At 73.6% G+C, this 57,671-nt stretch carries 44 protein-coding genes (1 of these 44 running past the window's edge); 35 read left to right on the top strand and 9 right to left on the bottom strand.

Going from position 1 to position 57,671, the window contains the following annotated elements:
- Positions 1-580 carry the 3' portion of a PucR family transcriptional regulator gene (locus IE329_RS27340; protein WP_190213654.1) on the top strand. 986 nt of this gene lie to the left of the window's left edge, so the window shows 580 of its 1,566 coding nt (coding positions 987-1,566); its start codon lies beyond the left edge, outside the window; its stop codon occupies positions 578-580.
- A 181-nt stretch (positions 581-761) separates the two neighbouring features.
- Positions 762-2,204 carry an aldehyde dehydrogenase family protein gene (locus IE329_RS27335; RefSeq protein ID WP_190213653.1) on the top strand — a complete coding sequence of 481 codons (1,443 nt, stop codon included), beginning with the start codon at positions 762-764 and terminating at the stop codon, positions 2,202-2,204.
- 92 nt (positions 2,205-2,296) lie between these two features.
- Here IE329_RS27335 and IE329_RS27330 read toward each other — a convergent pair whose 3' ends face one another.
- Positions 2,297-2,953, bottom strand: coding sequence for an NAD(P)-binding oxidoreductase (locus tag IE329_RS27330; RefSeq protein ID WP_190213652.1), 657 nt, complete (start codon positions 2,951-2,953; stop codon positions 2,297-2,299).
- A gap of 42 nt (positions 2,954-2,995) precedes the next feature.
- Positions 2,996-3,451, bottom strand: coding sequence for a MarR family winged helix-turn-helix transcriptional regulator (locus tag IE329_RS27325; protein ID WP_308438406.1), 456 nt, complete (start codon positions 3,449-3,451; stop codon positions 2,996-2,998).
- A gap of 117 nt (positions 3,452-3,568) precedes the next feature.
- Between IE329_RS27325 and IE329_RS27320 the strand changes: the two genes are divergently transcribed.
- From IE329_RS27320 to IE329_RS27285, 8 genes are all read left to right on the top strand, one after another.
- Positions 3,569-4,495, top strand: a complete 927-nt coding sequence (locus IE329_RS27320) for an NADP-dependent oxidoreductase (protein WP_190213651.1) — start codon at positions 3,569-3,571, stop codon at positions 4,493-4,495.
- Positions 4,496-4,666: 171 nt separating this feature from the next.
- The gene (locus IE329_RS27315) at positions 4,667-4,954 is read left to right on the top strand and encodes a putative quinol monooxygenase (RefSeq protein ID WP_190213650.1); all 288 of its coding nucleotides are present in this window, start codon (positions 4,667-4,669) and stop codon (positions 4,952-4,954) included.
- Positions 4,955-4,979: 25 nt separating this feature from the next.
- On the top strand, positions 4,980-6,290 hold the full coding sequence (locus IE329_RS27310) for an aldehyde dehydrogenase family protein (RefSeq protein WP_190213649.1): 1,311 nt from the start codon (positions 4,980-4,982) through the stop codon (positions 6,288-6,290).
- A 166-nt stretch (positions 6,291-6,456) separates the two neighbouring features.
- Positions 6,457-7,686, top strand: a complete 1,230-nt coding sequence (gene dxr / locus IE329_RS27305) for a 1-deoxy-D-xylulose-5-phosphate reductoisomerase (protein ID WP_190213648.1) — start codon at positions 6,457-6,459, stop codon at positions 7,684-7,686.
- A 70-nt stretch (positions 7,687-7,756) separates the two neighbouring features.
- Positions 7,757-9,061, top strand: coding sequence for a M50 family metallopeptidase (locus IE329_RS27300; RefSeq protein ID WP_190213647.1), 1,305 nt, complete (start codon positions 7,757-7,759; stop codon positions 9,059-9,061).
- A gap of 139 nt (positions 9,062-9,200) precedes the next feature.
- On the top strand, positions 9,201-10,361 hold the full coding sequence (ispG, locus tag IE329_RS27295; RefSeq protein ID WP_190213646.1) for a flavodoxin-dependent (E)-4-hydroxy-3-methylbut-2-enyl-diphosphate synthase: 1,161 nt from the start codon (positions 9,201-9,203) through the stop codon (positions 10,359-10,361).
- Positions 10,362-10,492: 131 nt separating this feature from the next.
- A complete protein-coding gene (locus IE329_RS27290; RefSeq protein WP_190213671.1) occupies positions 10,493-11,368 on the top strand; it encodes a GNAT family N-acetyltransferase in 876 nt (291 codons plus the stop codon).
- Between the two features lie 93 nt (positions 11,369-11,461).
- Positions 11,462-12,037 carry a GNAT family N-acetyltransferase gene (locus tag IE329_RS27285; protein ID WP_190213645.1) on the top strand — a complete coding sequence of 192 codons (576 nt, stop codon included), beginning with the start codon at positions 11,462-11,464 and terminating at the stop codon, positions 12,035-12,037.
- Here IE329_RS27285 and IE329_RS27280 read toward each other — a convergent pair.
- Both IE329_RS27280 and IE329_RS41610 read right to left on the bottom strand, forming a co-directional pair.
- A complete protein-coding gene (locus tag IE329_RS27280; RefSeq protein ID WP_190213644.1) occupies positions 12,010-12,933 on the bottom strand; it encodes an aminoglycoside phosphotransferase family protein in 924 nt (307 codons plus the stop codon). The two genes, IE329_RS27285 and IE329_RS27280, sit on opposite strands and share 28 nt — an antisense overlap.
- A gap of 94 nt (positions 12,934-13,027) precedes the next feature.
- Entirely contained in the window at positions 13,028-14,221 is a 1,194-nt protein-coding gene (locus IE329_RS41610) for a ferritin-like domain-containing protein (protein WP_268257335.1), read from the bottom strand.
- 285 nt (positions 14,222-14,506) lie between these two features.
- On the opposite strand from IE329_RS41610, the gene rimP reads away from it, so the two are divergent.
- From rimP to IE329_RS27225, 10 genes are all read left to right on the top strand, one after another.
- Entirely contained in the window at positions 14,507-15,103 is a 597-nt protein-coding gene (rimP, locus tag IE329_RS27270) for a ribosome maturation factor RimP (protein ID WP_190213643.1), read from the top strand.
- Between the two features lie 86 nt (positions 15,104-15,189).
- Positions 15,190-16,215, top strand: a complete 1,026-nt coding sequence (nusA, locus tag IE329_RS27265) for a transcription termination factor NusA (RefSeq protein ID WP_073926559.1) — start codon at positions 15,190-15,192, stop codon at positions 16,213-16,215.
- A gap of 129 nt (positions 16,216-16,344) precedes the next feature.
- Positions 16,345-16,593: a YlxR family protein gene (locus IE329_RS27260; protein ID WP_229927794.1), complete on the top strand. Its 249-nt coding sequence runs from the start codon at positions 16,345-16,347 to the stop codon at positions 16,591-16,593.
- A gap of 253 nt (positions 16,594-16,846) precedes the next feature.
- The gene (infB, locus tag IE329_RS27255; RefSeq protein ID WP_190213641.1) at positions 16,847-20,044 is read left to right on the top strand and encodes a translation initiation factor IF-2; all 3,198 of its coding nucleotides are present in this window, start codon (positions 16,847-16,849) and stop codon (positions 20,042-20,044) included.
- A 136-nt stretch (positions 20,045-20,180) separates the two neighbouring features.
- Positions 20,181-20,477 (top strand): DUF503 domain-containing protein, encoded by a 297-nt coding sequence (locus IE329_RS27250; protein ID WP_073926556.1) that lies wholly within the window; start codon positions 20,181-20,183, stop codon positions 20,475-20,477.
- Positions 20,478-20,631: 154 nt separating this feature from the next.
- On the top strand, positions 20,632-21,075 hold the full coding sequence (rbfA, locus tag IE329_RS27245) for a 30S ribosome-binding factor RbfA (RefSeq protein ID WP_073926555.1): 444 nt from the start codon (positions 20,632-20,634) through the stop codon (positions 21,073-21,075).
- A gap of 2 nt (positions 21,076-21,077) precedes the next feature.
- Positions 21,078-22,214: a DHH family phosphoesterase gene (locus IE329_RS27240; protein WP_190213640.1), complete on the top strand. Its 1,137-nt coding sequence runs from the start codon at positions 21,078-21,080 to the stop codon at positions 22,212-22,214.
- A 93-nt stretch (positions 22,215-22,307) separates the two neighbouring features.
- Positions 22,308-23,237: a tRNA pseudouridine(55) synthase TruB gene (truB, locus tag IE329_RS27235; RefSeq protein ID WP_190213639.1), complete on the top strand. Its 930-nt coding sequence runs from the start codon at positions 22,308-22,310 to the stop codon at positions 23,235-23,237.
- A gap of 310 nt (positions 23,238-23,547) precedes the next feature.
- Entirely contained in the window at positions 23,548-27,672 is a 4,125-nt protein-coding gene (locus IE329_RS27230; RefSeq protein WP_190213638.1) for a serine protease, read from the top strand.
- 65 nt (positions 27,673-27,737) lie between these two features.
- Entirely contained in the window at positions 27,738-28,727 is a 990-nt protein-coding gene (locus IE329_RS27225; RefSeq protein ID WP_190213637.1) for a bifunctional riboflavin kinase/FAD synthetase, read from the top strand.
- A gap of 90 nt (positions 28,728-28,817) precedes the next feature.
- Here the strand turns inward: IE329_RS27225 and IE329_RS27220 are convergent, their stop codons facing one another.
- The 3 genes from IE329_RS27220 to eccE form a co-directional block, all read right to left on the bottom strand.
- On the bottom strand, positions 28,818-31,220 hold the full coding sequence (locus IE329_RS27220; RefSeq protein WP_229927793.1) for a MinD/ParA family ATP-binding protein: 2,403 nt from the start codon (positions 31,218-31,220) through the stop codon (positions 28,818-28,820).
- Between the two features lie 162 nt (positions 31,221-31,382).
- On the bottom strand, positions 31,383-32,153 hold the full coding sequence (locus tag IE329_RS27215; RefSeq protein WP_190213635.1) for a hypothetical protein: 771 nt from the start codon (positions 32,151-32,153) through the stop codon (positions 31,383-31,385).
- Positions 32,153-33,532 carry a type VII secretion protein EccE gene (eccE, locus tag IE329_RS27210; protein WP_190213634.1) on the bottom strand — a complete coding sequence of 460 codons (1,380 nt, stop codon included), beginning with the start codon at positions 33,530-33,532 and terminating at the stop codon, positions 32,153-32,155. Before eccE ends, IE329_RS27215 begins: the two co-directional genes overlap by 1 nt.
- A 217-nt stretch (positions 33,533-33,749) precedes the next feature.
- Between eccE and IE329_RS27205 the strand changes: the two genes are divergently transcribed.
- The 6 genes from IE329_RS27205 (at position 33,750) to IE329_RS27180 (ending at position 39,752) form a co-directional block, all read left to right on the top strand.
- The gene (locus IE329_RS27205; RefSeq protein ID WP_190213633.1) at positions 33,750-35,408 is read left to right on the top strand and encodes a type VII secretion protein EccB; all 1,659 of its coding nucleotides are present in this window, start codon (positions 33,750-33,752) and stop codon (positions 35,406-35,408) included.
- Positions 35,409-35,588: 180 nt separating this feature from the next.
- Positions 35,589-35,897, top strand: a complete 309-nt coding sequence (locus tag IE329_RS27200; protein ID WP_190213632.1) for a WXG100 family type VII secretion target — start codon at positions 35,589-35,591, stop codon at positions 35,895-35,897.
- A gap of 76 nt (positions 35,898-35,973) precedes the next feature.
- Positions 35,974-36,264: a WXG100 family type VII secretion target gene (locus tag IE329_RS27195; RefSeq protein WP_190213631.1), complete on the top strand. Its 291-nt coding sequence runs from the start codon at positions 35,974-35,976 to the stop codon at positions 36,262-36,264.
- Between the two features lie 141 nt (positions 36,265-36,405).
- A complete protein-coding gene (gene mycP / locus IE329_RS27190; protein ID WP_190213630.1) occupies positions 36,406-37,674 on the top strand; it encodes a type VII secretion-associated serine protease mycosin in 1,269 nt (422 codons plus the stop codon).
- A gap of 98 nt (positions 37,675-37,772) precedes the next feature.
- Entirely contained in the window at positions 37,773-38,318 is a 546-nt protein-coding gene (locus IE329_RS27185; protein ID WP_190213629.1) for a SigE family RNA polymerase sigma factor, read from the top strand.
- Positions 38,319-38,411: 93 nt separating this feature from the next.
- Complete coding sequence (locus tag IE329_RS27180; RefSeq protein ID WP_190213628.1) at positions 38,412-39,752, top strand: hypothetical protein; 1,341 nt, start codon at positions 38,412-38,414, stop codon at positions 39,750-39,752.
- Between the two features lie 135 nt (positions 39,753-39,887).
- Here IE329_RS27180 and IE329_RS27175 read toward each other — a convergent pair whose 3' ends face one another.
- Positions 39,888-41,300 carry an APC family permease gene (locus IE329_RS27175; protein ID WP_190213627.1) on the bottom strand — a complete coding sequence of 471 codons (1,413 nt, stop codon included), beginning with the start codon at positions 41,298-41,300 and terminating at the stop codon, positions 39,888-39,890.
- A gap of 485 nt (positions 41,301-41,785) precedes the next feature.
- A complete protein-coding gene (eccCa, locus tag IE329_RS27170; RefSeq protein ID WP_190213626.1) occupies positions 41,786-45,733 on the bottom strand; it encodes a type VII secretion protein EccCa in 3,948 nt (1,315 codons plus the stop codon).
- 508 nt (positions 45,734-46,241) lie between these two features.
- On the opposite strand from eccCa, the gene eccD reads away from it, so the two are divergent.
- From eccD to IE329_RS27125, 9 genes are all read left to right on the top strand, one after another.
- Positions 46,242-47,702: a type VII secretion integral membrane protein EccD gene (eccD, locus tag IE329_RS27165; protein ID WP_190213625.1), complete on the top strand. Its 1,461-nt coding sequence runs from the start codon at positions 46,242-46,244 to the stop codon at positions 47,700-47,702.
- 204 nt (positions 47,703-47,906) lie between these two features.
- A complete protein-coding gene (gene rpsO, locus IE329_RS27160; RefSeq protein ID WP_073926540.1) occupies positions 47,907-48,197 on the top strand; it encodes a 30S ribosomal protein S15 in 291 nt (96 codons plus the stop codon).
- 441 nt (positions 48,198-48,638) lie between these two features.
- A complete protein-coding gene (locus tag IE329_RS27155) occupies positions 48,639-50,852 on the top strand; it encodes a polyribonucleotide nucleotidyltransferase (RefSeq protein ID WP_190213624.1) in 2,214 nt (737 codons plus the stop codon).
- A gap of 95 nt (positions 50,853-50,947) precedes the next feature.
- A complete protein-coding gene (locus tag IE329_RS27150) occupies positions 50,948-52,300 on the top strand; it encodes a M16 family metallopeptidase (protein WP_229927791.1) in 1,353 nt (450 codons plus the stop codon).
- Between the two features lie 65 nt (positions 52,301-52,365).
- Entirely contained in the window at positions 52,366-53,112 is a 747-nt protein-coding gene (gene dapB, locus IE329_RS27145; protein WP_190213622.1) for a 4-hydroxy-tetrahydrodipicolinate reductase, read from the top strand.
- 7 nt (positions 53,113-53,119) lie between these two features.
- Positions 53,120-53,581 carry a tetratricopeptide repeat protein gene (locus tag IE329_RS27140; protein ID WP_190213621.1) on the top strand — a complete coding sequence of 154 codons (462 nt, stop codon included), beginning with the start codon at positions 53,120-53,122 and terminating at the stop codon, positions 53,579-53,581.
- Between the two features lie 44 nt (positions 53,582-53,625).
- Complete coding sequence (gene thyX / locus IE329_RS27135) at positions 53,626-54,360, top strand: FAD-dependent thymidylate synthase (protein ID WP_190213620.1); 735 nt, start codon at positions 53,626-53,628, stop codon at positions 54,358-54,360.
- A 239-nt stretch (positions 54,361-54,599) separates the two neighbouring features.
- On the top strand, positions 54,600-55,499 hold the full coding sequence (gene dapA, locus IE329_RS27130) for a 4-hydroxy-tetrahydrodipicolinate synthase (RefSeq protein WP_190213619.1): 900 nt from the start codon (positions 54,600-54,602) through the stop codon (positions 55,497-55,499).
- A 171-nt stretch (positions 55,500-55,670) separates the two neighbouring features.
- Complete coding sequence (locus tag IE329_RS27125; RefSeq protein WP_190213618.1) at positions 55,671-57,356, top strand: ribonuclease J; 1,686 nt, start codon at positions 55,671-55,673, stop codon at positions 57,354-57,356.
- Positions 57,357-57,671: the final 315 nt, after the last annotated feature.

Here is a 57,671-nt window from a genome sequence, read left to right as displayed (position 1 = left end):
CAGCGAGCTGGCCGAGCGGGCGGAGCAGGCCGGCGGCCGGGTGGGGGAGCGGCTGCTGGTGGCGCGGGAGGACGGCGACCCGGGCCCGCGGCTGATCGTGCTGGCCCTCGACAACGGCGCGGTGCACCGGGCCTGCCTGGGGGTGGTCGAGGAGCACGAGGGCGTGTCGCTGGGGGTGTCGGCGCCGGCCGCGCTGGACGAGGCCGGGGTGGCCTTCGCACAGGCCGAGCGGGCGCTGGCGGTGGCGCTGCGCGGCGGGCGGCGTTCGGTCGACCACGAGGAGGTCGGTGCGGGGTCGCTGTTGCCGCTGTTGGGGGAGGAGGCCGTGACGGCCTTCGCGGAGGGGCTGCTGCGGCCGCTGCGCGAGCACGACCGTACGGCGCGCGGCGACCTGGTGCGGTCGCTGCGGGCCTGGCTGTCGCGGCACGGCCAGTGGGACGCGGCGGCGGCGGACCTCGGTGTGCACCGGCACACCCTGCGGTACCGGATGCGCCGGGTGGAGGAGCTGCTGGGCCGTTCGCTGGACGACACCGACGTCCGGATGGAGCTGTGGCTGGCGCTCCGCTCGGGCGAGGAGTGACGGGGCGGGCCGGCCGGCCGGCGGCCGGTCCCGGGCGCCCGCCGGATCTGTCCGCGATGGAGCAAGAGTGCCGCTGAGCGCTACGAGTCGGCCAATCCGGATCGGTCGCGCGGCCGCCTACCGTGGGGTCCAGGCTCCACGTCGGTGGGGCGTGGACGACGAGGAGAGGGCCGGTACCACCGTGACCACCACCCATGAGTTCTGGCTGGCCGGCCGCCGGGCGAGCGGCGACGGCGACTTCGAGGTGCGCAACCCGTGGGACGGGCGCCTGGTAGGCAAGGTCGCGGTGCCGACCGAGGCGCAGGTCGAGGAGGCGCTGGCCGCCGCCGTGGACGCGCTCCCGGTGTTCGCCGCCACTCCCGCGCACGTGCGGACCGCCGCCCTGGACCACGTCGCCAAGCGCCTCGCCGAGCGCTCCGAGGAGATCGCCCGGCTGATCACCGCCGAGAACGGCAAGCCGGTCAAGTGGGCCCGTGGCGAGGTCGGCCGGGCCGTGTCGGTGTTCCGCTGGGCGGCCGAGGAGGCCCGCCGCACCAACGGCGAGACCATGCGGCTGGACACCGACCCGGGCGGCACCGGCCGCTTCGCGGTGGTGCGCCGCTTCCCGCGCGGTGTGGTGCTGGGCATCGCCCCGTTCAACTTCCCGCTGAACCTGGTGGCGCACAAGGTCGCCCCGGCGATCGCGGTCGGCGCCCCGATCATCCTCAAGCCGGCTCCGGCGACCCCGCTGTCCGCCCTGGTGCTCGGTGAGATCCTGGCCGAGACCGAGCTGCCGGCCGGCGCCTGGAGCGTCCTGCCGGTGCCGAACGACCGGATGCCCGCGCTGGTCCAGGACAAGCGCCTGCCGGTGATCTCGTTCACCGGTTCGGACAAGGTCGGCTACCAGATCATGGACTCGGTGCCGCGCAAGCACGTCACCCTGGAGCTCGGCGGCAACGCCGCCGCCGTGGTGCTGGCCGACTGGTCCTCGGACGCCGATCTGGAGTGGGCGGCCACGCGCATCGCGACCTTCGCCAACTACCAGGGCGGCCAGTCCTGCATCTCGGTGCAGCGGGTGATCGCGGACGCGACGGTCTACGACGCGCTGGTCGAGAAGGTCGTGGCCAAGGTGCAGGCGCAGGTCACCGGTGACCCGGAGGACGAGGCCACCGAGGTGGGCCCGCTGGTGGACGAGAACGCGGCGAAGCGGGTGGAGTCCTGGGTGGACGACGCCGTCGCCAAGGGCGCGAAGCTGCTCACCGGCGGGACCCGCGAGGGTGCGTCGTACGCCCCGACGGTGCTCTCCGAGCTGCCCTCGGACGCGATCCTGGCGACCGCCGAGGTGTTCGGCCCGGTGCTGTCGCTGCAGAAGGTGGACGGCACCGACGAGGCGTTCGCGGCCGTCAACGACTCGCTCTTCGGCCTGCAGGCGGGCGTGTTCACGCACGACGTGCAGACCGCGTTCCGGGCGCACCGGGAGCTGGAGGTGGGCGGCGTGATCATCGGCGACGCCCCCTCGTACCGGGCCGACCAGATGCCGTACGGCGGGGTCAAGGACTCCGGCGTCGGCCGTGAGGGCGTCCGGTACGCGATGGACGACTACACCCAGGAGAAGGTGCTGGTGCTGACCGGCCTGGACCTCTGACCGGCCGGTTCCCGTACTCCGAGGGCCCCCGGACGCCGCACGGCGTCCGGGGGCCCTCGTGCTTGCCCTGCGGCTCTTGGGCTGCGCGGGTCTCAGTGCAGGGCGGCGACGGCCTCGGCGACCGGGGTGTCCCCGGCGGTCAGCTCCAGGGTGAGGCCGGCCGTGGCCGGTGCGGTGAGGAGCGCGGCGAGGACGGCCGCCACGTCGGCGCGGTCCACGTCGCCGCGGCCGGTGGAGGCGGCCAGGCGGACGCGTCCGGTGCCGGGGCCGTCGGTGAGCCGGCCGGGCCGCAGGATCGTCCAGTCGAGCGCGTCCTGGGCCCGGACGGCGTCGTCGGCGGCGCCCTTGGCCCGGAGGTAGGTCTCGAACACCGGGTCGGCGGGGTACGCGGCGGCAGCGTCGGCGCCCATCGACGAGACCATCAGGTAGCGGCGGACGCCGGCCAGTTCGGCGGCGTCGGCGAGCAGGACGGCGGCGTCGCGGTCGACGGTGAGCTTGCGCTCGGCGCCGCTGCCCGGGCCGGCGCCGGCGGCGAAGACCACCGCGTCGGCGCCGTCGAGCAGGGCGGCGAGTTCGGTGGGGGTGGTCGCCTCCAGGTCGAGCAGCAGCGGTTCGGCGCCGATCCGCTGCAGGTCCTGGGCGTGTTCGGGGCGGCGGACGATCCCGGCGGGCCGGTCGCCGCGTTCGGCGAGCAGCCGCTCCAGGCGCAGCGCGATCTGACCGTGGCCACCTGCGATGACGGTACGCATGGTGCGACGGTAGCCGGTGCGGGCGCGGGCGGCGCGCAGGGCTCAGCCGGTGGTGTGCGGGAAGGCCCGGTCGAGCAGGTCCTGCAGGGTGCGGCGGTCGTGGTCGTCGAGCTGCTCCAGGCCGGGCAGTCCGGCGACGATGTCGGCGCGGATCCGCCGGACGGCCTCCTCGCCCTCGGGGGTGAGCACCACCGTCTTCACCCGGCGGTCGGCGGGGGCGGCCTCGCGGCGGACCAGCCCGCGGGCTTCGAGCCGGTCGACGATGCCGGTGACGTTGGAGGCGTCGCAGCCCAGCAGCTCGGCGAGGGCGCGCATCGGCAGCGGCCGGCCGAGCAGGCTGAGCATCTTGCCCTGGATGAGGGTGAGGCCCTGGCCGGCGGCGACGACGGCGAAGCTGCGGTAGTAGCAGGCGGCGGCGTGGGCGAGGTGTTCCATGAGCCGGTCCGTGCCGGGCGCGGACGGGGCTGCGGGCGCTGGTGGGGGTGTGGTCCGGGTCATGGGTCCAGTCTAGGCCCGATTACTTGACATTCTCAATCATCGAGATCTACCTTCGATTTATTGCTTGATGACCTCAACCATCGAGCCCGTCAAATCTTTCTGTTCAGGAGCACCACCATGAAGGCCATCACCTACCGCACCTACGGCAGCCCCGACGTCCTTGAGTACGGCGACGTCCCGGAGCCGAAGCTCGGCCCCGACGCCGTCCTGGTCAAGGTGCGGGCCGCCTCGGTGAACCCGGTCGACTGGAAGATCCAGGCCGGCTACCTCGACGGCGTGATGGACGCCGTCTTCCCGGTCATCCCGGGCTGGGACGTGGCCGGCGTGGTCGAGCGGGTGGGCGTCGGCGTGACCGAGTACGCCCCGGGCGACGAGGTGATCGGCTACGTCCGGGAGGACCTGGTCGGCCGCGGCACCTTCGCCGAGTACGTCGCCGCCCCGGTGCGCACCCTCGCCCGCAAGCCCGCCGCCCTCGGGTTCGAGCAGGCCGCCGGCCTCCCGCTGGCCGGCCTCACCGCCTACCAGGCCCTGACCCGCGCCCTGGAGGTCAAGCCGGGCGAGACCGTGCTGGTGCACGCCGCGGCCGGCGGCGTCGGCTCGCTCGCCGTGCAGATCGCCGTCGCCCTCGGCGCCCGGGTGATCGGCACCGCCGGGGAGCACAACCACGCGTACCTGCGCGGGCTGGGCGCGGAGCCCGTCAGCTACGGCGAGGGCCTGGCCGGGCGGGTCCGCGCACTGGCCCCCGAGGGCGTGGACGCCGTCCTGGACCTGATCGGCGGCGAGGCCCTGCAGCTCTCGCCCGGGCTGCTCGCCGAGGGCGGCCGGCTCGCCTCGGTCGCCGACGGCGCCGTGCTGGCCCTGGGCGGGCGCTACGTCTTCGTCCGCCCCGACAGCGCCGACCTCACGGCGCTGGCGGAGCTCGCCGACCGCGGGCAGCTGAACGTCGAGGTCGCCGCGGCCTTCCCGTTGGAGCGGGCCGCCGACGCGCAGCGCCTGAACGCCGGGGGCCACACCCGCGGCAAGGTCGTCGTCACCGTCGCCTGACGCCCCGCCGGCCGGCAGCACACCCGGCCGGCAGCGCACCTCGCCGGCAGCGCACCACGCCGGCGGCACACCCGGCCCGCCGGTCACCCGGCCGGCCGTACCGCCCCCGCCGGATCCGCCCGGGCGCCCCGCAGCGCCCGGGCCCCGCACGGAGATCCCCGGAGCCGTCCCATGCCCATCGTCGTCGTCGCCGACTGGCTCGCCGCCCCGGGCCAGGAGCAGCGGGTCGCCGACCTGCTGGCCACCCTGGCCCGGGCCGCCCTCGCCGAGCCCGGCGTGACCGCCTTCCGCTCGCTCAGGTCGCTGCGCGACCCGGCCGCGTTCGTCGTGCTCGCCGAGTACACCGACCGGCGCGCCGCCGAGGCGCACCACGCCGGTGACCGCTACCGCGAGCTGGTCCAGGACACCCTTGCACCATTGCTCATCGACCGTCAGACCGAGTTCCACACCGAGCTCTGACCCCGGAACCCACGGAGCACCCACCATGACCACGAACTCGCCCGCCGACGTGGTGGCCGGGCTGCGCGCCACCTTCGCCACCGGCCGCACCCGTCCCCTGGACTGGCGGCTCGGCCAGCTCGAAGCCCTGCGCACCCTGCTCACCGAGCAGCGGGAGGCGCTCCAGCAGGCCCTCCACGAGGACCTCGGCAAGGGCCCCGCCGAGGCCTACCGCACCGAGATCGGCTTCACCCTGAACGAGCTCGACCACACCGTGCGGCACCTGGCCGAGTGGCTGCGCCCCCGGCCCGCCGCCGTCCCGGAGGCCTTCCTGCCGGCCGAGGCGCGGGCCGTCCGCGAGCCGCTCGGCGTCGTCCTGGTGATCGCACCGTGGAACTACCCGCTGCAGCTGGCCCTCGCCCCGCTGGTGGGCGCGCTGGCGGCCGGCAACACCGTGCTGGTCAAGCCGAGCGAGCTGGCGCCCGCCACCTCCGCGGCGATCGCCCGGCTGCTGCCACGCTACCTGGACCCGCAGGCCGTGGCCGTGGTCGAGGGCGCGGTGCCGGAGACCACCGCGCTGCTGGAGCAGCGCTTCGACCACATCTTCTACACCGGCAACGGCGCGGTCGGCCGGATCGTGATGGCGGCGGCCGCCCGGCACCTCACCCCCGTCACCCTGGAGCTGGGCGGCAAGAGCCCGGTGGTGGTGGACAGCGGCGCGGACCTCGCGGTGACCGCCCGCCGGATCGTCCGCGGCAAGTTCCTGAACGCCGGGCAGACCTGCGTCGCCCCCGACTACGTGCTCGCCGTCGGGGACACCGCCCCCGCGCTGGAGGCCGAGCTGGCCGAGGCCGTCCGCGAGGCCTACGGCGAGGACCCCGCCGCCGACCCCGAGTACGGGCGGATCGTGAACACCCGGCACTTCGACCGGCTCACCGCGCTGCTCGGCGACGGCCGCACCGTCACCGGCGGCGGGTTCGACCGGGAGAGCCGCTACCTGGCCCCGACCGTGCTGGCCGACGTCCCGCCGCAGGCGCCGGTGATGCGGGCCGAGATCTTCGGCCCGGTCCTGCCGGTGCTGGCCGTCCCCGACCTGGACGCGGCGATCGCCTTCATCAACGAACGGGACAAGCCGCTGGCCCTGTACGCCTTCACCGAGTCGGACGCCACCAAGGAGCGGCTGGCCGCGGAGACCTCCTCCGGCGCGCTGGTGTTCGGGCTGCCGGTGTCCCACCTGGCGGTGCCCGAGCTGCCGTTCGGCGGGGTCGGCGAGAGCGGCATGGGCCGCTACCACGGCGAGTACTCGGTGGACACCTTCAGCCACACCAAGGCCGTGCTGGACAAGCCGCTGCACTGAACCCCGCTGCGCTGAACCGCGCCGGACCCAACCGCGCCGGACCGAGCCCCGCCGCACCGATCCCGGTGCCCGGCCCGGCCGCTCCGGCCCCGGCGCAGGTGAAGATCTGCCCTGTGTGTCCTGCCCGCCGCGCCACCCGGCGCGGCGGGCAGGACACAATGGGCCCATGAACTCGCTCGCCCACCCGACGCTGCGCTTCACCCCCACGGTGAAGGACCCCTCCGCCCCCCGGGAGCTGGTGATCCTCGGCTCCACCGGTTCGATCGGCACCCAGGCGATCGACGTGGTGCTGCGCAACCCCGGCCGCTTCAAGGTGGTGGCCCTCTCGGCGGCCGGCGGCCGGGTCGCCCTGCTCGCCGAGCAGGCGCTGCGGCTGGGCGTGCACACCGTGGCGGTCGCCGATCCGGCGGCCGGGCCCGCGCTGCGCGAGGCGCTGGCCGCGAAGGCGGCCGGCCGGCCGCTGCCGGCGATCCTGACCGGCCCGGACGCGGCCACCGAGCTCGCCGGTCTGGAGTGCCACTCCGTCCTGAACGGCATCACCGGGTCGATCGGCCTGCGCCCGACGCTGGCGGCGCTGCGGGCCGGCCGGGTGCTGGTGCTGGCCAACAAGGAGTCGCTGATCGTCGGCGGCCCGCTGGTGAAGGCGCTGGCGAAGCCGGGCCAGATCGTCCCGGTGGACTCCGAGCACACCGCGATCTTCCAGGCGCTGGCCGGCGGCACCCGGGCCGAGGTCCGCAAGCTGGTGGTGACCGCGAGCGGCGGCCCGTTCCGCGGCCGCAGCCGCGAGCAGCTCGCCGCCGTCACGCCCGACGACGCGCTGGCGCACCCGACCTGGGCGATGGGCCCGGTCATCACGATCAACTCGGCGACCCTGGTCAACAAGGGCCTGGAGGTGATCGAGGCGCACCTGCTGTACGACGTGCCGTTCGACCGGATCGAGGTCGTGGTCCATCCGCAGTCGGTGGTCCACTCGATGGTGGAGTTCTCGGACGGCTCCACGCTGGCCCAGGCCAGCCCGCCGGACATGCGGATGCCGATCGCGCTGGGCCTCGGCTGGCCCGACCGGGTACCGGACGCCGCCCCGGCCTGCGACTGGACCAAGGCGGCCACCTGGGAGTTCTTCCCGCTCGACAACGAGGCCTTCCCCGCGGTGGAGCTGGCCCGCGAGGTCGGCACGCTCGGCGGCACCTCGCCGGCCGTCTTCAACGCGGCGAACGAGGAGTGCGTGGAGGCCTTCCTCAAGGGCCGCCTCGCCTTCACCGGGATCGTGGACACTGTTGCCAAGGTGGTCGCCGAGCACGGCACCCCGGCGCCGGGAACTTCTCCCACCGTCGAGGACGTCCTGCACGCCGAGGACTGGGCCCGCGCCCGGGCCCGCGAGCTGGCGGCCGGCTGACGCGCCGTAGGGACGACACGGACGGTACGGACCCGATGGGTGGACTGAGCGGCATGACGGAGGACCAGCGGTGACGGCAGTGATGTGGGGAATCGGCCTGGTGGTCTTCGCGGTCGGGCTGCTGTTCTCGATCGCCTGGCACGAACTCGGGCACCTGTCCTGGGCCAAGGTCTTCGGCATCCGGGTGCCCCAGTACATGGTCGGCTTCGGCCCGACGGTCTGGTCCCGCAAGAAGGGCGAGACCGAGTACGGCATCAAGGCGGTCCCGCTCGGCGGGTACATCCGGATGATCGGGATGTTCCCGCCGGGCAAGGACGGCCGGATCACCCAGCGCAGCAGCTCGCCCTGGCGCTCGATGATCGAGGACGCCCGCGAGGCCTCCTACGAGGAGCTGCAGGACGGCGACGAGCAGCGGCTGTTCTACACCCGCAAGCCGTGGAAGCGCGTCATCGTGATGTTCGCCGGCCCGTTCATGAACCTGATCCTGGCGATCGCGCTGTTCCTGACCGTGATGATGGGCTTCGGCGTCCAGATGTCCGTCCCGACGGTGAAGTCGGTGTCCCAGTGCGTGGTGCCGGCCAGCCAGCCCACCGACACCTGCCCGGACGGCGCGGCCGCCTCCCCGGCGGCCGCCGCCGGGCTGCGGGCCGGCGACACCGTGCTGTCCTTCGGCGGGGACCGGATCCACGACTACGACGAGCTCCAGGCGGACATCCGCAAGTCCGCCGGCCGCACGGTGCCGGTGGTGGTCGAGCGCGACGGGCAGCAGATCACCCTCACCCCGACCATCGGCGTCAACCAGGTCCAGAAGTACGACGGCAGCGGCCTGCCGCTCAAGGGGCAGACGGTGGAGGCGGGCTTCCTCGGGTTCGTCCCGGCCAGCGGGGTGGTCCAGCTGGGCTTCACCGACAGCGTCGACCGGATGTACACCAACGCCGAGACCGGGGTGAAGTCGCTGGTGGCCCTGCCGGGCAAGATCCCGGGCCTGTGGCACTCGATCGTCGACGGCACCCCGCGGGACGCCGACTCGCCGATCGGCATGGTCGGCGCGGCCCGGATCGGCGGCGACGTCTTCGCCCTGGAGATCCCGGCCTCCCAGCGGATCGCCTTCATGGTGAACCTGCTGGCCGGCATCAACCTGTCGCTGTTCCTGTTCAACATGCTGCCGCTGCTCCCGCTGGACGGCGGCCACATCGCCGGCGCGCTCTGGGAGTCGGTCCGGCGCCGGATCGCCAAGCTGCTGCGACGCGCCGACCCCGGTCCGTTCGACGTGGCGAAGCTGATGCCGGCCGCGTACGTGGTGGCGAGCATCTTCATCGGCTTCACCCTGCTGGTCCTGGTCGCCGACCTGGTCAACCCGGTCAAGATCACCTGACGCGCCCCGGCGGGCGGGTGTGCTCCCCCGCCCGCAGGTGCCGTACCGTTGGACGCCGGGTGCGCGTACGTCTGCGCACCCGGCCCGGCCACCGCAAGCGGCCGGACCACCCACCTCAACCCCGGGGAACCCTGCGCACATGACCGCGATCTCGCTCGGTATTCCGTCCCTGCCGCTCAAGCCGCTGGCCACCCGCCGCGTCTCGCGGCAGATCATGGTCGGCAACGTTCCGGTGGGTGGCGACGCCCCGATCTCCGTCCAGTCGATGACGACCACCGTCACCGCCGACATCAACGCGACCCTCCAGCAGATCGCCGAGCTGACGGCCTCCGGCTGCCAGATCGTCCGGGTGGCCGTGCCCACCCAGGACGACGCCGACGCGCTGCCGGTCATCGCCAAGAAGTCGGGCATCCCGGTGATCGCGGACATCCACTTCCAGCCGAAGTACGTCTTCGCGGCGATCGACGCCGGCTGCGCCGCGGTCCGGGTCAACCCGGGCAACATCAAGCAGTTCGACGACAAGGTCGGCGAGATCGCCAAGGCGGCCAAGGACGCCGGCGTCCCGATCCGGATCGGCGTCAACGCCGGCTCGCTGGACAAGCGCCTGCTGGAGAAGTACGGCCGGGCCACCCCCGAGGCGCTGGTCGAGTCCGCGCTCTGGGAGTGCTCGCTGTTCGAGGAGCACGACTTCCGCGACATCAAGATCTCGGTCAAGCACAACGACCCGGTCGTGATGATCAACGCCTACCGCCAGCTCGCGGCCGCCTGCGACTACCCGCTGCACCTGGGCGTCACCGAGGCGGGCCCCGCCTTCCAGGGCACCATCAAGTCCGCGGTCGCCTTCGGCGCGCTGCTGTCCGAGGGCATCGGCGACACCATCCGGGTCTCCCTGTCGGCCCCGCCGGCCGAGGAGGTCAAGGTGGGCAACCAGATCCTGGAGTCGCTGAACCTGCGCCAGCGCGGCCTGGAGATCGTCTCCTGCCCCTCCTGCGGCCGTGCCCAGGTGGACGTCTACAAGCTCGCCGAGGAGGTCACCGCCGGCCTGGAGGGCATGGAGGTGCCGCTGCGCGTCGCGGTCATGGGCTGCGTCGTCAACGGTCCGGGCGAGGCCCGCGAGGCCGACCTCGGCGTCGCCTCCGGCAACGGCAAGGGACAGATCTTCGTGAAGGGCGAGGTCATCAAGACGGTCCCCGAGTCGAAGATCGTCGAGACCCTGATCGAAGAGGCCCTGAAGCTCGCCGAGCTGATGCAGGCCGAGGGTGTCGAGGCGGGCGCGCCCACCGTGGTCGCCGCCGACTGACCCCCGACGTTGTCCACTGCGGGGTCGTCCGTCGACGGACGACCCCGCGGCCGTATCCGGGTGGGGCCACGGAGTAGGGTGCGGCAAGAGTCTTTCAGTGAGGTGCTGTCTCGATGCTCGATCGAGGTGTGATGCTCCCCAGCGCGTTCCAGGCCGCACGCGCCCTGGCGACCACCCGCGTCCTCGACGCCCCGGATCTCCCGGAGACCCTCGCGGTGCTCCACCGGGACCCGGTCGCCAACGCCTTCGTCGCCACCCGGGTGGAGTCCGTCGGGCTCGACCCCTGGCGCCTGGGCGGCGAGATGTGGGGCTGGTACGACGAGAACGGCAGCCTGGAGTCGCTCTGCTACGCCGGGGCCAACCTGGTGCTGGTCAACGCCGGGACGGAGGCCGTCCGGGCCTTCGCCGAGCGGGCCCGCCGCCAGGGCCGCCGCTGCTCCTCGATCGTGGGCCCGGCCGGGCCCACCGCGGCCCTCTGGGCCCTGTTGGAGCGCAGCTGGGGCCCGGCCCGTGAGGTCCGCGGCCACCAGCCGCTGATGGCCGCCACCACCCCGGCGGCCGGCGTCACCCCGGACCCGCTGGTGCGCCGGGTGCGCAAGAACGAGGTCGAGGCGGTCATGCCGGCCTGCGTGGCGATGTTCACCGAGGAGGTCGGGGTCTCCCCGCTGGCCGGCGACGGCGGCCTGCTCTACCAGGCCCGGGTCGCCGAACTGGTCGGCGCGGGCCGCTCCTTCGCCCGGTTCTCCGAGGACGGCCAGGTGGTCTTCAAGGCCGAGATCGGCGCCGTCACCCGGGGCGCCTGCCAGATCCAGGGCGTCTGGGTCGCCCCCGAGCACCGCGGCCAGGGCCTGTCGGTCACCGGGATGGCGGCCGTGCTGGACCTCGCGCTGCGGGAGGTCGCGCCGGTGGTCTCGCTCTACGTGAACGACTACAACCTGCGGGCCCGCGCCGCGTACCGGCGGGTCGGGTTCCACGAGGTCGGCGCCTTCATGAGCGTGCTGTTCTGAGCCGGTCCCGAGGCCGCGGGCGGGCTGCCGCGACGCCATGAGCCTGCTGGTCCGAGGTCCGCCGGGACGCGCCAGGTAGTAACGTCCCGGGGCATGGAGCAGCTCACCGAGGTGATGATCGAGTCCATCGACCTGGCGGCCTGGGCGCCGTACGCGCTGGAGGTCCAGGCGCAGGCCTTCGGGCTGACGGCCGAGGAGGTCGCGGTCCGCCTCCAGATCGTCGGGCGGCACGCCCAGCAACCCGGTGTGATCGCGCTCGGCGCGATGAGCGGCGGCCGGCTGGTCGGCTTCGGGTACGGGATGCCCAACCACCGCGAGCACTGGTGGAGCACGGTGATCCAGCCGCACCTGGAGGCCCAGGGGCACGGCGACTGGCTGGACGACGTCTTCGCCGTCACCGAGCTGCACGTGCTGCCGGGGTTCCAGGGGCAGGGCATCGGGAGCGGGCTGATCAGGCGGCTGTGCGAGGGCTCCGGCCTGCGCCGCAGCATCCTGTCGGCGATCGACGCGGAGACACCGGCCCGGCGGCTCTACCGCTCGCTGGGCTACCGCGACCTCGCGCGCGCCGTGCGCTTCCCGAACACCGACCGCCCGTACGCCGTGATGGGCGCGACGCTGCCCCTGCTGCCCGGGCGGACGGCTCAGAGCCAGTCCGCGAACTCCAGGTAGAGCTGGGCCGTCCCGGCGTCCCCGGCGTCCAGGCTGTGCAGTCCGGCGGCCACGCTGCGGAACAGGGTCCAGCCGCGCAGCCGGTCGTGGTCCACCTCGACCGCCTCGGCGAGCTGGTGCAGCCGGCGGCGGGCCGCGCCGCGCGGGCCCGGGGAGCCGATCAGGGTGTCCAGCCGGTCCTGGGCGAGCCGGGCCAGGTCGTAGGCGCGTTCGCCGACCAGCGGCCTGGGGTCGATCGCCAGCCAGGGCGAGCGGTCGGCGGCCAGCACGTTGCCGTGGTGGAAGTCCCCGTGCAGCAGGAACCGCTCGGTGGCGGAGCCGAGCAGGCCCTCGGCGGTGCTCAGCGCCTCGTCGGCCAGCGGGCGGGTGTCGGCGGCGCCGGGCAGGTCGCGGTGGCGGCGGATGCCCTCGGCCAGCGCGTGGACGCGGTCGGCGACGGCGGTGAACGGGTGGTCGTCGGCGGGCGGCACCCACAGCCGCTGGAGCAGGCCGGCCGCCTCCAGCATGGCCTTGGCCTCGGCCAGCGAGCGCAGCGGGATCTCGCCGTGCAGCCGTTCCAGCAGCAGCATGCCCTCGGCGGGCTCGGCGGCCAGCAGCAGGACGGCACCGCGGCCGGCCCAGTGGGTGAGGGCGGCGTGCTCCTGGGCGGTTTCGGGGGTGATCAGCCCGGCCTTGAGCACGGCGGGGCTGAGGTCGTCCCGGTGGACGTAGCCGATCAGGCTGAGCCGGCCGCCCGGGTCCAGGACCCGTTCCAGCGTGAGGTCCCAGCGGTCGAGGTAGCTGCCGACGCGCTCCGGCAGGCCTTCCAGCCAGGCCCGGCCGCTCGCGCCGTGCCGGGCGCCGACGCTCCGCGCCAAGTGCTGCGGGACGGTGATCCCCGCTGGTGCTGCCGACATGCTGGCCTTCCGGTCGAACGCTTCCCCCGTGGTACTACCCGTCCATTGTCGGCCATGAACGGGAAGCCGCAGGTCAGCGAAGCGCCCGGGTGGCTCAGCCGGTCGGGGTGGGCGCGGGGGAGTCGGTGGCGGCCGCCTCGGGCAGCCCGGGGAAGGCGGTGACGGCGGAGCCCCAGCGGCGGGCCTGCAGGGCGGTGCCGCGCAGTGCGTCGGCGGCGGTGACCCGCCGGTCGGCGGGCAGGGCGGCCACCAGCTCCCCGTAGACGTCGGTCAGCCGGGCCTCGATGTGGGCGGCCAGCCGGGCGGCGCCGGCCGCGTCGGCCACCGCGAAGGGGAGCTGGTAGCCGGCGGCGGCCGCGCCGGGGGTGGCGCCCGACCCGGCCAGCAGCCGGCGCCAGGTGTCGCGCCGGGCCTCGTGGGTGGCGAAGGCGGTCCGCGCGTCGGTGCGCTGCTGGTCGTCGGGGAGCTTGGCGCCGACCACGCCGTAGCCGTACACGGCGGCGTGCTCGGCGGCCAGCGCGCTCTGCAGGGCGGTGGCCGTCCCGTCGGGCAGCGGTGCGGCGCTCGCGGCCGGCGTGCCCGTGCCGGGCGCGGTGGCCGGGGCGGTGGAGCCGGTCGGGGAGGCGGCGGTGGAGGCGGCAGTTCCGGTCGGTCCGGACGGCGACGCGGACGCGGAGGCGGCCGGGGCGGGCGCGGCGGCCGTCACCGGGGTGGTGTCGCCGAGCGCGACGGCGTGCAGCGCGTCCGAGGCGGAGACCGAGGCGAGCAGCCGGGCCAGGTCCGGGGAGGCGGCGGGCAGGTCCGCGAGCCTGGCCTGGGCGGTGCGCCGCTCGGCGGCGCCGAGCTCGGCCACGGTGGTGACGGCGGCGGCGGTCGGGTCCGCGCCGGTGGTGGTGGTGGTGGTGGTGGTGGCGGCGGTTGTGGTGGTGGCGGTGGCGGGGCCGGAGCTGCCGGCCGTGGCACCGGCCGTGCTGCCGGTGGCGCTGCCGCCGGCGGTCGGCGCGGCGCTCGGCAGCCCCTCGGCGAAGGCGGCCCGGTGCCGGAGCAGCTCCGCGCGCAGCGGCTGCAGCTCGCCGGCCCGCCCCGCGCCCGGCCCGGCGATGACGGTGTCGTAGGCGGCGAGCAGGGCGTCGGTGGCCGCCACCGCGCGGGTGCGCACCGGCAGGTCGGGGTCGGCCTGCCGCTGCTCGCCCCCGTCCTTGTGGCCGGAGCCGGTGCAGGCGGTCAGGACCGTGGCGGCGGCGAGCAGCCCGAGGGCCAGGGTGGTCCGTCGGCGGCGGCGCTGCATCGGTGGGTCTCCCGGCTCGTGGGGGAGTGCCTCCACTCCCGATGGCGTGAATGATTACAGAATCCACACGCCCCCGGACACGCTTCGGGGACCGGGCGCGGGGTGTGACCTTGCTCGCAGTGCCCCCGGGGGGCCTGGGCGGCGGGCCGTCCGGAATCGGTGGTTCGGGGGTTGACCGGATAGGCTTTGGCCCGAGTTGCTGCGATGCGCCCTGTGGGGGAACACCCCGGAGGCCATGCAGTATGACCTTCTGACAACAGCAGACGCGGCCGAGGAGTCACCCGGATGAGCACCACCCAGATCGACCGGCTGCGTGCGTTGCTGGAGCCGCTGGCCGCCGGCGCCGGGCTGGACCTGGAAGAGGTCAAGGTCACCCAGGCCGGCAGCCGCCGCCAGGTGCAGGTCGACGTGGACGCCGACGGCGGCGTGGACCTCGACACCATCGCCGAGTTCAGCCGCCTGGTCGGCGAGGCGCTGGACGAGTCCGACGTGATGGGCAGCGGCGCGTACGTGCTGGAGGTCGGTTCCCCGGGTGCCGAGCGCACCCTCACCGAGCCCCGCCACTGGCGCCGGGCCGAGGGCCGGCTGGTCAAGGCGCAGCTCGCGGACGGCACCGAGATCGTCGCCCGGGTGCTGTCGGCCGACGAGGACGGCGCGCTGGTCGAGGTGCAGCCGGTGAAGGGCCGCGGCAAGGCCAAGGAGCGCCGTCTGGAGTACACCGAGGTGGCCAAGGCGCGCGTCCAGGTGGAGTTCAACCGCAAGGACGAGAAGCTCCTGGACGAGGCCCCGGACTTCGACGACACCGAGGACGACGACACCGAGGACGCCGGCGACGGCGCCGAGGACGGCAGTGGCTCCGAGGACGCCTCCGACGAGGACTAGGACGACGCCCCGGCGACGGGGACGCGGAGTGACGACCTCCGCACCATCCGCACCATGAACGTGAAGAAGGACGAGGAGGCGTAGCCGTGGACATCGACATGAGCGCCCTGCGTGGGCTGGTTACCGAGAAGAACATCCCCTTCGACCTGCTGGTCGAGTCGATCGAGTCGGCCCTCCTCATCGCGTACCACCGCACCGAGGGCTCGCGCCGCCGGGCGCGCGTCGAGCTGGACCGCAAGAGCGGCCACGTGACGGTGTGGGCGCTGGAGGACGCGACCGAGCTGGACGAGGGCGTCGAGCCCAAGGAGTTCGACGACACCCCGAGCGGCTTCGGCCGGATCGCCGCCAGCACCGCCAAGCAGGTCATCCTGCAGCGGCTGCGCGACGCCGCCGACGACCAGACCTTCGGCGAGTACGCGGGCAAGGAGGGCGACATCGTCACCGGTGTCGTCCAGCAGGGCAACGACCCCAAGAACATCCTGGTCGACATCGGCAAGCTGGAGGCCATCCTGCCTCCGCAGGAGCAGGTGCCGGGCGAGGACTACAAGCACGGCACCCGGCTCAAGTGCTACGTGGTGGCCGTGCGCCGCGGTGTCCGCGGTGCGTCGGTGACGCTCTCGCGGACGCACCCCAACCTGGTGCGCAAGCTGTTCGCGCTGGAGGTCCCGGAGATCGCCGACGGCAGCGTCGAGATCGCCGCGATCGCCCGCGAGGCCGGCCACCGCACCAAGATCGCCGTCTGGTCGCGCCGCCAGGGCCTGAACGCCAAGGGCGCCTGCATCGGCCCGGTCGGCAGCCGGGTCCGCAACGTGATGGCCGAGCTGCACGGCGAGAAGATCGACATCGTCGACTGGTCGGAGGACCCGGCCGAGATGGTCGCCGCGGCGCTGTCCCCCGCGCGGGTGACGAAGGTCGAGATCGTCGACTACAACCAGCGCTCCGCACGGGTGATCGTGCCGGACTACCAGCTGTCGCTGGCGATCGGCAAGGAGGGGCAGAACGCCCGCCTGGCCGCCCGCCTCACCGGCTGGCGGATCGACATCCGGCCGGACACCGAGGGCCAGCCCGAGGGCCGGCCCGAGAACGACGGCCGGGAGCCCGCGGGCGAGTAGGGTCCGCACCGGTCCGAGTCGCCGTGCCGTCCCGCCCGGATCGGCGGGGCGGCACCATGTCCCTTCGGAGGGGTAGACTTGCCTTCGTCTGGCCGGACGCATGTCCGAGCACGCCCGGAGCGCACCTGCGTGGGCTGCCGCAAGCGAGCGGCCAAGCACCAGCTGTTGCGTGTCACGGCGATCGAGGGCGTCTGCGTCCCCGATCCCCGCGGCGCACTGCCGGGTAGGGGTGCGCACCTGCACCTCGACCCGACCTGCCTCGACCTCGCGGTCCGCCGCCGGGCGTTCCCCAGGGCCTTCCGGCTCCAGGGCACGCTCGACACGGAGCGGCTCCGCGAGTACGTCGAGGAGCGGGCCGGCGGCACCCCGGCGTCCTGAGGCTTCCCTCAGGAGCGCCTGGAGGGGGACACCGCCCGTTACGGCCGTCGCTCGTGCGACGGAGAACCACCGCAACAAGCACAGTGCGCGTGTATCCGCGCGCCGTGCGATCCAGTCAGGTACCTCGCGATGTGGAAGTAGGTCGAGATTGCGATGAGCACTCGATGAGTACGCGATGAGTACGCGATGGGTACGCCCATGAAGTAGCGACAGTCCGGCGGACGATCACCCCGGACTCATAGACAGGAGTGAAGTGGCTAAGGTCCGGGTTTATGAACTCGCCAAGGAGCTTGGCTTGGAGAGCAAGGCCGTCATGGCCAAGCTCACCGAGCTCGGCGAGTTCGTCCGTTCGGCGTCCTCGACCATCGAGGCACCGGTCGTACGCAAGTTGACTGACGCGCTTGGAGTGGCCCCCACGGGTGGTTCCGCTGCCAAGCCTGGCCCGCGCAAGCCCGCGGCGCCCCAGCCCGCCGGCGGCTCCGCCGCCGGTTCGGCCGCACCCCGCCCGGGTGCCCCCACGCCGGGTCCGCGCCCTGCCGCGACCCCGGGTCCCCGTCCCACCCCGGCCGCCGCGGCTCCCGCCGCCCCGGCCGCCCCCGCCCCGGCGAAGCCGGCCGCCGCCGCTCCGGGCCCGCGCCCGGCGGTGCGTCCCGCCGCCCCGGCGGCCCCGGCCGCGCCCGCGGCCGAGTTCTCCTCGCCGGCTCCCGCCGGTGACGCGGCGCCCGCCGCTCCGGAGCGTCCGGCCGCCCAGGCCGCCCGCCCCGCCGCGCAGGCCCCCGCCGCCGGTGCCGGCGCCCGTCCGGGCCCGCGCCCGGCCGGCCCGCGCCCCGGCAACAACCCGTTCACCTCGGGCAGTGCCACCGGCATGGCCCGTCCCGGTGACCGTCGTCCGGCCGCGCCGGGTGCCGCCCGTCCGGGTGCCGGTGCTCCCGGTGCCGACCGTGGCGCCCCGCGCCCCGGTGGCGACCGTGGCCCCCGTCCCGACGGCCTGGCCGGTGCCCGTCCGGGTGCCGACCGTGGCGCCCCGCGTCCCGGTGGCGACCGTCCGCGTCCCGCGGGTGCGCCGGGTGCCGACCGTGGCGCCCCGCGCCCCGGTGGCGACCGTGGCCCCCGTCCCGCCGGTGCTCCCGGTGCCGACCGTGGCGCCCCGCGCCCCGGTGGTGCTCCGCGTCCCGACGGCATGCCGCGTCCGGCCGGTCCGCGTCCGGGTGGGCCCAGCCCGTCCGGCATGCCGCGTCCGAACCCGGGCATGATGCCGCAGCGTCCGGCCGGTCCGGGCCCGCGTCCGGGCCCCGGTGGCCGTGGTCCCGGTGGCCCCGGCGGCCGTCCGGGTGGTCCGGGTGCCGGCGCCGGTGGCGCCCGTCCCGGCTTCGCCGGCCGTCCGGCCGGTCCGGGTTCGCGCCCGGCCGGTGGCGGCTTCGGCGGCCCGCGTCCCGGTGGCGCCCCCGGCGGTGGCGGTGGCTTCGGCCCGCGTCCCGGCGGCTTCGGCGGCCGTCCCGGCGGCCCGGGTGCCCGTGGTGGCACGCAGGGTGCCTTCGGTCGTGGCCCGGGCGGTCGCCCGGCCCGTGCCCGCAAGTCGAAGCGCGCGCGTCGCCAGGAGTACGAGGCCATGCAGGCCCCGTCCGTCGGCGGTGTGATGCTGCCCCGCGGCAACGGCCAGACCGTTCGCCTGTCGAGCGGCGCCTCGCTGATGGACTTCGCGGAGAAGATCAACGCCAACCCGGCCGCGCTCGTCTCGGTGATGTTCAACCTCGGTGAGATGGTCACCGCGACCCAGTCGGTCTCCGACGCCACGCTGCAGCTGCTGGCGGACGAGATGGGCTTCGTCCTGGAGATCGTCAGCCGTGACGACGAGGACCGTGAGCTGCTGGAGTCGTTCGACATCGACTTCGGTGCGAACGAGGGCGACGAGGACATGCTGGTGGCCCGCCCGCCGGTCGTCACCGTCATGGGTCACGTCGACCACGGTAAGACCCGCCTGCTGGACGCCATCCGCAAGACCAACGTGGTGGCCGGCGAGGCCGGTGGCATCACCCAGCACATCGGTGCCTACCAGGTGTCGGCGACGGTGAACGGCGAAGAGCGTCCGATCACCTTCCTCGACACCCCGGGTCACGAGGCGTTCTCCGCCATGCGTGCCCGTGGTGCCAAGTCCACCGACATCGCGATCCTGGTGGTCGCGGCCAACGACGGTGTCATGCCGCAGACGGTCGAGGCGTTGAACCACGCCAAGGCCGCCGGTGTGCCGATCGTGGTCGCGGTCAACAAGATCGACGTCGAGGGCGCCGACCCGACCAAGGTCCGCGGTCAGCTGACCGAGTTCGGCCTGGTGGCCGAGGAGTACGGCGGCGACACCATGTTCGTCGACATCTCCGCGCGCCAGGGTCTGAACATCGACCAGCTGCTGGAGGCGGTCGTCCTGACCGCCGACGCCTCGCTCGACCTGCGGGCCAACCCGGAGCAGGACGCGCAGGGCATCGCGATCGAGGCCCACCTCGACAAGGGCCGCGGCGCCATGGCGACCGTCCTGGTCCAGCGCGGCACGCTGCGCGTCGGTGACTCGATCGTGGTCGGCGACGCCTACGGCCGCGTCCGCGCCATGCTGGACGAGAACGGCAACAGCCTCGCCGAGGCCGGCCCGTCCCGTCCGGTGCTGCTCCTCGGTCTCACCTCGGTGCCCCGCGCCGGCGACAGCTTCATCGTCGTCGACGAGGACCGCACCGCGCGTCAGATCGCCGAGAAGCGCTCGGCCCGTGACCGCAACGCCGCGTTCGCGCAGCGCCGGGTCCGGGTGTCGCTGGAGGACCTCGACAAGGCCATCGCGGCCGGCGAGATCGAGCAGCTCAACCTCATCATCAAGGGTGACGTCTCCGGTTCCGTGGAGGCCCTGGAGGACGCCCTCGTCAAGCTCGACGTGGGCGAGGAGGTCGAGCTCCGCATCCTGCACCGCGGTGTGGGTGCGATCACCGAGTCCGACGTCAACCTGGCGATGGGCTCCGACGCCATCATCATCGGCTTCAACGTGCGCGCCGAAGGCCGTGCCCGTACCGCGGCCGACAAGGAAGGCGTGGACGTCCGGTACTACTCGGTCATCTACCAGGCGATCGAGGAGATCGAGTCGGCCCTCAAGGGCATGCTCAAGCCGGAGTACGAGGAGGTGCGCCTCGGTTCCGCGGAGATCCGCGAGGTGTTCCGTTCCTCCAAGTTCGGCAACATCGCGGGTGTCATCGTCCGCGAGGGCCTGCTGCGCCGCAACGCCAAGGCACGCCTCATCCGCGACGGCAAGGTCATCACGGAGAACCTCACCATCGAGGGCCTGCGTCGTTTCAAGGACGACGCGACCGAGGTCCGCGAGGGCTTCGAGGCCGGTGTGACCCTCGGGTCGTTCAACGACATCAAGGTCGAGGACGTCATCGAGACCTACGAGATGCGCGAGAAGCCGCGCGCGTAAGCGAGTGGTCGGTCCGGGGCCGGTCGGCGGGAAATTTCCCGTCGACCGGCCCCGGTCCACTGTGTAGGGTCCTCGTACATCAGCCCGGTCACCGGGCTGCTCCCCGAGGCCTCCAGGTCGGCTTGACCTGTCACACATGTTCGTAGGAACACTCACGTTCGACCTTCTGCTCGGCGACGTCCACTCGCTGAAGGAGAAACGCTCGGTCGTGCGGCCCATCGTGGCCGAGCTGCAGCGCAAGTACAGCGTGTGCGCGGCGGAAGTAGGGAACCAGGATCTGCACCGCAGGGCCGAGATCGGCGTCGCGGTGGTGTCCGGCGAAGCCGGGTTCGTCACCGAGATCCTGGACAGCTGCGAGCGGTTGGTCGCAGGCCGTCCCGAGGTGCAGCTGCTCTCCGCGAGGAGGCGCTACCACGGTGACGACGACGACTGAGATCCGCAGTGAGGCCGGCGGAAGTCGCCACTCTCACACAGATCAGGACCGAGAGCGCCCACAAGGCTGGGCGCGGGCCGGTACGTTGGGGCGTGGGCCCCTGAGGGTGAGCTGTCGACCCCCGCGTACCGGGCCCACTGCACGAGGAGGCAACGTGACCGACAAGGCAAGGGCGCGCAAGCTCGCCGACCGCATCCAGGTGGTGGTCGCCGAGACCCTGCAGCGGCGGGTCAAGGACCCGCGACTGGGCTTCGTGACCATCACCGACACCCGGGTGACCGGGGACCTGCGTGAGGCCACCATCTTCTACACGGTCTACGGCGACGAGACCGAGCGCCAGGCCGCGGCCGCCGGGCTGGAGAGTGCCAAGGGCATCCTCCGCAGCACCGTCGGCAAGGAGACCGGGGTGCGCCACACCCCGTCGCTCACCTTCGTCGCGGACGCCCTGCCGGACAACGCCCGCAACATCGACGACCTGCTCGACCGGGCCCGGCAGATCGACGCCGAGGTGCGCACCACGGCGACCGGGAAGACGTACGCCGGAGAGGCGGACCCGTACAAGGTCCCCGCCTCCGAGCGTGACGACGAGGACGAGTAGTCATGGCCGGCGAGCCGGCGGTGGCCGGCTCCGTGGTGAGCACAGCGGCAGTGAGCGCGGCGGAAGCCGCGGGGACCTCGGGGGCGTCCTCCACCAGCACGGTGGAGGGTGCCCTCGCGGTGCTTCCGGGCCCGCGTGCCGAGGTGCCGGGCTTCGAGCTGGTCTGGCAGCAGGTCGTGGCCGAGATCGGCCGCGCCCGCTCCATCGACCTGATCTGCCACATCTGCCCCGACGGCGACGCGCTGGGCTCGGCCCTCGCGGCCGGCCTCGCGCTGCGCTCGCTCGGCCACCAGGTGCGGGTCTCCTTCGGCGACGACCCGCAGGTGGTCCCCGAGTCGCTGGCCTTCCTGCCCGGGCAGGAGCTGATCGTCCCGGCCGCCGACGTCCCCGACGTCCCCGACCTGGTGCTCTGCTTCGACGTCGCCTCCGAGGGGCGGCTCGGCCTGCTGCACGCCAAGGCCTTCGCCGCCCCGGTGCTGGCCGTCATCGACCACCACGCCTCCAACCCGGGCTTCGGCACCCATCAGCTGATCGACCCGTCGGCGCCCGCCACCGCCGTCCTGGTGGACGAGCTGCTGCGGCGCCTGGGCGTCCCGCTGGACCAGGACCTGGCGACCTGCCTGTACACGGGCGTGGCCACCGACACCGGCTCCTTCAAGTACGCCGCCACCACCCCCGCCACCCACGAACTCGCGGGCCGGCTGCTGGCCACCGGCATCCGGCACGACCTGATCTCCCGGCAGCTCTGGGAGACCTCCTCCTTCGGCTACCTCAAGGTCCTCGCCGGCGCCCTGCAGCGCGCGGTCTACGAACCGGACGCGGCCGGCGGCCTCGGACTGGTGTGGACCTGGGTCCCGTACGAGGACCTGGCGCTGTTCAGCGTCACCGTCGAGGAGATCGAGGGACTGATCGACATCCTCCGCCGCCCGGCCGAGGCCGAGGTCGCGCTCGTCCTCAAGCAGGACCCGGACGGCACCCTGCGCGGCTCCTCGCGCTCCAAGGGCGCGGTGGACGTCGCCCGCGCCTGCGGCGAGCTGGGCGGCGGCGGGCACACCTACGCGGCCGGTTTCTCCACCCGGGAGGACGTCGAGAGCGTGGTGGCCCGGTTCCGGGCGGCGCTGCGCCCGGCCGGCGGGTGAGCGGCCGGACGGTACGCCCGCGGCCGGGACGCCCGGCGCCGAACACCTGTTGTCGCAAGTCCGCTGTTGCACGCCCGCTGGAGAAATGAACCGATGAAGCGCAAGGGAACCGGCCCCGACGGCCTGGTCATCGTCGACAAGCCGGAGGGCATCACCTCGCACGGGGTGGTGGCCAAGATGCGGTGGCTGGCCGGCACCCGCAAGGTCGGGCACGCCGGGACGCTGGACCCGATGGCCACCGGCGTGCTGGTGATCGGCGTCGAGCGGGCCACCCGGCTGCTCGGGCACCTGATGCTCACCGCCAAGACCTACGAGGCGACGGTGCGGCTCGGCCAGAACACCGTCACCGACGACCGCGAGGGCGAGGTCACCTCCTCGACCCCCGCGACCGGGGTGACCCGGGAGGCGGTGGACGCCGGGGTGGCCAAGCTGACCGGCGAGATCATGCAGGTGCCGTCCAAGGTCAGTGCCATCAAGATCGACGGCAAGCGCTCGTACACCCGGGTGCGCGAGGGCGAGGACTTCGAGATCCCCGCCCGCGCCACCACCATCCACTCCTTCACCGTGCACGGGCTGCGCGAGGCGGTGGCCGAGGACGGGACGCCGGTGGTCGACCTCGACGTCACCGTGGAGTGCTCCTCCGGCACCTACATCCGGGCCCTCGCCCGCGACCTCGGCGCGGACCTCGGCGTCGGCGGGCACCTGACCGCGCTGCGCCGCACCCGGGTCGGCCCGTACTCGGTGGAGTCCGCCCGCACGCTGGAGCAGCTGGAGGACGCGGCCAAGGGCGAAGCCGCCACCGGCCTGCCGGTGCTGCCGATCGGCGAGGCCGCCGCGGCCGCCTTCCCGCGCTGGGACATCGACGCCGACCAGGCCAAGCTGCTCGCCAACGGCATGAAGCTGAAGGCGCCGGGGCTCGGTGTCGAGGGCCCGGTCGCGGTCTTCGGCCCGGAGGAGCGCTTCCTCGCGCTGGTCGAGGAGAAGGGCGGCTACGCCCGCCCGGTCGCCGTTTTCGTCGGCTGACGAGGGGCGGGCGGGCCCGTCGGCCCCCGGCCGGCCGCTCACCTGTTCACCCGGGGAAGCCCGGGGAAGCCCGTACGCGTGTCCCATCCGCGTACGGGCTTCCGGTGTTCTCGGGGCCGGTGCGCCGCTGCCGCCCGGCCGGGCGCCGGGCACTCACCCGGACGGGCGAGCGCGCGAGGTGAAGCCGGGTGGTGAACGGCGCGTGCGGGGTCGCGCGGGTACGGCGGCGGGCAGGCTCCGGGCGGCCGGGCACGACGGCCGGGCGGGCCTCTCCGGGGCCCGCCCCGGCCCAGCGGGAAGGGCGGCGCGAATGACGGGTGGCCGGGGCGGCGGAGCGGCCGCGGAACCGGGGCGGGCCCTGCTGCGGATCCACGACCTGAACGGCGGCCTGCGCGGCCTCGGCTTCGTCGCCGACCCGCAGGGCACCGTCCTCACCGCGCACGAGGTGGTGGCCGGTCTCGACCGGTTGGTCCTGCACCTGCCCGGCGGCCAGACCCGGGTGCTCGGGGCGGACAGCGTCCTGCCGCTGCCCGGCTCCGGGCTCGCGCTGCTGAGCACCGGCGCGGTCGGCGGGCTGCCGCTCCCCGCGCTGCCGATCGCCGCCCCCGAGGCCGGCCGGCCGGGCGCGGTGCCGGGCCTGCCCGGCGGGCCCGGCACCGCGCCCCCGCCGCCCGGCCGGCCGGTCACGGTGCTGTCGCCGGCCGACGGGCGGCAGCGGCCCGGCCCGCTCACCGGCGGGGTGCTCGGCAGCACCGCCGCGATGTACGCCTGGAGCGGGGGCTTCCAGCTGATCGGCGGCGCCCTGCTGCTCGACCTGCCGCAGCCGGACGGCCCGCCGACGGCCGGCGCTCCCGTGCTGGACGCGGAGAGCGGCGCCGTCCTCGGCGTCGTCGCCCCCGCGCTGCGGGGCCCCTACCCGCCCGAGGAGCACCCCGGCACGGCCCTCGCCGTCGTACCGGACGCGACCGACCCCGCGCTGGCCGCCCTGCTCGCCCGCAACGCCGCCGGGGTGCCCGGCTTCGGGCGGGCCCTCAACCTGGGCGGGGTGCTCCGGCTGGCCGCCGTCCAGCTGGCCGCGGCCGGCGCCGGACCGGGCGCCGTCGCCGACCTGGCCGCCGACCGGGTCGACCGGCCGGACGGACTGGTCGGCGAGGAACCGCGGGCCACCGTCACCGCCCTGGTCGGCGTGCCGGGCAGCGGACGCACCACCGAACTCGCCGCGCTGGCCGTCCGGCGGGCCGGCGGCCTCCGGCCGTTGCCCACCCTCTGGCTGCGGGGCGCCGATCTGCGGGCCGCCGACCGCACCCTCGCCGAGCCGCTCGGCCGGGCCCTGGAGCACGCCACCCGGCTGCTGGCCGCCGAACTGCCGGGCGTCGGGCCCGGCCCCGACCCCGGCGAGGTGGCCCGGCTCTGCTCGGCGGCGCACCGGCCGCTGCTGGTGGTGCTGGACGGCCCGGAGGAGGCCCCCGTGCCGCTCGACGCGGCCTGGCTGCGGGCCGCCACCGGCTGGCTGGAGGACTGCGGGGCCCGGCTGCTCACGGCCTGCGGCGAGGACGCCTGGGAGCAACTGGCCCCCGGCCCGGCACCGGACCGCGCCGGGCGCCGGCTGCTCCCGGACGGTCGGGACGCGGACGGTCCGGGCGCGACCGGCCCGGGGGCGGCGGCCGCGGCGGGCCGCCGGGCCTTCGAGCCGGCGGACCCGCCCCGGGTGCACCGGCTCGGCCCGCTGCCGGCCGAGGCGGCCGGCCGGGCCCGGCGCCGCTACGGCCTGCCCGCCGGGCGGCCCGGTGCCGACGCCCGGCACCCGCTGGCCCTGCGGCTGGCCGGGGAGCTCCGGGCGGCCGGCGTGCAGGGGGAGGCCGGCTCGCGCGGCGACCTCTTCGCCGGCCATCTCGACCTGCGCTGCCTGGCGGTGGCCCGCCGGATCGCGGGCGCCTCGGTGCCCCGCCGGCCGGGCGCGCACCGCCGGGGCGGGCCGCCGCCCGCCGGCGAGGACACCGGGCGGCTGCGCCGGCTCGCCTCGGCGGTGGCGGGGCGGGTGCACGAGGCCGCCCGGCGGATGCTCGGCCCGGGGCACGGCGGGCTCGACCGGGAGGCCTTCGAGGAGCTGTTCCCGGTGGCCGGCGGGTGGGCCGCGGCGGTGCTGGCCGAGCGGCTGTTCGTGCCGGCCGGCCAGGGCTACCGGCCGGCCCACGAGGAGTTCTCGGACTGGCTGCAGGGACTGCACCTGGACCTGGACGCGGCCCTGCGGCTGCTGTTGGCGGAACCGGCCGGGCCGCCGGTGGGCTCGGAGCGGACTGGTGCCCCGGAACGCACTGGTGCGCCGGAACGGCCCGGTGCACGGGAACGGCCTGGTGCACCGGAGCGGTCGGGCGTGCCGACGGGGCTGTCCGAGGGGTCTGGGGGGCTCGGGCCGGAGGGGCCGTGGCCCGGCCGGGAGCTGTCCGGGGCGGGCGGCCCCGGGGCCGTGCGGGACGGCGCGGCGCAGCCCCGGACGGAGCCCCGGACGGAGCCCCTGGCCGAACGTCGGGGAGTGGGTCACCCGCCCTGGGCGGCGCACGGAGCCGGGGCGCACCGGCCGGCCCGCCCCGGGCCGGGGGAGGCGCCGCCCGGCGGGTCCGGGCCGGCCGGACCGCCGGACGTGACCGGACCGGCCGAGGCACGCGCCGAGGGACCGGCCGAGCGGCTCCCCGAGCGGCTCCCCGAGGGGCCGTCCGACGTGCCGCCGCAGGTGCCGCCCGAGGGGCCCGGCCCGGTGGTCGTCGCCCGGCACCGGGCCGGGCCGGTGGCGGCCGCCCTGCGCACCCTCGGCGAGGACCGGGGGCCGACCGCGCTGGACCCGTGGCTCCACCGGCTGTGCCGGGCGCTGGACCTCGCCCCGCCGGGCGGCGAGGCCTCCTGGTGGGCCGGGCGGCTGCTGGCCGCGGGTCTGGCCGGTCCCGAGCCGGCCGCCCACGGCGCCCTGCTGGCCGGGCTGGCCGACCGGATCGCCGAACGGGCCTGCGCCACCGGCGTACCCGACCCGGCGGCCGCCGGGTACGGCCGGTTCGGGCCGGACTTCTGGCTGGGCCTCGGACTGCCCGCCGCCGCCGAACTGGACCTGCTGCGCCGCCTGGTGCGCGCCGACGGCCCCGGGCAGCCCTTCCTGGCCGCCGCCGCCCGGCGGCTGCGCGCCGACCCGGCCGGGGTGATCCCGCTGGTCTGCGCCTGGTTCGACGACCCCCGGGGCCTGCCGGCCCGGCCCGGGAGCACCGTCGCCGACCTCGCCCACGACCTGCTGCACGCCCATCGCAGCCTCGCCCTGGACGACCTGACGGACCGTCTCGCCGACGCCGCCCACCCGCGCGCCGACGCCCTGCTGCTGGTGCTCGCCGCGGACGAGCCCTCCGCCCTCTGCCGGGCCGTCGACCGCTGGAGCCACGACCCCCGCCCCGAACGCCACGTGGCGGCCGCCGTGCACGCCCTGCGGGCCGCCCCGCACGCCCGGGGGGCCGGCGCCGAGCTGCTGCGCCACAGCGCGCTGGCGCTGCTGGCCCGGGAGGACGAGCCGGGGCTGCACGGGGCCGCGCTGGCGCTGCTGGTCCGCGCCCCGGGGACCCGCGCGGCGTACCTGCCACGCGCCCTGGCCGCGTACGCCGCGGGCGATCCCTTCGTCACGGCGGACGTCCTGGCGCCGGCCCTGGAGAGCCACCCGGACGAGGTGCTGGCCGCCCTCGCCGAGCGCCTGGCGCTGCCCGGCGCCGCGCCGGCCGAGGGGCTGCGGGTGCTGGCGGGGGCGGCCGCGCCGGAGGTGCTCCGGCGCGGCGCCGAACTGGCCGGGGCGCTGCTGAGGGAGCGTCCGGAGCGGGCCGCCCTGGTCGCGGGCGAGTACCTGGAGGGCCGGTTGCGCGGCCTCCCCGGCCCGCTGGGGGCGCCGGCGGACCTTCGGGCCCTGCTGGACGGCGTGCTGACGGCGCGGCCGGCCGTGCGGCGGGTGTTCGCCGAGGTGCTGGCCGTCGCGGGCGGGCCGGCCCGGGCGGAGCTGCTGGCGGCCCTGCTGGCCGCGGAGAGCGATCCGGTGGTGCTGACGGCGGCCCTGGAGCGGCTGGCCGAGCACTGCGCCGGCCACGACGAGGGCTGGGCCCGCGAGGTGGTCGCCGGGGCCTGCGCCGCGCTGCTGGAGGCGGACGAGGTGCTGGTGCGCTGCGCCGGGCGGTCGGCGGCGTTCGCCCTGCTGCTCGCCCGGTGGCCGGACGAGCACGCACCACCGCTGCCGGAGGGGCCCGGGCTGGCCCGGATGCGGGCCCTGGTGGCGGCCGGGCGCGACCCCCAGTACGCCGCCGCCGAGGCCGAGCGGGAGGCCGGACCGGGCGGGCGGGCGGCCGGCGTGCGGCCGCCGCGGCGGCGAACCGGCCTTCCGGTGCCGGAGCAGGGGCGGGCGCATGGCACGCTATAGGGGTTCGGATGTGAGCGTTTGAGCGTACAGAAGGTACGCGGCGTACGGAACAAGGAGCGGTCAGGGTGCAGCGCTGGCGTGGCCTGGAGGAGATCCCCGGCGACTGGGGACGCAGCGTCGTCACCATCGGCTCGTTCGACGGAGTGCACCGCGGGCATCAACTGATCATCAACCGGGCGGTGGAGCGGGCCCGTGAGCTGGGCGCCAAGGCGGTCGTGGTGACCTTCGACCCGCACCCCAGCGAGGTCGTCCGGCCCGGCAGCCACCCGCCGCTGCTCGCCCCGCAGCCGCGTCGCGCGGAGCTGATCGCCGAGCTGGGGGTGGACGCGGTGCTGGTGCTGCCGTTCACCTTCGAGCTGTCGCAGGAGTCCCCGGAGACCTTCGTCCAGCAGGTGCTGGTGGACGCGCTGCACGCGCGGACGGTCATCGAGGGGCCCAACTTCCGGTTCGGGCACAAGGCCGCGGGCAACGTCGAACTGCTCGCCAAGCTCGGCCGGGGCGCCGACTTCGACGTCGAGGTGGTCGACCTTCAGGTGTGCGGCCAGGCGGGCGGCGGGGAGCCGTTCTCCTCCACCCTCACCCGGCGGCTGGTCGCCTCGGGGGACCTGGCGGGCGCCGCCGAGGTGCTCGGGCGCCCGCACCGGGTGGAGGGCGTGGTGGTGCGCGGTGCGCAGCGCGGGCGCGAGCTGGGCTACCCGACCGCCAACGTGGAGACCGTCCCGCACAGCGCGATCCCGGCCGACGGCGTCTACGCCGGCTGGCTGACCGCCCCGACGGAGGGCTCCCTGGTGCCCGGCGGCGGGACGGGCGAGCGGATGCCGGCCGCCATCTCGGTCGGCACCAACCCGACCTTCGACGGCACCACCCGCACCGTGGAGGCGTACGCCATCGACCGGGTCGGCCTGGACCTGTACGGGATGCACGTCGCCGTCGACTTCCTGGCGTACCTGCGCGGCATGGAGAAGTTCGACTCGATCGACGCGCTGCTGGTGCGGATGGCCGACGACGTCGAGCGGGCCCGGATCCTCACCGGGGCGGGCCCGGCGGCCGGCTGACGGCCCGCCGCCCGCGCGGCGGCGCACGCGAAGACCCGCCGGCCCTCGGGCCGGCGGGTCTTCGCGTGCGGACGGCGGGTGCCGGGGGCGCTACCCCTGCTGCTGGGGCGGCTGGCCCTGGGGCGGGTAGCCGTAGCCGCCCTGCGGGGCCTGGTGCTGCGGCTGGGCCCACTCCTGCGGCAGCTGCTGCCCGCCGGGGGCGGCCTGCTGGGGCGGGTAGCCGTACCCGGGGGGCGGCGGCGGGGCCTGGCCCGGCTGCGGGGCCCAGGGGGCGCCGGGCGCGGGCTGGCCGGGCTGCTGCTGCGGGTAGCCGCCCTGGCCGCCCTCGGGCCCGCCGGCGGGCGGGTACTGCTGCGGCTGGCCCCACTCGCCGGGCTGGGCCTGCTGCTGCGGGTACGGCTGGCCCTGGTACGGCTGCGCGGCGGCCTGCTGCCAGCCGCCCGCCTGCTGTCCGGCGGCCTGCTGGGCCCGGATGATGTCCTCGCCGACCAGGGTGGCCAGCTCGAAGTAGGCCTCCCGGACCTTGGGGCGCATCATGTCGAGGTTGACCTCGGCGCCGGCGGCCAGGCTCTCGTCGAAGGGCACCACCACGACGCCGCGGCAGCGGGTCTGGAAGTGCGCGACGATGTCCTCGACCTTGATCATCTTGCTGGTCTCGCGCACCCCGGACACCACCGTGATGGAGCGCTGGACCAGGTCCGCGTACCCGTGCGCGGAGAGCCAGTCCAGGGTGGTGGAGGCGCTGCTCGCGCCGTCCACGCTGGGCGTGGAGACGATGATCAGCTGGTCGGCGAGGTCCAGCACCCCGCGCATCGCGCTGTACAGCAGCCCGGTGCCGGAGTCGGTCAGGATGATCGGGTACTGCCGGCCCAGCACGTCGATGACCTGGCGGTAGTCCGAGTCGTTGAACGTGGTGGAGACGGCCGGGTCGACGTCGTTCGCCAGGATCTCCAGGCCCGAGTGCAGGTCCTGCGAGGTGAACTGGCGGATGTCCATGTAGCTGCGCAGGTGCGGGATGGCCGTCACCAGGTCGCGGATGGTCGCGCCGGTCTGCCGCTTGACCCGGCGCCCGAGGGTGCCGGCGTCCGGGTTGGCGTCGATCGCGATCACCTTGTCCTGGCGCTCGCTGGCCAGGGTGGCCCCGAGCGAGGTGGTGGTCGTGGTCTTGCCGACGCCGCCCTTGAGGCTGATCACCGCGATCCGGTAGCAGCTCATCACCGGGGTACGGATGATCTCCAGCTTGCGGGCCCGGTCGGCGGCCGCCGCCTTGCCGCCGAACTGGAAGCGCGACTGCTGGCGCTGCTGCTTCGGCTGGCTGCGCAGCAGGCGGTCCGAGGACAGCTCGACGGCGGCGGTGTAGCCGAGCGGCGCGCCGTGCGCGGTCTGCTGCGGGGCACCGCCCTGCTGGAACGCGGCCGGGGCCTGCGGGACGCCGCCCTGCTGCGGCCAGCCGGGCTGGCCGCCCTGCTGGGGCTGCTGGGGCTGCTGCGGCGGCTGGTAGGTGTTCGGCTGCGGCCAGCCGCCCTGGCGCGGGTCGACCGGCGGACCGGGCGCGGGCTGCTGCGGCGTGGCCTGCTGCTGCGGCTGCTGCGGAGCCTGCGGGGGGTACGGCTGCTGCTGCGCCTGCGGCGGGTAGCCGTAGCCGCCCTGCTGCGGGGGCTGCTGCTGGGCCTGCTGCTGCTGGGCCCACTGGGCCGCCTGCTGGGCGGCGTGCTGGGCGGCCTGCTGGTCCTGGCCGGGGTACTGCGGCTGCTGCGGGGCCTGCTGCTGCGCCTGCGGGGGGTACGGCTGGTGCTGCTGCGCCTGCGGCGGGTAGGGCTGCTGGGGCTGCTGCGGCGGGTAGGGCTGCTGCTGCGGGGCCGGCGCCTGCTGCGGCGGGTACGGCTGCTGGGCCTGCTGCTGGGCGAGTGCGGCCTGGTACTGCTGGGCCTCCGGGCCGACGGCCCACGGGGGCTGCTGCTCGGGCGCCGGGGCCGGAGCGGGCGCGCCGGCCTGCTGCTCCTGCACCGGCACGGCCGGCTGCACGGGCTGCACCGGCGGCGCGGCCTGGACGGCGGCCTCCACCGGGGCGGGCGCGGGCGGCACCACGGCGACCGGCTCGGCGGCCTGCGGCACGGGAGCGGGGGCCGGTACGGGTGCGGACACGACGGGCTCGGGCACCGGCGCGGGGCCGGGGGCCGGGGCCGCCTCCACGACCGGTGCGACGGGGGCGGCCGGAGCGGGCCCGGGAGCCACCGGGGCCGGTACCGGAGCGGGGGCGGCGGCCTCGGGCGGCACCGGGGCGACCGGCGCGGCCTGGACCGGAGCCCCCTGGGCGGGGACGGCCGGCGGCCCGGGCGCCGGCGGCACCTCGGGCGCCCCGGCGGCCGCCGGCCCGGCCGGCTCGCTCTGGGTGTACCAGGACGGGGGAGTGTAGTCGGGCGCGTCGGACCAGTCGTCGTCGTCCTCCGCCGCGTTGTCGCCGACGTAGACGCCGTCCCGATCGCTGCTCACTTGGGCTCCCTCGTGTTCGCCGCCGCTGTTCGCGGTGCCGTTGCGCATCAAGATTAGGACGTGAATCGGCCCGCGCTGAAGGCGGTGTCTCATCTTGTCCGGGGAACGCCCTCCACCGGGTGACTCCCGGGGCTCCGGCCCGCGCCGCCCTCCCCGCCCGGGTCAGTCCATCCGGCGCGGGGCGCCCAGCACCTGGGTCTCGGCCTGGCCGGCGACGGTCCGGACGTACTGGCGCCGCATCCGGGTCGCCCACAGCGTGATGTCCTCACCCAGCGTGGGCAGCGAGGCCACGTCCTGGTCACCGAGCGACAGCACCCGGCCGACCAGTTCGGCCTCCTGAGGGGAGATCCGCTGCAGGCCGACCAGGTCGGCGGCGTTCAGCACCCGCGCGGCGTTCGGCCCGAGGTACGGCAGCAGGGTCAGGGTGGTCTGCCAGGGCGCGGCCGAGAGCCGGCTGCGCGGTGGCCGGGCACCGAGGTCCCGGACCACCAGCACCGGCGAGGCGACCGAGGCGCCCTGCGGCCCGAGCCGGCCCACCTGGTGCACGGTCACGCACGGCTGGCCGCCGCCCGCCGCCTGCGCCATCGGGGCCCACAGCTGCGGGCGGGCGGTCTCGACGGCGATCCGGGCGCCGGTGGCGGCCGCCCGCAGCGCGATGATCTGGGCCGTCCAGACGCCGCCGACCAGCACCAGGTCGTAGGCGGTGGGCCGGAACAGGCCCAGCACGGCGGGCTGCTGCTGCGGGTCGACGCCGATCACCACGCCGTCGTCGCCGACCGGGAAGGCCATCGCGCCGAGGTCCTCGGGGTTGAGGACGTGCTTCTCGCGCTTGGGCCCGCGCAGGCCGAAGCCGGGCAGGATCCGCGTCCGGGTCCGGGTCTGCTCGGTGCCGGGGGCCGGGGCGGGAGCGGTGGGGTAGGTCTGGTACGCCATCAGGAAGTCCCTCCCAGGGGCAGCGTGGCGAGCAGGCCGGGGGCCTGCTCCAGGTCGAGCCGGTTCAGGCCGAGGCCGGCGCTCTGGGCCCGGGCCTCCACCAGCCGCCCGACCTGGGCGACCTCGCTCTCGCTGCGCCCGGTCACCCGGACGTGCCCGCTGATCGCCACCGAGCCGCCGGTGCCGCGGCCGGCCGTCAGGCTGAAGGTGCTGGCCAGCGCGGGGGTGCCGGTGACCAGGTTGACCAGGTCGGGGGCCGCGATCCGGCCGGGCGCCCCGCCCGGGCGGCTGAGCTGCGGCCACTTCGAGATCCAGTAGGTGCTGTGCCAGCGGTCGTCGATCCGCCAGAACTTGGCGCTCTCCTGGGTGCGGCGGGCGTTCGCGCCGCCACCGCCGGTGCCCTGACGGCCCGCCACGGCGATCGGGTTGGCGCAGGTGGAGATGGCCAGGGCGGCGATCAGCTCGCGCTCGTCCAGTGCGGTCGCGGTGAAGCCGGCGCCGTTGAGCCGGCCGGCCAGCTGGTCGGTGACGCGCTGCAGGGCCTTGCGGGCGCCCTCCTCGCCGCCGCCGCGGGCCAGGACGGCGGTGGCGGCCTGCTCCGGGTTGAGCTTGAGGGCGACCCAGGTGAGCCGCAGGCCCGGGGTGGCGATGCCGTCCGGCAGCTGCTGGTAGGCGCGGGCCGCGAGCGACTGGTCCGGCAGGTGCGGGGCCGGCGCGGGCTGGGTGTGCTGCACCAACTGCACCGACTCCAGGGCGATGTCGTCCACCTGGAGGGCCGAGCAGATCACGTCCAGCGGCAGCGGCAGCGCGGTGCGCACCGGGCGCAGCGGCTGGTCCTTCGCCTGGACGAGCAGGACCGAGCTGAGGAAGGTGCCGTCGCCGACCATGCCGGTCTCCCGGCGGACGGGCCGGCCGCCGAAGTCGGCCTCGGTGGCGTGGGTGCAGGTGCGCAGGGCCGGTTCGAGCTCCAGGGCCGGCGCCAGGGCCGGGTCGGTGCCGGCCGGCGGGATGTTCCCCGCGGCCTTCTTCCGACGGGCCTTCAGCGCGGAACGGACCCGCAGCGCCTCGGGGATGGTGCGTCCGCGCAGCGGGATCAGGGCGATCACCACCAGCGCGGCGGCGACCACCGCGAACGCGCCTGCAGCGGCCTTGCCGATCGTCCAGCCGACGGCGACCAGCGCCACCGCCACCTCGATCAGGACGAGTTGCTGCAGCCTCAGCCGGCTGCCGAGCAGCCCGGGCCGCGGGTGGACCCGGACCGGAACCGCCGAGGCCGGGGTGCCCGGCGCGGCCTGTGCGGGGCGGCCCCGCCGGCTCGCGCGGCTCCCGTCCCGGCTCTGCGATGTACTGCGTCGCCCTGGAGCGGTCTGGCTTGGCATCCCCCGGATGACCCTCTCTGATCAGATATCGCGGCCCGGTTGGCTGGTTCGCGAACCGTACCCGTACCGTACTCACCGTCTGCTGCCGCATCGTAGAGGGTTTGCTGTGGCCCTCGTCCGGCGGGTGGCAGACTCGCGGACCGTCCGGCCGACGGACGACGCGCCATGACTGCAGGTCACACAGCAGATGTCGGTCATACAGGGGAGACGACGAGCAATGGCATCACGCCGGGACGAGCTGAACGCCTACACCTTCGCCCGCAAGCGCACGGTCGGGGCCTTCCTGCTGCCGGGCGGCGGCGGCAACGACGAGGACGCCCCGCGGCCGGTCAAGGCGGTGCTGCCCAGCGTCATCGTCGGGACGCTGATCGTGGGCGGCTTCGGCCTCTGGGGGGCGTTCAAGCCCAGTGCGCCGCTGAACTGGGACAACACCAAGAACATCATCCAGGGCAAGACGTCGTACACCCGGTACGTGGTGCTGCTCGACGACGACAAGAAGACCAAGCGGCTGCACCAGGTGCTGAACATGTCGTCGGCCCGGCTGGTGGTGCCGGCGGACGCCAAGGTGGTGGTGGTCGCGGACAAGGTGCTCGACGCCTACCCCAACCACGGGGCGACCATCGGCATCCCGTACGCGCCGGACAAGCTGCCGAGCAAGGCGGTGGCCGGCCAGTCGATGAAGTGGTCGGTGTGCGACCGGCCCGGCTCGGACGACAAGCACGAGACGGTCAACCAGGCGGTCTTCGTCGCGGGCGGCGCGGACGCCAAGGACCTGGCGGCCAAGGACAAGGTCCTGGACATCAACCAGTCGCTGCTCGTCCAGGAGATGGACGAGGCGCAGGTCAACGGCCAGCAGGGCGCCCCGACCACGCAGAGCAGGCTGGAGCTCTACCTGGTCGACTCGCAGGGCCGCAAGCACGCGATCGGCGGCACCCAGACCTCCGACCAGGAGAAGAAGGCGCTGGTCACCGCGATCTTCGGGGAGAGCGCCGTCCCCCAGCGGGTGAAGAAGGAGTGGCTGGCCACCCTGCAGCGCGGGATGGCGATCAGCTTCCCGCAGGTGCCCGGGATGAACCCGGCGGTCAAGACGGCCAACTCCAAGATCCAGCTGGTGTCCGCCGAGGACCGGAAGATCGGCCGGCTGGTCAAGTACGGCGAGAAGTACTACGTCGTCGGCGAGAACGAGCTGTTCCCGGTCACCCAGTTCCAGAGCATGCTGCTGCTGCGCAACCCGGCCCTGCAGGGCCTGTACAGCCAGGACAAGGACCCGCACCCGAGGATCGACGAGCTGACCCCGCAGGAGCAGTCGGACTTCGGCCAGGGCTCGTTGACGGACAACAAGCTCAAGCTGCCCGACGACTGGCCGGCCAAGGCGGGCGAGCCGGTGAACAACTGGACCGCCGCCAAGGACCGCAAGGAGGTCGTCTGCAGCACCTTCGAGGGTGTCGGGGAGGACGGCAAGACGCCCCGGCGCAGTGTCTGGGCCGGCACGGAGTACCCCGGGAAGTACACCGGCATCACCGCCTCGGCCCGGGTGACCGCCGGGTTCGGCCTGTTCTACCGGGCGCTCGACAACGAGGTGGGCGGCTCCGGCAACAGCTACCTGATCACCGAGACCGGGCTGCGCTACCCGGTGCAGGCCAACGGTGACGGCGGCCGCAAGAAGCCGGCCACCCCGCAGCCTGGCCAGCCCTCCGCGCCGGCCGCCGCCGAGCAGCCCGCGGAGCAGGCCGCCCCGCAGGAGTCGGGCAACGCGCAGGCCAGGCTGGGCTACAACGAGCTCCAGCCCGCGCTGGTGCCGCGGGAGTGGTCCGACCTGGTGCCGAGCGGCCCCGCCCTGAGCGAGGAGGCGGCGTCCCAGGAGCAGGACGCCTGACATGTGCTCAGGTAACAGGCCTGGCACCACTGTCATGGTCTGGTAACTTCCGGGATCCCGGTGTTGGGCCTCGCGCTGACGCCTACTAAAGTGCAGGAAGGCACCGCACGGGTGGTGCCGACGGGTGGGCCGTGCAAGGACACCCGGACACAATGTCTGTCTCATGGGGGACGGTAGATCATGGCTGGTCAGTTCAGGACGACCGCTGAAGAGATGGATGCTTTCGCCAAGCACATGGGCGAGGTCAGCGACCAGGTGCAGGGCGAGCTGAAGAAGCTCGACGGCATCGTGTCGCAGATCGCCTCGGGCTGGCAGGGCCAGGCCGCGACGGCCTACCAGAACCTTCAGAACCGCTTCAACGAGGACGCGAAGGGGCTGAACGAGGCGCTGCGCGCGATCCAGAACGCGATCGAGCTCACCACCAAGGCCTACGCCGCGACCGAGGCCGCGCAGCAGTCCGCGCTCGGCCAGGTCGCCGGCCAGATCTGATCCGGTAGCCGAGGCCACCGCGTCACTCGTTCATCGGTCCTCGGGGGCCGAAACCGATCTTCGACAGGGAGACAGCATGTCCGGGCAGATTCTCGTCAATTTCGCCACCATCTCGGGCGCCGGCGCCGAGGTCCGGGCCACCGCGGCCCGTATCCAGTCCCAGCTCGACGAGCTGAAGGCCGGCGTCACCAAGATCGCCGCCTCCTGGGAGGGTGCCGCCCAGCAGGGCTACCAGGCCCACCAGAAGAAGTGGGACGACAAGGCCGCCGACCTGCAGCAGGTGCTGACCCAGATCGGCTCCTCGCTCGACCAGGCGGCGTCCAGCTACCAGGAGACCGAGCAGAAGAACTCGACCATCTGGAGCTGACCTTGCGTTCACCCCGCGAGGGGTGAGCTCAACTCCGCGGTACGGGGCGGGCGTCCGAGAGGGCGCCCGCCCCTCGCGCGCACGGGAGCCGCGCCGTCCGGCCCGGCCGGACCGCTCCCGATCACGACCACGGGTGGACATATGAGGGGTGGCACGGTGTCGGTGGGTACGTACCGGAAGGCAGCCGCGTTGGCGGCTTCGCTCGTGGTGGCCGGCAGCATCGCCGCGACCCCCGCGTACGCCGCGCCGGGCGAACCGGGTACGACCTGGTCCCCGATCGGCATCGCCGCGGCCGGCGACTGCCCGAGCCCCGCCAAGGACGTCCCGGTCACTCCGTGGTCCCTGCAGCGGGTGCTGCTCGACCAGCTCTGGCAGGACGACAAGGTGACCGGCGCCGGCGTGACCGTCGCGGTGATCGACACCGGGGTGGACGACGGCAACCCGCAGCTGGCCGGCAAGGTCAGGGACGGCGGGTCGCTGCTCAAGGACAAGGACAAGAACGTCGTCCCCGGCGACGGCAAGACCGACCTGGTGGGCCACGGCACCAAGGTGGCCGGCATCATCGCCGCCGCCAAGCGGGACGCCACCGGCTTCGTCGGGCTCGCCAAGGGCGCCACCATCCTGGCCATCCGGCAGAACGACAGCGAGGGCAACGGCGACGTCGGCACCCTGGTCACGGCGATCCGGTCGGCGGTCGACCAGGGCGCCCGGGTCATCAACATCTCCCAGGACGTCCGCAGCAGCGACGACAGCGGCCGGTTCCCGGGCTACGACACGCTGAAGGACGCCGTCGACTACGCCGAGTCCAAGAAGGTCGTGGTGGTGGCCTCCTCCGGCAACGACGGCCGCGAGGGCCCGACCTACCCGGCGGCCTACCCGACGGTGCTGGCGGTCGGCGCCTCCAACCGCAACAACGAGCGGGCGGACTTCTCCCAGTACGGCGACTTCGTCGACGTGGCGGCCCCCGGCGTCGACATGCTCTCCACGGTCCCCAAGCAGGGCCAGTGCGTGGACAACGGCACCAGCTTCGCCGCCCCCTACGTGGCGGGCGTGGCGGCCCTGCTGGTGGGCGCGCACCCCGACTGGACGCCCGCGCAGATCCGGGCCCGGATCGAGCAGACCGCCCAGCGCACCGAGCACGCGCAGAACCGGTTCATCGGCTGGGGCGTGGTCGACCCGGTGAAGGCCGTCACCAGCACCGCGCCGCCCGCCGAAGCGGCCGTGCCCGACACCCCCCGCGCGCTGTCGGCCGGGGCGGTCGTGCCGATGCCGGTCGGCCTCGCCGAGACCCAGGCCGACCGCGACGCCCGCACCGCCACCTACGTCCTGGGCGTCGGCGCCCTGCTGGTGGCCCTGCTCGGCGGCGGCGCGGTCGTGGTCCGCGACCACCGCAGGCGCGCCCGGGCCTGACCCGCCCACCCTGCCGGGCCGGTGTAACGTCCCGGCACGCTCACCGCATCTATCCAGTAGTGAGGGAGAACGAGCGGGCGGCAACGGGGGGTTGGCGGATGGGTGGGGCCGGTGCAGCGAGGGACGCCAAGGACGGGGAGTTCCTGGAACTCGTCTCCGGGCGGGCGGGGCACCTCTACCGATCGGCCTGTCTGCTCACCAGCGGCGACACCCATCTCGCCGAGGATCTCGTCCAGGAGACCCTGGGCCGGATGTACGTGCTCTGGCGCCGCTCCGCCTGGCGGTCCGGCCGGTCCGCCGCGATCGACAACCCGGGGGCGTACGCGCACACGGTGATGGTGCGCACCTTCCTCGCCCAGCAGCGCCGCCGCTCCAGCACCGAGCGCCCCACCGGGGACGTGCCCGAACCCGCCGGCCACGAGTCCGACAGCACGCTGCGCCTGACCCTGCTCGACGCGCTGGGCCGGATGCCGGCCCGGGACCGGGCGGTGCTGGTGCTGCGCTACTGGGAGGACCGCAGCGTCGAGGAGACGGCCGAGGTGATGCGCTCCAGCGCCGGCGCGGTCCGTACCCGCAGCAGCCGGGCGCTGGCCCGGCTGCGGACGCTGCTCGGCGATTCGCTCGCGGAGCTCGCCGCCCGCTGACCCGGCCGCGGCGGCCGCCGCGCCCGTCGTGCCCCGCACCTTCTGCGACTCTTCTGCGACCCCCTTCTGCGACCACGGAAACGGTGATCACGCATGTCCACGGACGAAAAGTTCGAAGACGACCTCATCTACGCCATCTCCCGTACGGGCGACGCCTTCCAGGCGGAGGGGACCGCCCTGCTCTCCGGCGGCCTGCGGCGCGGACGCCGTCGCTGGCGCCGCGGCTCGGCGGCCGCGGTCGCCGGGGGCGTGACGGCGCTGGCGCTGGTCGCCACCGGCGGGGTGTACCTGGCCGGGGCCGGCGGCCCGCGGGGCGACGGCGGGCAGCCGGTGACGGTCGCGGCGGCGGACGGCTCGGGGGCGCCCGCGTCCGGTACCGGCGCCCCGGACGCCGGCGCGCCGGGCACGCCCGTCCAGTCGGCGGCCGCCGCCCCGGCGGCCGCGGTCACCGGCGAGCAGATGGCCGGCCTGCTGAAGGCGCTGCTGCCGCCGGGCACGGTGACGGTGGCCGGCAGCAGGGGCAGCGCGGGCACCGGGAACCAGCCGCCCGGTGCGCCGTACGCGAGCGTGGTGTTCGACGACGGCCACGGCCAGGCCGCGATCCAGGTCGGGGTCCAGCGCCAGGCGCCGGGTGACGCGTCGCTCCTGGACCAGGTGAAGTGCCCCGACCCCAAGTTCCAGCCGGCCGGTGTCGTCTGCACCAGCACGCTGCTCGCGGACGGCTCCACGCTGATGGTGCTGCAGGGGTACGAGTACCCGGACCGCCGGGTCGACACCAAGGCGTGGTCCGCCACGCTGGCCGGCCAGGACGGCCGGCTCGTCCAGGTGCAGGAGTGGAACGCGGCGAAGGAGAAGGACGCGCCCATCACCCGCCCGGCCCCGCCGCTGACCCCCGCGCAGCTCGGCGCCCTGGTGACGGACAAGTCCTGGGACGCGGTGGTGCAGGCCCTGCCGACGCCCAAGCCGCAGTCGCCGGCCACCGGCAAGGAGTACTCCGCCGAGGAGATCCTGGCGATCACCGCCGGGCTGCTGCCGGCCGGGCTCACCGAGTCCGAGACCGGTGGCCAGCCGGGCTACGCCAACTTCGTGCTGAACGACGGCAAGGGCAAGAGCATGGTGGAGCTCAACGTCCAGGACTGGAGCCGGGCGCTCAAGGAGCACCAGCAGGGCACGGCGAAGGACGGCGATGTGGTCGAGCAGGTCTTCGCCAAGGCGAGGACGCTGCCGGACGGCACCAAGGTCGTCTTCGAGAAGGGGGCCGACAAGGCCGCCGTGTGGACGGTCGACAGCCTGCGTCCGGACGGCATGCGGGTGGTGGTCGGCGCGTACACCGCCGGCGGCCCCAAGCAGCCCTCGGTCCGTACCGCGCCGGCGCTGACCGAGGCCCAGCTGGAGGCGATCGCCACCAGCCCGCTGTGGGTGCTCAAGAAGTAGCCGCCGACCTCGTCATCCGTCCGGCGGGCCGGATGACGGCCGTCCGCCCCCGGTGCGCCGCGCACCGGGGGCGGACGTGCCGGTGCCCCGGACTCGGCGGAAGTCCGGGGCACCGACGCATCCGGGCCGCGAGGGTCAGGCCTGCTCGTCCTCGGGCAGGGTGATCACCCAGTGGGTGTCCTGGCGGGGGCGCAGGTAGAACAGCCAGTAGAGGGTGGCCGCCGCGGTGATGCCGCCGGTCCAGAGCAGCGGCTGGACGCCGAGCTGGGTCATGATGCCGAGCAGCACCAGGATCAGCAGGACCGGCGCGGCCGGCCAGAGCGGCATCCGCCAGGCGGAGGCGTGCCGGTGGGCGCCGCGGCGGGAGAACAGCGTGGCGACCGCGACCAGCAGGTACATCCCGGTGACGGCGACGCCGGTGATCTCGGTGAGCATCTCCGCCTTGACGAAGCACAGGGCCGCGCCGGGCAGGCCGACCGCCAGGGTGGCGACCCAGGGGGAGCCGAACCGGCCCAGGGTGGAGAAGGCCTTGTTGACCGGCTCGGGCCAGGCCTTGTCGCGGGCCGAGGCGAACAGCACCCGGGAGTTCTGGATCACCATCACGATGCCGGCGTTGATGATGGCGAGCGCGACGCAGAGGCTGATGAAGGTGCCGACCGCGGAGTTGCTCCAGGTGGTGACCAGGCCGGAGATGTCGCCGTCGGTCAGGGTCTGCAGGTCGGGGGCGCCCACGGTGATGGCGGCGACCGGCACCAGGATGACGGCGGTCGAGATGGCGAGCGTCCACAGCACGGTGCGCGAGACGTTGCGGCGCGGGTTCTCCAGCTCCTCGGAGAGGTACACGGCGGTGCTGAAGCCCTGGGTGATGAAGAGCGCGATGCCGATGGCGCCGACGATGGCGCCCATGCTGACGGTGGTGGCGACGCCGCCGTCACCGGCCACCACGCCGTGCACCAGGCTGGGGGCGCCGGCGTTCGCGTGGCTGAAGCCGAGCACCGAGACCACACCGGCGGCGATGACCTCCAGGACGAGGAAGATGCCGGTGATCCAGGCGTTGGCACGCAGGTCCAGCAGGCCGGCCAGGGTGGCGGCGAGCATCACCGCGGCGCCGGCGACGGGCGCGCTGACGTGGACGATCGGGGCCAGGTAGTCGGCGGTGCCGAGGGCGATGACCGAGGGGACGATCATCACCACGATCAGGGACAGGACGAAGACCAGCCAGCCGGCCAGCCGCCCGGCGAGGGTGCCGACCATCGCGTACTCGCCGCCGGCGCTGGGGATCAGCGTGCCGAGCTCAGAGTAGCAGAACGCCACGGCGATGCAGAGGACCGAGCCGATGGCGATGGCGAGGGCGGTCGCACTGCCGATGCTGGAGAAGAGGTCCGGGACGATGACGAAGAGCGTCGAGGCCGGGGTCACGCAGGACAGCGTGAGCAGTGTGCCACCCACCACGCCGATCGAGCGCTTGAGCTTCTGGGGGTGGGTGCCGCTGCCGTCGGGCGCCGGGTCGGCGGCTACGGCGAGTGGCGGGCGAAGCGTGTCGGTCATGGGGCTTCCGATCGGCTCTGTGCGGTCCTGGGGAGGGGAGCGGTATCGCCTCCGCTGACTGGGTCTCGTGGGTTGTCGGTCCTGTCGCTCCCGAGGCGCAATGGAACCTTGTGCGTATTGATTGCGTCAACGGCCGATCAGCTTCGGAATCCGTTGCCGAAGGGCGCTCAGACACCCGATCTCAAGATCACTCTTCGTAATTGTCAACTATGTCCGACTTGTTTGTTTCCTCAAATCCATGATGAATCAAAGGTGAACGGCGTATTGCATGGCTGATTCAAAGGCTTCCTGGCCTGCTGGGGGTCGGTCACCCAGGCGGCCGCCTGGGCCTCCGGCCGCCCCCGCGGACCTGCGGGAACCGCAGCCCGGGCCCGGAAGAAACTCCATAACGTTTCGGCCCGTGGACGCCGAAGGGCCGGACCCCCGAAGGAGTCCGGCCCTGATGGTCACTACGGGTCACCGAACGGCGGGCCCGGGACCGTGGATCATGCCGACGGCAGCCAGCCCGTCTGGACCATCTGGCCGCTGGCGATCCGGCGCGAGACGAACATGCCGCGGCCCGGCGGCAGCTGCTGCGGCTTGACGGTGCCGAGCAGCGCGCCCTCGTCCTTGTTGCCGGAGAGGATGATGCCCTGGCCGCCCAGCTCCTTCATCCGCTGCATGACCGGCTCGTACATCGAGCGGCTGGCACCGCCCGCGCTGCGGGCGATGATCACGCGCAGGCCGATGTCCCGCGCGAACGGCAGGAACTCGGCGAGCGGCGCCATCGGGTTGCCCGACTGGGTCGCCACCAGCTCGTAGTCGTCCACGATCACGAACATGTCCTTGCCGCTGTACCAGCTGCGGTTGCGCAGCTGCTCGGCGGTCACGTCCGGGCCGGGCAGACGGCGCGAGCAGGCGCCGCGCAGCATCTCCACGATGCTGGTCATCGCGGGGGCGGCCGCCGCGTACTCCACCAGGTACTCCGGCGGGACGGTGCCCAGCAGCGCCCGGCGGAAGTCGCCGACCACGATGCCGGCCTGGTCCGGGGTGTACCGCTCGGTGATCTGCTTGATCAGCATCCGCAGCAGCGCGGACTTGCCCGACTCGGTGTCGCCGAACACCATGAACAGCGGGTCGGTCTCGAAGTTGACGAAGGCCGGGGCCAGCTCCAGCTCGTCGACGCCGAAGGCCACACCGCGCTCCGGGTGCTCGAAGCCCTTGGGCAGCGAGTTCCCGTCCAGCACCGTCGGCAGCATCCTGACCTGCGGCGCTCGCGGGCCGGTCCAGGCGGCGCCGACGGCCTGCACCAGGCCGGCCACGCCGTCCAGCAGGTCCGCCGCGGAGGACGAGCCGTCCAGTCGCGGCAGGCCGGCCAGGAAGTGCAGCTTGCCCGCGGTGATGCCGCGTCCGGGCTGCCCGGCGGGGACGTTCTGGGCGACCTTGCGGTCCACCTCGGACTCCATCGCGTCACCGAGGCGGAGCTCGGTGCGGTTCTGCAGCAGGTCCTTCAGGGCCGGGCGGACCTCGGCGTAGCGGGCCGCGGTGACCACCAGGTGGACGCCGTAGCCGAGGCCGCGCTGGGCGATGTCGCCGATGACCGGCTCCAGCAGCTCGAACTCCTGCTTGAAGGTGAGCCAGCCGTCGATGACCAGGAAGACGTCGCCGAACTGCTCGTCGGGCAGCTGGCCGGCCGCCCGGCGGGTGCGGTAGGTGCCGATCGAGTCGATGCCGGTCGCGCGGAACAGCTCCTCGCGCCGGTTCAGCACCCCGTGCACCTCGCTGACCATGCGCCGGACCTTCTCGGCGTCCAGCCGGCCGGCGACCCCGCCGACGTGCGGCAGGTCCTGCAGCCCCTGGAAGCCGCCACCGCCGAAGTCCAGCAGGTAGAACTGCGTCTCGACCGGCGTGTGGGTGACGGCGAAGCCGGCCACCATGGTGCGGACCAGGGTGGACTTGCCGGACAGCGGGCCGCCGACGATCAGACCGTGGCCGGCCGCGCCGGAGTAGTCCTGGTAGAGCACGTCGCGGCGCTGGTCACGCGGCTTGTCGACGATGCCGACCGGCACCACCAGGCGGCCCAGCGCACCGAACTCGGGGGAGGTCAGGCCGCGTTCGGGCGTCGCCTGGAGCGGCGGGACGAGCCCGTCCACGCTGGGGGACTCGTCCAGCGGCGGCAGCCACACCTGGTGCGCGGCCGGGCCCTGGCCCTGCATCCGCTGCACGAACACGTCCAGCACGGTGTCGACCAGAGCGTCGTCGATCTCCTCGACCTCCGGCTCGATCTCCTGCACGACCGGCTCGACCACCGGCACCTCGGCGGCGGTGAACAGCACCGGCCGCGCGGTGACCACCCGGCCGCTGACCCGCTGCTGCCCGGGGGCGCGGTACGGGCCGGAGACGTACGCGGCCTTGAAGCGGTCCATCACGTCGGTGCCGAACTTCAGGTAGCCGACACCGGGCACCGGCGGCAGGTGGTAGGCGTCGGGGACGCCGATCGCGGCGCGCGACTCGGCGGCCGAGAAGGTCCGCAGGCCGATCCGGTACGAGAGGTAGGTGTCCAGGCCGCGGAGCTTGCCCTCCTCCAGGCGCTGCGAGGCGAGCAGCAGGTGCACACCCAGGGACCGGCCGATCCGGCCGATCTGGATGAACATCTCGATGAAGTCCGGCTTGGCGGTGAGGAGTTCGGAGAACTCGTCGATGATCAGGACGAGCGAGGGCAGCGGGTCGAGCGCGGCGCCGGCGGCCCGGGCCCGCTCGTACTCGTTGAGGTTGGCGTAGTTGCCGGCCGACCGGAGCAGCTCCTGACGGCGGTTCATCTCGCCCTCGATCGCGTCCCGCATGCGGTCGACGAGGGTGAGCTCGCCCTCCAGGTTGGTGATCACGGCCGAGGTGTGCGGCATGTCCGCCATGCCGGCGAAGGTCGCACCACCCTTGAAGTCGGCGAGGACGAAGTTGAGGATCTCCGAGGAGTGCGTCATCGCCAGCGCCAGCACCAGGGTGCGCAGCAGCTCGGACTTGCCGGAGCCGGTCGCGCCGACGCACAGGCCGTGCGGGCCCATGCCCTCCAGCGCGGCCTCCTTGATGTCCAGGTGGACCAGCTCGCCGTTGGCGCCGACGCCGATCGGCACCCGCAGCCGCTCGTGACTGGGGCGCGGGCGCCAGGTGCGCGAGACGTCGAAGGAGCCCGGGTCGCCGGAGCCCATCAGGTCGGTGAAGTCCAGGTTGGACAGCAGCGGTTCGTCGTCGCCGCCGGCCGAGATCCGGTACGGCGCCAGCTGGCGGGCCAGCGCCTCGGACTGCCAGGAGGAGAGCACGTCCGGCTGGCCGGTGTACGAGGCGCCGGAGGCGGACTGCAGCAGCAGCTCGTCCGGCGTGACGGTGACGACCAGGTGGCCGGTGGGCTCGTCCAGGTCACCGGGGACGACCTCGATGATGGTGACGCCGTGCACGCCCTCGGCGCTCGCCAGCAGCGAGTCGTGCGGCACGGCCGCACCGTCCATGATCACGATGATGTGCGGCTGGTCCGGGCCGGGGGTGGCGTCGCGGGTGAACCGCTGGCGTCCCGACAGCTCGTTCTCCAGCAGCTGCTCCAGCTCGCCCAGGCCGCCGGCGATCAGGCGGCGCGAGCCGGCCCCGTCGTTCTCCTTGCGGTGCTGGGTGTGCGGCAGCCACTTGGTCCACTCCCACTCGTCCAGCGCACCCGGGGCGGCGGCGACCGCCACCATCAGGTCCTCCGGCGAGTGCAGCGTGGTGAGCTGGGCGATCATCGCCCGGACGTTGCCGTACACGGTGTCCGGGTCGCCGCACACCGTGATGTGGTAGAACGCCCGCAGCGAGACGGCCAACGGCAGGTCCTGCAGCGTCCCGTGGGACTTCAGGAAGGTGTGCATCGCGGCCGCCGCCAGCGGCTCCAGCTCCTCCATCGGAGCGGTCTGCGGCGCGACCAGCGGCGTCGACAGCTGCTGGGGCCCCCGGCCCAGCCGGATCTGCGCGAAGTCGGGATCGCTCGGCCTGCGCTCCCACAGCCGCCGGCCCTCGGCCACGATCGACCACAGCTGGTCCGGCTCCGGGTGCAGGAACAGCTGCGCGCCGCGCTGGCGGTCGGCCGTCCGGCGGACCTGACGGCGCATCTGCTGCAGGTACTTCAGGTAGTCCCGGCGCTCGTCGGCGGTGCCGGAGTTGCCACCCTTGCGGGAGCGGATGATCTGCGCGACCGCCATCCCGACGGTCGAGGCGATCATCAGCCCGCCCATGATCTTCATCGGGCCCTGTGCGCCGGGCGAGAAGAAGAAGGCCGCCGAACCGCCCATGCCGAGCAGCGGCAGCATGTTCATCATCCAGTCCTCGCCACCCATCCTGGGCAGCTCGGGCGGAGTAACCAGCTCCACCGGCGCGTCCGGCACCGCGGGCGGATACGCCCTCGCCGGACGCTTGACGGTCACAACGCTCACAACAGCATCAGCCCTCACGCAACTGGATACGTACGGGTGAGGACGCCCCGTGTGATGACGCCGCCCCCGCTCCGCCGACCGCAGGCAGCACGGAGGGGCGCTTCCCACCCCCGTCGCCTTGCGCAGGGGCCGATCCTACTGGTCGCCCACGGACACCCCGCCGCCGGGCGGGCCCCCGCCGCCGGAGCGGCCCGGCATGCGCGCGAACCGCGGAGGAATCGTGTGCCCCGGCGGGACGACCCGCGCGGGTCCGGCGTGAACGCCCTTCCCCCGCAACGGCACCGGCCCGCCCCGGCCGCCCGGCGCCCGGTGCCCGCCGGGGCGGGCCGTCCTGAGCGGGCAGGGCCGCCACGCGACGGGTGCGGGGCGGGCGGTAGGGTAACGCCGCGCCAACTCTCGGCCGGATCGTGTCAGTTCCGCCGGTCCGGGGACCGGCGCGACACGGGAAGCTGACCGAAGCCCGCAGGGGCGGCAGTCAACGAGGCACAGTCAACGAGGGGGAGCGCTGGTGAGCGCCAACGCAACGACCGGGTTCTGCCGGGTCACCGTTGTGGCACCGGACAGCCGGATCGACGTCGCACTGCCGGAGGACGTCCCGCTCGCGGACGTCTACCCCGAGGTGCTGAGGCTGTCCGGGCAGACCCAGCCGGACGGCGCCCCGACCGGGTTCCACCTGGTGCGCCGCGACGGCACCGTGCTCGACAGCGGCCTGCCGCTGGCCGCCCAGCAGGTCCGCGACGGCGACCTGCTGAGTCTGCGTCCGTTCGCCGAGTCGCTGCCGCCGGCCGTCTACGACGACGTGGCCGACGCGATCGCCACCGCCGTCGAGGCCGACCGCCGGTTCTGGAGCCCCGAGCTGATGCGGGCGTTCGGCCTGATCGGCGCCGGCGTGCTGCTCGCGCTGCTCGGCTTCGCGCTCTGGTTCTCCGACCTGCGGCACGACATGCACGGCCTGGCCGGGATCCTCTCCGGCGTGACCGCCGTGGTGCTCACCGCCTTCGCCGCCGTCCGCGCCCGGGTCTACCAGGACCACGACGCGGCCCTGGCGCTCGGCCTCGGCGCCCTGCCGCACGCCCTGATCGGCGGCAGCGGCATCATCGCCGTCGCGGCCCTGGGCGACGGGCCGGGCCGGCTGCAGTTCCTGACCGGCTGCGTCGCCGTCCTGGTGGTGTCCGTCCTGCTCGTCGGCCTGCTGCCGGAGAAGGACTCCATCTTCGTCGCCTCCGCCTTCCTGGCGGCTGCCGGCACCTTCGCCACCTTCGCCGCGGTACTGCTGCCGGGCACCGCGGCCAGCCACATCGCGGCCGTCACCGGCGTCGCCGCGGTCGCGGTGATCGGCTTCCTGCCGGGCCTGTCCGCCCGCTTCGCCCGGCTGCCCGTCGGCTTCAGCGCCCCCGGCCAGGCCCGCACCCGCAGCCGCGACTACGACGAGGAGAGCTCGCGCGCCGAGAGCGTCCAGTACGAGCGGATCGCGCAGCAGGCCCGCCGCGGCCACGAGGTGCTGGTCGGCCTGGTCGGCGGCTGCGCCGCGGTGATCGTCGGCGCCTGCACCGTGCTCGGCTTCACCGACGCGCTGTTCCCGCAGCTGCTCGCCCTGACCATCGGCATCGCGACCATGCTGCGCGCGCGGCTGTTCCGCTACACCGCGCAGGTCTTCAGCCTCACCATCGCCGGCCTGCTGGGCCTGTCGCTGCTGATCCTGGGCCTGTCGCTGCACACCCCGCTGTTCCTGCTGAAGGTCCACCCCGGCAGCACCTCGGCGGACCTGCGGACCATCTGGCTGGGCGCCTCGATCGCGTTCGGCGCGGCCGTGCTGACCGCGATCGCGCTGGTCGTCCCGCGGCTGGGCGTCTCGCCGTTCTGGGGCCGCATCCTCGACCTGGTCGACAGCCTGACCCTGATGGCGCTCGTCCCGCTGACGCTGGCCGTGCTCGACATCTACAACCTGGTGCGCGGCGCCACCGGCTGACCGCCGCGCCGACCCGTCCGGTGCCCGCCGCCGACCCCGTCCGGGGGCCGGTGGCGGGCACTGGTACGCTTGGCCATTGAGCGCAGCCGTGCGCCCCGGCCCGAGGCCGGGTGAACCGCGGCGGCGCCCGAAGTACGACACCGAGTCCTTTCAAGATCCTGTGCCGTAGACCAGGATCGCTCGGATCACCTTGAAGGAGTTGCTGTGGCTCTCGACGCCGCTGTCAAGAAGCAGATCTTCGCCGAGTTCGGCCAGAAGGAGGGCGACACCGGCTCCCCCGAGGTCCAGGTCGCCATGCTCTCGCGCCGGATCTCGGACCTGACCGAGCACCTCAAGCTGCACAAGCACGACCACCACTCGCGTCGTGGCCTGCTGATCCTCGTCGGTCAGCGCCGTCGCCTGCTGCAGTACCTGGCCAAGAAGGACATCGAGCGCTTCCGTACGCTCGTCGACCGTCTGGGCATCCGTCGCGGTGCCGCCGGCGGCGCCCGCTAAGACCGCCGCTCGGGGCGGCTCCCCACACCGGGGAGCCGCCCCTCGCGCGTATGCCGCCCGTGGTGGGCGGCACATAACAACTCGCGTCCACCTCCCCGGGTGGCCGAGGATTGCACCGTAGGGTTATGGGCATGCCGGGTGATGGCGCAAACGGAGCGCCGCCCGGGCATCAGCCCGAACCCCACGCGGGACGAAGGCTTCAAACGGAAGCCGCCCGCATCCAGGAGAGCGTCCAGCCGCGACCGCCGACCAAGGCCTGGCAGCCGAGAGTCGCCGGTCCTCGGTAGTGGCCGCCGGAAACCCCGCAGACCGAGCGGGGCGCCCCGGAGGCTTCGATCGAAGACCGGCCCGACCGCCAGCCCTTGCAGAAGGGCCCAGGGCCACCGGCAGGCAAGCGCAGGGACGCTCTCCGGGAGACGTACGAAAGAGGAGATCTTCCAGGTGGAAGAGAACGTGTTCTACGCCGAGGCCGTCATCGACAACGGTTCCTTCGGCACCCGTACCATCCGCTTCGAGACCGGCCGTCTGGCCCGTCAGGCCGCCGGCTCCGCCGTGGCCTACCTCGACGACGACACCATGGTGCTGTCGGCCACCAGCGCGTCCAAGCAGCCGAAGGAGCACTTCGACTTCTTCCCGCTGACCGTGGACGTCGAGGAGCGGATGTACGCCGCGGGCCGGATCCCCGGTTCGTTCTTCCGTCGTGAGGGCCGGCCGTCCGAGGACGCCATCCTCACCTGCCGTCTGATCGACCGCCCGCTGCGCCCGTCCTTCGTCAAGGGCCTGCGCAACGAGATCCAGGTCGTCGTCACCGTGATGGCGCTCAACCCGGACCACCTGTACGACGTGGTGGCCATCAACGCCGCCTCGGCGTCCACCCAGCTGGCGGGCCTGCCGTTCTCCGGCCCGATCGGTGGCGTCCGCGTCGCGCTGATCAAGGGCCAGTGGGTGGCCTTCCCGACCCACAGCGAGCTCGAGGACGCCGTCTTCGACATGGTCGTGGCCGGCCGCACGCTGCCGGACGGCGACGTCGCGATCATGATGGTCGAGGCCGAGGCCACCGACAAGACGATCAAGCTCGTCGAGGGCGGCGCCGACGCGCCGACCGAGGACGTGGTCGCCGCCGGTCTGGACGCCGCGAAGCCGTTCATCAAGGTCCTGTGCGCCGCGCAGTCCCAGCTGGCCGCCCAGGCCGCCAAGCCCACCGGCGAGTTCCCGGTCTTCCTGGACTACCAGGACGACGTGTTCGCCGCCCTGACCAACGCGGTCAAGGACGAGCTGGCCCAGGCGCTCACCATCCCGGGCAAGCAGGAGCGCAACAACGAGCTGGACCGCGTCAAGGCGATCGCCGCCGAGAAGCTCCTGCCGGAGTTCGAGGGTCGCGAGAAGGAGATCAGCGCCGCGTACAACGCGCTGACCAAGAAGGTCGTGCGCGAGCGCGTCATCAAGGACAAGGTCCGCATCGACGGCCGCGGCGTGACGGACATCCGTACGCTGGCCGCCGAGGTCGAGGCCATCCCGCGCGTGCACGGCTCGGCCCTGTTCGAGCGTGGCGAGACCCAGATCCTGGGCGTCACCACCCTGAACATGCTCCGCATGGAGCAGCAGCTCGACACGCTCTCCCCGGAGACGCGTCGCCGCTACATGCACAACTACAACTTCCCGCCGTACTCGGTCGGCGAGACCGGCCGCGTGGGCTCGCCCAAGCGCCGCGAGATCGGCCACGGCGCGCTGGCGGAGCGGGCGATCATCCCCGTGCTGCCGACCCGCGAGGAGTTCCCCTACGCGATCCGCCAGGTCTCCGAGGCGCTGAGCTCCAACGGCTCCACCTCGATGGGCTCGGTCTGCGCCTCCACCATGTCGCTGCTGAACGCCGGTGTGCCGCTGAAGGCCGCCGTCGCCGGCATCGCCATGGGCCTCATCTCGCAGGAGATCGACGGTGAGACGCACTACGTCGCGCTGACCGACATCCTGGGTGCCGAGGACGCGTACGGCGACATGGACTTCAAGGTCGCCGGTACCCGCAACTTCATCACCGCCCTCCAGCTGGACACCAAGCTGAACGGCATCCCGGCCTCCGTCCTCGCGGCCGCCCTCAAGCAGGCCAAGGACGCCCGTCTGCACATCCTCGATGTGATGAACGAGGCCATCGACGCGCCCGACGAGATGTCGCCGAACGCGCCGCGCATCATCACCATCAAGATCCCGGTGGACAAGATCGGTGAGGTCATCGGCCCCAAGGGCAAGATGATCAACCAGATCCAGGAGGACACCGGCGCGGACATCACCATCGAGGACGACGGCACCATCTACATCGGTGCGGTCGACGGTCCCTCGGCGGAGGCTGCCCGTACGACGATCAACCAGATCGCCAACCCGACCATGCCGGAGGTCGGCGAGCGCTACCTGGGCACCGTGGTGAAGACCACGACGTTCGGCGCGTTCGTGTCGCTCATGCCGGGCAAGGACGGCCTGCTGCACATCTCGCAGATCCGCAAGCTCGCCGGTGGCAAGCGCGTGGAGAACGTCGAGGACGTGCTGGCCGTCGGCGCCAAGGTCCAGGTCGAGATCGCCGAGATCGACCCGCGCGGCAAGCTCTCGCTGATCCCGGTCGTCGAGGGCGAAGAGGGCGCTGACGCGGCCTCGGCGGCCGAGTGACGGTCCGCCCCTAGCTCCACCGCGGCCCGCACACTCCGGACTCGGAGCGTGCGGGCCGCACCCTGTTGTCATTGCATTGCTTGAGAGGAACACTCGTGGCCCAGGCCTCGGCTGCGAAGCAGCGCCCCGGCACCACCCGCACCCTGCTGAAGGGCACCGACGGAGCCGGCACCGTCCGCCGTACCGTCCTCCCGGGCGGCCTGCGGGTCGTCACCGAGACCCTGCCGACGGTGCGCTCCGCGACCTTCGGCATCTGGGTCGGCGTCGGCTCCCGGGACGAGACCCCGGTGCTGAACGGCGCCACGCACTACCTGGAGCACCTGCTCTTCAAGGGCACCGAGCGGCGCAGCGCCCTGGACATCTCGGCCGCCCTGGACGCGGTCGGCGGCGAGATGAACGCCTTCACCGCGAAGGAGAACACCTGCTACTACGCGCGGGTGCTCGACACCGACCTGCCGCTGGCCATAGACGTGGTATGCGACATGCTCACCGGTTCGCTGATCCGCACCGAGGACGTGGAGGCCGAGCGCGGCGTCATCCTTGAGGAGATGGCGATGGCCGAGGACGACCCGGGCGACGTCGTGCACGACCTCTTCGCCAAGGTGATCTACGGCACCGGCCCGCTCGGCCGCCCGATCCTCGGCACCCAGGAGACGGTGAAGAACCTCTCCCGCGACCAGATCGCCGGCTTCTTCCAGCGCCGCTACCGGCCCGAGAACCTGGTCGTCGCGGCAGCGGGCAACCTGGACCACCGCAAGGTCGTCAAGCAGGTCGAGCAGGCCTTCGCCGCCGTCCTGGCCAAGTCCGACGCCGCCCCCACCGAGGCCCGCCGCGGGGTCAAGGCCCTGCGTACGGCCGGCCGGGTGGAGACCCTCAACCGCCCGACCGAGCAGGCCCACCTGGTGCTCGGCGTGCCCGGCGTGCCGCGCCACGACGAGCGCCGCTGGGCGCTGGGCGTGCTGAACGCCGTGCTCGGCGGCGGCATGAGCTCGCGGCTCTTCCAGGAGGTCCGGGAGAAGCGCGGCCTGGCCTACTCCGTGTACTCCTACTCCTCCTCGTACTCCGACAGCGGCCTGTTCGGCATCTACGCGGGCTGCCAGCCCAAGCGGGTGGAGCAGGTGCTGGAGATCTGCCGCGCCGAGCTCGCCAAGGTGATCGAGGAGGGCATCACCGAGGAGGAGCTGCGCCGTGCGATCGGCCAGATCTCCGGCTCCACCGTGCTCGGCATGGAGGACACCGGCTCGCTGATGAACCGGATCGGCAAGGCCGAGCTCAGCTACGGCCACCACCTCTCGGTGGACGACATGCTGGCGAAGATCGCCGCCGTCACCCTGGACGACGTCCACGCGGTCGCGCGGGACGTGCTGGGCGCGCACCGGCCCTCGCTGGCGCTGATCGGCCCGATCACCGCGAAGCGGGCCGACAAGCTCGCCGACCTGCTCGCCTGAAACCAGTCCGCTCGTACCGGGCGCTCCGCCCGGCTCGCTCGTTGCTCGTCGGAAAGGACGAACTCATGACGCTGCGCGTCGCCGTCATCGGGGCCAGGGGCCGGATCGGCTCGGAGGCGGTCAGGGCCGTCGAGGCGGCCCCCGACCTCGAACTGGTCGCCGCCCTCGGCCGGGACTCCGACCTGGGCGAGCTGACCGGTGCGGGGGCCGAGGTCGCCGTCGAACTGACCCACCCCGACTCGGTGATGCGCAACCTGGAGTTCTGCGCCGCCAACGGCATCCACACCGTGGTCGGCACCACCGGCTGGACCCCGGAGCGGATCGAGCTGCTGGAGGGCTGGCTGGCGGCCTCCCCGGGCACCGGCACGCTGATCGCGCCGAACTTCTCCATCGGCGCCGTCCTGACCATGCAGTTCGCCCAGCAGGCGGCCAAGTACTTCGAGTCCGTCGAGGTCGTCGAGCTGCACCACAACCGGAAGGCCGACGCGCCCTCCGGCACCGCCACCCGGACCGCCCAGCTGATCGCCGCCGCCCGGGACGCGGCCGGCCTGCCCCGGCAGTCGGACCCGACCACGCACGGCCTGCCCGGCGCGCGCGGCGCCGACGTGGACGGGGTGCCGGTGCACGCCGTCCGGCTGCGCGGCCTGCTGGCGCACCAGGAGGTGCTGTTCGGCGACACCGGCGAGACCCTGACGATCCGTCACGACTCGCTGCACCACAGCTGCTTCATGCCCGGCATCCTGCTCGGCGTGCGCCGGGTGACGGAGACCCCGGGGCTGACCTTCGGCCTTGAGAACTTCCTGGACCTGTGAGCACCCCATGACCTCCCGCACCGGTTTCTTCGCCCTGTCCGCCGTCCTGCTGCTGGTCGCGGTGATCTGCGTCGGCGAGGGCGTCCAGCTGATCGCCACCGGCAAGCCGCTGGGGGTCGGCCTGGGCGTCTGCGCCTTCGTCATCCCCGGGATCGGCGTGTGGTTCCTGCGCCAGACCGTCCGGTTCGGCCGGGCCAGCGAGCGGATGGCCCGGGAGCTGGAGGCCGAGGGCGGCCTGCCGGTGGACGAGCTGCGGCGCACCCCCGGCGGCCGGATCGACCGCGCCTCGGCCGACGAGGTGTTCGCCCGCCGCCAGGACGAGGCCGAGGCGGCCCCGGGGGACTGGAGGGTGTGGTTCCGCCTCGCCGTGGCCTACGCGGACGCCGGTGACACCCCCAGGGCCCGCAGGACGATGCAGCACGCCATCCGCCTGCATGCCGCGTCCGGCCCCGCGCCGGTCGCGGGCTAGGCTGTCGGCCGTCACGAAGCCTTACCTCTGGAGGAGATCTTCGCGTGAGCGACGAAGTGGGTACCGACCCGCAGTTCCGCAGCGACGTCACGGTGGAGCTGGTCCGCAGCGCCGCCGCCGACTCGGACGTCATCTGGGCGGCCCGGGTCTCGACCGCGGGCGAGCAGTCCCTGGAGGAGGTCCGCAAGGACCCGGAGAAGTCCAAGGGCCTGATCAACTTCTTGATGCGGGACCGGCACGGCACGCCCTTCGAGCACAACTCGATGACCTTCTTCATCAGCGCGCCGATCTTCGTCTTCCGCGAGTTCCACCGGCACCGCAGCGGCTGGTCGTACAACGAGGAGTCCGGCCGCTACCGCGAGCTGCAGCCGGTGTTCTACGTGCCGGGCGAGGAGCGCAAGCTCGTCCAGCAGGGGCGTCCGGGCAAGTACGAGTTCGTCGAGGGCACCGAGAAGCAGCACGCCGTCGTGGTCGAGCAGATGGCCGCCTCCTACCAGGCCTCGTACCGGGCCTACCAGGAGATGCTGGCCGCCGGCGTCGCCCGCGAGGTGGCCCGGGCCGTGCTGCCGGTCGGCCTGTTCTCCTCGATGTACGCGACCTGCAACGCGCGCTCGCTGATGCACTTCCTGTCGCTGCGGACCAAGGACGACCGGGCCACCGTGCCGTCCTTCCCGCAGCGCGAGATCGAGATGGTCGCGGAGCAGATGGAGGCGCAGTGGGCCGAGCTCATGCCGCTCACCCATGCGGCCTTCAACGCCCACGGCCGGGTCGCCCCCTGACCTGGGGCGATAGGCATATGGACGGTTTGCGGCCCATGTCTGGATTGCGGCTTTTCTAGCCGCTCCCTAGGCTCAAGCCACGGATTCCGGTGCTGCTTGAACCCCCGAGCATGCAGCACCGGAATCCCATGTCCGCCGGGTCCCTGGACCCGCCGGCGACCGTCGTACCGGCTTCTCACCTGTCCGAACCCTGGACCGGCATGGGTACCCCCCCGCCGCCTACGAGTAGTTTTGGACGCATGGCTCCGACCTCCACCCCCCAGACACCCTTCGGCCGGGTCCTGACCGCGATGGTGACCCCGTTCACCGCCGACGGCGGTCTCGACCTCGACGGCGCGCAGCGCCTCGCCGCGCACCTCGTCGACTCCGGCAACGACGGCCTCGTCGTCAACGGCACCACCGGCGAATCGCCGACGACCAGTGACTCCGACAAGGCCCAGCTGGTCCGCGCCGTGGTGGAGGCGGTAGGGGACCGGGCCCACGTGGTCGCCGGCGTCGGCACCAACGACACCCGCCACAGCGCCGAGCTGGCCCGCCAGGCCGAGGCCGCCGGCGCGCACGGACTGCTGGTCGTCACGCCGTACTACAGCAAGCCCCCGCAGGAGGGGCTCTACCGGCACACCGTGCACATCGCGGACTCCACCGGGCTGCCCGTGATGCTGTACGACATCCCCGGCCGCAGCGGCGTGCCGTTCAGCCACGAGACGCTGGTCCGGCTCGGCGAGCACCCGCGGATCGTCGCGAACAAGGACGCCAAGGGCGACCTGGGCGCCGCCGCCTGGGCGATCGCGCGATCGGACCTGGCCTGGTACTCCGGCGACGACATCCTGACCCTGCCGCTGCTCTCGGTCGGCGCGGTCGGCGTCGTCAGCGTGGTCGGTCACCTGGTCGCCCCCGAGCTGCGGACCATGATCGACGCCTTCGCGGCGGGCGACACCGCCAAGGCGGCCGCCGTCCACCAGAGCCTGCTGCCCGTCTTCAGCGGTATGTTCCGCACCCAGGGAGTCATCCTCACCAAGGCCGCGCTGGAGCTCCAGAAGCTGCCGGGCGGCCCGCTGCGGCTGCCGCTGGTCGGGGCGACTCCCGAGGAGATTGAGCAATTGAAGGAGGATCTCGCCGCCGGCGGGGTACACCTGTAGCAGACGCAGACGTGCGCGCCCCGGCTCGCCGGGTCCCCGTGGACCCGCCGCTGAACCGGATGACGGCGCGAGAGCACCAAGGCCTAGTAGGAAACCGACACTGAGTACGCACGCCATATGTCTCCAGGGGGAGGACCCCGGGCATATGGCGTGCGGTGTAAGGAGAGTCTTTTGAGCCACCCGCACCCTGAACTCGGCGCGCCCCCCGCACTGAAGGAGGGCGCCCTCCGCGTCACCCCGCTCGGCGGCCTCGGCGAGATCGGCCGCAACATGACGGTCCTCGAATTCGGCGGCCGCCTTCTCATCATCGACTGCGGCGTCCTCTTCCCCGAGGACGAGCAGCCCGGCGTGGACCTGATCCTGCCGGACTTCAGCTCCATCCGGGACCGCCTCGACAAGATCGACGGCATCGTCCTCACCCACGGGCACGAGGACCACATCGGCGCCGTCCCGTACCTGCTCCGGGAGAACCCGGACATCCCGCTGATCGGCTCCAAGCTGACCCTCGCACTGATCGAGGCCAAGCTCGCCGAGCACCGGATCCGCCCGTACGTGCTGGAGGTCAAGGAGGGCGAGCGCGAGCGCATCGGCCCCTTCGACTGCGAGTTCATCGCCGTCAACCACTCCATCCCGGACGCCCTGGCCGTCGCCGTCCGCACCCCCGCGGGCATGGTCGTCGCCACCGGTGACTTCAAGATGGACCAGCTGCCACTGGACGGCCGCCTCACCGACCTGCCGGCCTTCGCCAAGCTGGCGGAGGAGGGCATGGACCTGCTGCTGGTGGACTCCACCAACGCCGAGGTCCCCGGTTTCATCCCGCACGAGCGGGACATCTCGGCCGCCCTGCGAAACGTTTTCGCAAGCGCGGAGAAGCGCATCATCGTGGCCTCGTTCGCGAGCCACGTGCACCGCATCCAGCAGGTGCTGGACGCCGCGCACGAGTACAAGCGCAAGGTCGCCTTCGTCGGCCGCTCGATGGTCCGCAACATGGGCATCGCCCGCGACCTCGGCTACCTGAAGGTCCCGGGGAACCTGATCGTCGACGTGAAGACGCTGGACGACCTGCCGGACAAGGACGTCGTGCTGGTCTGCACCGGCTCCCAGGGCGAGCCGATGGCGGCGCTGTCCCGGATGGCCAACCGCGACCACCAGATCCGGATCGTCGAGGGCGACACCGTGATCATGGCCTCCTCGCTCATCCCGGGCAACGAGACCGCGATCTACCGGGTCATCAACGGCCTGACCCGCTGGGGCGCGAACGTCGTCCACAAGGGCAACGCCAAGGTGCACGTCTCGGGCCACGCCTCCGCCGGCGAGCTGCTGTACTTCTTCAACATCTGCAAGCCGAAGAACCTGATGCCGGTCCACGGCGAGTGGCGCCACCTGCGGGCCTGCGCCGACCTGGGGATCAAGACCGGTGTTCCGAAGGAGCGCACGGTCATCGCCGAGGACGGCGTGGTCGTCGACCTGGAGAACGGCGTCGCGAAGATCGTCGGCAAGGTGCAGGCCGGCTACGTCTACGTGGACGGCTCCTCGGTCGGCGACATCACCGAGGCCTCGCTCAAGGACCGCCGGATCCTCGGCGAGGAGGGCTTCATCTCGGTCTTCGTCGTGGTGGACTCCAGCAGCGGCAAGATCGTGAGCGGCCCGACCATCCAGGCCCGCGGCTCCGGCATCGACGACAACGCCTTCGTGCCGGTCGTCGCCAAGCTGCAGGAGGCCCTGTCGCGCTCCGCCAACGACGGTGTTCTGGAGGTGCGCCAGATCCAGCAGCTGGTGCGCCGGGTCATCGGCAAGTGGGTCGCGGACAACTACCGCCGCCGGCCGATGATCGTGCCGGTCGTCGTCGAGGTCTGAGCCTCTGACCTGCGTCGACCGGGTCCCCGGTCGACCAGGGACCCGGTTTGACCTGGGGCAGCCCGGAGCGTAGTGTTCTCCGGGTTGCCCCAGTGGCAGCGCGCTTCTCCCCGGTAGATGTCGGATTCGGATTCGAGTTCGGTTTTGAGAGGGAAAAGCAGCCCGAGAAACTCTGATAGAGTTCGGGAGCGCCGAAAGGCCGAAGCAAATCGGATAAACGAAGCCCCGGAAAACGGAGCGGAAAACATCTGATAAGCTTCAAACACGAAAGAACGAAGCGCCCGGAGAGTTCACGAGAGTGGCTCGAAGGAAGTG

This window comes from Kitasatospora indigofera, from assembly GCF_014655955.1.
GTDB lineage: Bacteria > Actinomycetota > Actinomycetes > Streptomycetales > Streptomycetaceae > Kitasatospora > Kitasatospora indigofera.
The sequence above is the reverse complement of the archived record's forward strand: the minus strand, read 5'-3'. Positions and strand labels throughout refer to the sequence as shown.

Excerpts from the sequence above, each read along its gene's own strand:
- IE329_RS27330 (WP_190213652.1), bottom strand. The coding sequence starts at position 2,953 with ATGCGTACCGTCATCGCAGGTGGCCACGGTCAGATCGCGCTGCGCCTG.
- IE329_RS27325 (WP_308438406.1), bottom strand. The coding sequence starts at position 3,451 with ATGACCCGGACCACACCCCCACCAGCGCCCGCAGCCCCGTCCGCGCCC.
- IE329_RS27320 (WP_190213651.1), top strand. The coding sequence starts at position 3,569 with ATGAAGGCCATCACCTACCGCACCTACGGCAGCCCCGACGTCCTTGAG.
- IE329_RS27315 (WP_190213650.1), top strand. The coding sequence starts at position 4,667 with ATGCCCATCGTCGTCGTCGCCGACTGGCTCGCCGCCCCGGGCCAGGAG.
- IE329_RS27310 (WP_190213649.1), top strand. The coding sequence starts at position 4,980 with ATGACCACGAACTCGCCCGCCGACGTGGTGGCCGGGCTGCGCGCCACC.
- dxr (WP_190213648.1), top strand. The coding sequence starts at position 6,457 with ATGAACTCGCTCGCCCACCCGACGCTGCGCTTCACCCCCACGGTGAAG.
- ispG (WP_190213646.1), top strand. The coding sequence starts at position 9,201 with ATGACCGCGATCTCGCTCGGTATTCCGTCCCTGCCGCTCAAGCCGCTG.
- IE329_RS27290 (WP_190213671.1), top strand. The coding sequence starts at position 10,493 with ATGCTCCCCAGCGCGTTCCAGGCCGCACGCGCCCTGGCGACCACCCGC.
- IE329_RS27285 (WP_190213645.1), top strand. The coding sequence starts at position 11,462 with ATGGAGCAGCTCACCGAGGTGATGATCGAGTCCATCGACCTGGCGGCC.
- IE329_RS27280 (WP_190213644.1), bottom strand. The coding sequence starts at position 12,933 with ATGTCGGCAGCACCAGCGGGGATCACCGTCCCGCAGCACTTGGCGCGG.
- IE329_RS41610 (WP_268257335.1), bottom strand. The coding sequence starts at position 14,221 with ATGCAGCGCCGCCGCCGACGGACCACCCTGGCCCTCGGGCTGCTCGCC.
- rimP (WP_190213643.1), top strand. The coding sequence starts at position 14,507 with ATGAGCACCACCCAGATCGACCGGCTGCGTGCGTTGCTGGAGCCGCTG.
- IE329_RS27250 (WP_073926556.1), top strand. The coding sequence starts at position 20,181 with ATGTTCGTAGGAACACTCACGTTCGACCTTCTGCTCGGCGACGTCCAC.
- IE329_RS27240 (WP_190213640.1), top strand. The coding sequence starts at position 21,078 with ATGGCCGGCGAGCCGGCGGTGGCCGGCTCCGTGGTGAGCACAGCGGCA.
- truB (WP_190213639.1), top strand. The coding sequence starts at position 22,308 with ATGAAGCGCAAGGGAACCGGCCCCGACGGCCTGGTCATCGTCGACAAG.
- IE329_RS27230 (WP_190213638.1), top strand. The coding sequence starts at position 23,548 with ATGACGGGTGGCCGGGGCGGCGGAGCGGCCGCGGAACCGGGGCGGGCC.
- IE329_RS27215 (WP_190213635.1), bottom strand. The coding sequence starts at position 32,153 with ATGGCGTACCAGACCTACCCCACCGCTCCCGCCCCGGCCCCCGGCACC.
- eccE (WP_190213634.1), bottom strand. The coding sequence starts at position 33,532 with ATGCCAAGCCAGACCGCTCCAGGGCGACGCAGTACATCGCAGAGCCGG.
- IE329_RS27205 (WP_190213633.1), top strand. The coding sequence starts at position 33,750 with ATGGCATCACGCCGGGACGAGCTGAACGCCTACACCTTCGCCCGCAAG.
- IE329_RS27200 (WP_190213632.1), top strand. The coding sequence starts at position 35,589 with ATGGCTGGTCAGTTCAGGACGACCGCTGAAGAGATGGATGCTTTCGCC.
- IE329_RS27195 (WP_190213631.1), top strand. The coding sequence starts at position 35,974 with ATGTCCGGGCAGATTCTCGTCAATTTCGCCACCATCTCGGGCGCCGGC.
- mycP (WP_190213630.1), top strand. The coding sequence starts at position 36,406 with ATGAGGGGTGGCACGGTGTCGGTGGGTACGTACCGGAAGGCAGCCGCG.
- IE329_RS27185 (WP_190213629.1), top strand. The coding sequence starts at position 37,773 with ATGGGTGGGGCCGGTGCAGCGAGGGACGCCAAGGACGGGGAGTTCCTG.
- IE329_RS27180 (WP_190213628.1), top strand. The coding sequence starts at position 38,412 with ATGTCCACGGACGAAAAGTTCGAAGACGACCTCATCTACGCCATCTCC.
- IE329_RS27175 (WP_190213627.1), bottom strand. The coding sequence starts at position 41,300 with ATGACCGACACGCTTCGCCCGCCACTCGCCGTAGCCGCCGACCCGGCG.
- dapB (WP_190213622.1), top strand. The coding sequence starts at position 52,366 with ATGACGCTGCGCGTCGCCGTCATCGGGGCCAGGGGCCGGATCGGCTCG.
- IE329_RS27140 (WP_190213621.1), top strand. The coding sequence starts at position 53,120 with ATGACCTCCCGCACCGGTTTCTTCGCCCTGTCCGCCGTCCTGCTGCTG.
- dapA (WP_190213619.1), top strand. The coding sequence starts at position 54,600 with ATGGCTCCGACCTCCACCCCCCAGACACCCTTCGGCCGGGTCCTGACC.